Source organism: Amycolatopsis sp. CA-161197, assembly GCF_050942255.1.
GTDB lineage: Bacteria > Actinomycetota > Actinomycetes > Mycobacteriales > Pseudonocardiaceae > Amycolatopsis.
Genome location: NZ_CP192059.1, coordinates 3929032 through 3985211, shown reverse-complemented (window position 1 = coordinate 3985211; position 56180 = coordinate 3929032). Strand labels below are relative to the sequence as shown.

Annotated in this window: 57 protein-coding genes (2 of these 57 only partly in view); 23 read left to right on the top strand and 34 right to left on the bottom strand. The window is 71.5% G+C overall.

Going from position 1 to position 56180, the window contains the following annotated elements:
• The 6 genes from ACQPXB_RS19060 to ACQPXB_RS19035 form a co-directional block, all read left to right on the top strand.
• Nucleotides 1-512, top strand: the 3' end of a protein-coding gene (locus tag ACQPXB_RS19060) for a hypothetical protein (RefSeq protein ID WP_432853947.1). It extends 1219 nt beyond the left edge of the window; 512 of the gene's 1731 nt are visible here — the last part of the coding sequence; the start codon falls outside the window, past its left edge; its stop codon occupies nt 510-512.
• Nucleotides 513-548: 36 nt separating this feature from the next.
• Nucleotides 549-737: a hypothetical protein gene (locus ACQPXB_RS19055; RefSeq protein WP_432853944.1), complete on the top strand. Its 189-nt coding sequence runs from the start codon at nt 549-551 to the stop codon at nt 735-737.
• Nucleotides 738-966: 229 nt separating this feature from the next.
• A complete protein-coding gene (locus ACQPXB_RS19050; protein WP_432853941.1) occupies nt 967-1143 on the top strand; it encodes a hypothetical protein in 177 nt (58 codons plus the stop codon).
• 158 nt (nt 1144-1301) lie between these two features.
• A complete protein-coding gene (locus ACQPXB_RS19045; RefSeq protein ID WP_366578474.1) occupies nt 1302-1541 on the top strand; it encodes a hypothetical protein in 240 nt (79 codons plus the stop codon).
• Between the two features lie 63 nt (nt 1542-1604).
• On the top strand, nt 1605-2873 hold the full coding sequence (locus tag ACQPXB_RS19040; RefSeq protein WP_432853938.1) for a YeeE/YedE family protein: 1269 nt from the start codon (nt 1605-1607) through the stop codon (nt 2871-2873).
• A gap of 82 nt (nt 2874-2955) precedes the next feature.
• The gene (locus tag ACQPXB_RS19035; RefSeq protein WP_432853935.1) at nt 2956-4383 is read left to right on the top strand and encodes a UbiD family decarboxylase; all 1428 of its coding nucleotides are present in this window, start codon (nt 2956-2958) and stop codon (nt 4381-4383) included.
• Between the two features lie 287 nt (nt 4384-4670).
• Here the strand turns inward: ACQPXB_RS19035 and ACQPXB_RS19030 are convergent, their stop codons facing one another.
• The 14 genes from ACQPXB_RS19030 to ACQPXB_RS18965 all read right to left on the bottom strand — a co-directional run bounded on the left by ACQPXB_RS19030 (nt 4671) and on the right by ACQPXB_RS18965 (nt 19446).
• On the bottom strand, nt 4671-6017 hold the full coding sequence (locus ACQPXB_RS19030; RefSeq protein ID WP_432853932.1) for a HEAT repeat domain-containing protein: 1347 nt from the start codon (nt 6015-6017) through the stop codon (nt 4671-4673).
• 67 nt (nt 6018-6084) lie between these two features.
• The gene (locus tag ACQPXB_RS19025; protein WP_432853929.1) at nt 6085-6861 is read right to left on the bottom strand and encodes an IclR family transcriptional regulator; all 777 of its coding nucleotides are present in this window, start codon (nt 6859-6861) and stop codon (nt 6085-6087) included.
• A gap of 14 nt (nt 6862-6875) precedes the next feature.
• Nucleotides 6876-7649: an SRPBCC family protein gene (locus ACQPXB_RS19020; RefSeq protein WP_386955457.1), complete on the bottom strand. Its 774-nt coding sequence runs from the start codon at nt 7647-7649 to the stop codon at nt 6876-6878.
• Nucleotides 7650-7658: 9 nt separating this feature from the next.
• On the bottom strand, nt 7659-9146 hold the full coding sequence (locus ACQPXB_RS19015) for a CoA-acylating methylmalonate-semialdehyde dehydrogenase (protein WP_432853926.1): 1488 nt from the start codon (nt 9144-9146) through the stop codon (nt 7659-7661).
• Complete coding sequence (locus ACQPXB_RS19010; RefSeq protein WP_432853923.1) at nt 9143-11578, bottom strand: xanthine dehydrogenase family protein molybdopterin-binding subunit; 2436 nt, start codon at nt 11576-11578, stop codon at nt 9143-9145. The genes ACQPXB_RS19015 and ACQPXB_RS19010 overlap by 4 nt, the downstream gene beginning before the upstream one ends.
• Nucleotides 11575-12081, bottom strand: a complete 507-nt coding sequence (locus ACQPXB_RS19005; protein ID WP_386955463.1) for a (2Fe-2S)-binding protein — start codon at nt 12079-12081, stop codon at nt 11575-11577. The genes ACQPXB_RS19010 and ACQPXB_RS19005 overlap by 4 nt, the downstream gene beginning before the upstream one ends.
• The gene (locus ACQPXB_RS19000) at nt 12074-12967 is read right to left on the bottom strand and encodes an FAD binding domain-containing protein (RefSeq protein WP_366578459.1); all 894 of its coding nucleotides are present in this window, start codon (nt 12965-12967) and stop codon (nt 12074-12076) included. Before ACQPXB_RS19000 ends, ACQPXB_RS19005 begins: the two co-directional genes overlap by 8 nt.
• 137 nt (nt 12968-13104) lie before the next feature.
• Complete coding sequence (locus tag ACQPXB_RS18995) at nt 13105-13902, bottom strand: methyltransferase domain-containing protein (protein WP_432853919.1); 798 nt, start codon at nt 13900-13902, stop codon at nt 13105-13107.
• The gene (locus ACQPXB_RS18990) at nt 13899-14741 is read right to left on the bottom strand and encodes an amidohydrolase family protein (protein WP_432856693.1); all 843 of its coding nucleotides are present in this window, start codon (nt 14739-14741) and stop codon (nt 13899-13901) included. The genes ACQPXB_RS18995 and ACQPXB_RS18990 overlap by 4 nt, the downstream gene beginning before the upstream one ends.
• Nucleotides 14738-15775 (bottom strand): aldose 1-epimerase family protein, encoded by a 1038-nt coding sequence (locus tag ACQPXB_RS18985; protein ID WP_432853916.1) that lies wholly within the window; start codon nt 15773-15775, stop codon nt 14738-14740. Before ACQPXB_RS18985 ends, ACQPXB_RS18990 begins: the two co-directional genes overlap by 4 nt.
• The gene (locus ACQPXB_RS18980) at nt 15772-16500 is read right to left on the bottom strand and encodes an SDR family NAD(P)-dependent oxidoreductase (RefSeq protein ID WP_432853913.1); all 729 of its coding nucleotides are present in this window, start codon (nt 16498-16500) and stop codon (nt 15772-15774) included. The genes ACQPXB_RS18985 and ACQPXB_RS18980 overlap by 4 nt, the downstream gene beginning before the upstream one ends.
• The gene (locus ACQPXB_RS18975; protein ID WP_432853910.1) at nt 16497-17501 is read right to left on the bottom strand and encodes a hypothetical protein; all 1005 of its coding nucleotides are present in this window, start codon (nt 17499-17501) and stop codon (nt 16497-16499) included. The genes ACQPXB_RS18980 and ACQPXB_RS18975 overlap by 4 nt, the downstream gene beginning before the upstream one ends.
• Nucleotides 17498-18685: a CaiB/BaiF CoA transferase family protein gene (locus ACQPXB_RS18970; RefSeq protein ID WP_432853907.1), complete on the bottom strand. Its 1188-nt coding sequence runs from the start codon at nt 18683-18685 to the stop codon at nt 17498-17500. Before ACQPXB_RS18970 ends, ACQPXB_RS18975 begins: the two co-directional genes overlap by 4 nt.
• Nucleotides 18686-18687: 2 nt before the next feature.
• Entirely contained in the window at nt 18688-19446 is a 759-nt protein-coding gene (locus tag ACQPXB_RS18965) for an enoyl-CoA hydratase/isomerase family protein (protein WP_432853904.1), read from the bottom strand.
• 94 nt (nt 19447-19540) lie between these two features.
• Here ACQPXB_RS18965 and ACQPXB_RS18960 point away from each other — a divergent pair, with 94 nt between their 5' ends.
• A complete protein-coding gene (locus ACQPXB_RS18960) occupies nt 19541-20422 on the top strand; it encodes a fumarylacetoacetate hydrolase family protein (RefSeq protein WP_366578446.1) in 882 nt (293 codons plus the stop codon).
• Between the two features lie 39 nt (nt 20423-20461).
• Here the strand turns inward: ACQPXB_RS18960 and ACQPXB_RS18955 are convergent, their stop codons facing one another.
• Genes ACQPXB_RS18955 through ACQPXB_RS18930 form a run of 6 tightly spaced genes read right to left on the bottom strand, consistent with a single transcriptional unit; the run spans nt 20462 to nt 28199 of the window.
• Complete coding sequence (locus ACQPXB_RS18955) at nt 20462-22348, bottom strand: right-handed parallel beta-helix repeat-containing protein (RefSeq protein ID WP_432853900.1); 1887 nt, start codon at nt 22346-22348, stop codon at nt 20462-20464.
• A 44-nt stretch (nt 22349-22392) separates the two neighbouring features.
• Entirely contained in the window at nt 22393-23178 is a 786-nt protein-coding gene (locus ACQPXB_RS18950; RefSeq protein WP_366578442.1) for a ribonuclease activity regulator RraA, read from the bottom strand.
• An 11-nt stretch (nt 23179-23189) separates the two neighbouring features.
• On the bottom strand, nt 23190-25109 hold the full coding sequence (locus tag ACQPXB_RS18945; protein WP_432853897.1) for a hypothetical protein: 1920 nt from the start codon (nt 25107-25109) through the stop codon (nt 23190-23192).
• 23 nt (nt 25110-25132) lie between these two features.
• Nucleotides 25133-26047: a carbohydrate ABC transporter permease gene (locus tag ACQPXB_RS18940; protein WP_366578439.1), complete on the bottom strand. Its 915-nt coding sequence runs from the start codon at nt 26045-26047 to the stop codon at nt 25133-25135.
• On the bottom strand, nt 26044-26934 hold the full coding sequence (locus ACQPXB_RS18935; protein WP_432853894.1) for a carbohydrate ABC transporter permease: 891 nt from the start codon (nt 26932-26934) through the stop codon (nt 26044-26046). Before ACQPXB_RS18935 ends, ACQPXB_RS18940 begins: the two co-directional genes overlap by 4 nt.
• Nucleotides 26931-28199, bottom strand: coding sequence for an ABC transporter substrate-binding protein (locus tag ACQPXB_RS18930; RefSeq protein ID WP_432853891.1), 1269 nt, complete (start codon nt 28197-28199; stop codon nt 26931-26933). Before ACQPXB_RS18930 ends, ACQPXB_RS18935 begins: the two co-directional genes overlap by 4 nt.
• A 161-nt stretch (nt 28200-28360) precedes the next feature.
• Here ACQPXB_RS18930 and ACQPXB_RS18925 point away from each other — a divergent pair, with 161 nt between their 5' ends.
• Nucleotides 28361-29425, top strand: a complete 1065-nt coding sequence (locus tag ACQPXB_RS18925; RefSeq protein WP_432853888.1) for an FCD domain-containing protein — start codon at nt 28361-28363, stop codon at nt 29423-29425.
• A 13-nt stretch (nt 29426-29438) separates the two neighbouring features.
• Here the strand turns inward: ACQPXB_RS18925 and ACQPXB_RS18920 are convergent, their stop codons facing one another.
• Complete coding sequence (locus ACQPXB_RS18920; RefSeq protein ID WP_432853885.1) at nt 29439-31886, bottom strand: glycoside hydrolase family 95 protein; 2448 nt, start codon at nt 31884-31886, stop codon at nt 29439-29441.
• Between the two features lie 194 nt (nt 31887-32080).
• Between ACQPXB_RS18920 and ACQPXB_RS18915 the strand changes: the two genes are divergently transcribed.
• From ACQPXB_RS18915 to ACQPXB_RS18905, 3 genes are all read left to right on the top strand, one after another.
• Nucleotides 32081-32779, top strand: a complete 699-nt coding sequence (locus tag ACQPXB_RS18915; RefSeq protein WP_366578429.1) for a FadR/GntR family transcriptional regulator — start codon at nt 32081-32083, stop codon at nt 32777-32779.
• Nucleotides 32776-33681: an aldo/keto reductase gene (locus ACQPXB_RS18910; RefSeq protein WP_432853882.1), complete on the top strand. Its 906-nt coding sequence runs from the start codon at nt 32776-32778 to the stop codon at nt 33679-33681. Before ACQPXB_RS18915 ends, ACQPXB_RS18910 begins: the two co-directional genes overlap by 4 nt.
• Before the next feature lie 138 nt (nt 33682-33819).
• Complete coding sequence (locus tag ACQPXB_RS18905; RefSeq protein ID WP_432853879.1) at nt 33820-33987, top strand: hypothetical protein; 168 nt, start codon at nt 33820-33822, stop codon at nt 33985-33987.
• Nucleotides 33988-34027: 40 nt separating this feature from the next.
• Here ACQPXB_RS18905 and ACQPXB_RS18900 read toward each other — a convergent pair whose 3' ends face one another.
• Nucleotides 34028-34945: a LysR family transcriptional regulator gene (locus ACQPXB_RS18900; RefSeq protein WP_366578424.1), complete on the bottom strand. Its 918-nt coding sequence runs from the start codon at nt 34943-34945 to the stop codon at nt 34028-34030.
• An 84-nt stretch (nt 34946-35029) separates the two neighbouring features.
• Between ACQPXB_RS18900 and ACQPXB_RS18895 the strand changes: the two genes are divergently transcribed.
• Nucleotides 35030-36358 carry an aspartate aminotransferase family protein gene (locus ACQPXB_RS18895; RefSeq protein ID WP_432853876.1) on the top strand — a complete coding sequence of 443 codons (1329 nt, stop codon included), beginning with the start codon at nt 35030-35032 and terminating at the stop codon, nt 36356-36358.
• A 44-nt stretch (nt 36359-36402) separates the two neighbouring features.
• On the opposite strand, the gene ACQPXB_RS18890 is transcribed toward ACQPXB_RS18895, so the two are convergent.
• Nucleotides 36403-37449: a ferritin-like domain-containing protein gene (locus ACQPXB_RS18890; protein WP_432853873.1), complete on the bottom strand. Its 1047-nt coding sequence runs from the start codon at nt 37447-37449 to the stop codon at nt 36403-36405.
• A 399-nt stretch (nt 37450-37848) separates the two neighbouring features.
• On the opposite strand from ACQPXB_RS18890, the gene ACQPXB_RS18885 reads away from it, so the two are divergent.
• Entirely contained in the window at nt 37849-39009 is a 1161-nt protein-coding gene (locus ACQPXB_RS18885; protein WP_432853871.1) for a DUF262 domain-containing protein, read from the top strand.
• Nucleotides 39010-39083: 74 nt separating this feature from the next.
• Nucleotides 39084-40433, top strand: a complete 1350-nt coding sequence (locus tag ACQPXB_RS18880; RefSeq protein ID WP_432853868.1) for an ATP-dependent nuclease — start codon at nt 39084-39086, stop codon at nt 40431-40433.
• 354 nt (nt 40434-40787) lie between these two features.
• Here ACQPXB_RS18880 and ACQPXB_RS18875 read toward each other — a convergent pair whose 3' ends face one another.
• The gene (locus ACQPXB_RS18875; RefSeq protein WP_432853865.1) at nt 40788-41267 is read right to left on the bottom strand and encodes a hypothetical protein; all 480 of its coding nucleotides are present in this window, start codon (nt 41265-41267) and stop codon (nt 40788-40790) included.
• A gap of 101 nt (nt 41268-41368) precedes the next feature.
• Here ACQPXB_RS18875 and ACQPXB_RS18870 point away from each other — a divergent pair, with 101 nt between their 5' ends.
• Nucleotides 41369-41860 (top strand): GNAT family N-acetyltransferase, encoded by a 492-nt coding sequence (locus tag ACQPXB_RS18870; RefSeq protein WP_386955495.1) that lies wholly within the window; start codon nt 41369-41371, stop codon nt 41858-41860.
• 26 nt (nt 41861-41886) lie between these two features.
• On the opposite strand, the gene ACQPXB_RS18865 is transcribed toward ACQPXB_RS18870, so the two are convergent.
• Both ACQPXB_RS18865 and ACQPXB_RS18860 read right to left on the bottom strand, forming a co-directional pair.
• On the bottom strand, nt 41887-42252 hold the full coding sequence (locus tag ACQPXB_RS18865) for a cupin domain-containing protein (protein ID WP_432853861.1): 366 nt from the start codon (nt 42250-42252) through the stop codon (nt 41887-41889).
• Between the two features lie 21 nt (nt 42253-42273).
• Complete coding sequence (locus ACQPXB_RS18860) at nt 42274-43164, bottom strand: alpha/beta hydrolase (protein WP_432853858.1); 891 nt, start codon at nt 43162-43164, stop codon at nt 42274-42276.
• 96 nt (nt 43165-43260) lie between these two features.
• On the opposite strand from ACQPXB_RS18860, the gene ACQPXB_RS18855 reads away from it, so the two are divergent.
• A complete protein-coding gene (locus ACQPXB_RS18855; protein ID WP_432853855.1) occupies nt 43261-44298 on the top strand; it encodes a helix-turn-helix domain-containing protein in 1038 nt (345 codons plus the stop codon).
• Between the two features lies 1 nt (nt 44299).
• On the opposite strand, the gene ACQPXB_RS18850 is transcribed toward ACQPXB_RS18855, so the two are convergent.
• A complete protein-coding gene (locus ACQPXB_RS18850; protein WP_432853852.1) occupies nt 44300-44842 on the bottom strand; it encodes a hypothetical protein in 543 nt (180 codons plus the stop codon).
• A 168-nt stretch (nt 44843-45010) separates the two neighbouring features.
• On the opposite strand from ACQPXB_RS18850, the gene ACQPXB_RS18845 reads away from it, so the two are divergent.
• Both ACQPXB_RS18845 and ACQPXB_RS18840 read left to right on the top strand, forming a co-directional pair.
• The gene (locus ACQPXB_RS18845) at nt 45011-45358 is read left to right on the top strand and encodes a hypothetical protein (protein ID WP_432853849.1); all 348 of its coding nucleotides are present in this window, start codon (nt 45011-45013) and stop codon (nt 45356-45358) included.
• A 126-nt stretch (nt 45359-45484) separates the two neighbouring features.
• Nucleotides 45485-46228 (top strand): hypothetical protein, encoded by a 744-nt coding sequence (locus ACQPXB_RS18840; protein ID WP_366578405.1) that lies wholly within the window; start codon nt 45485-45487, stop codon nt 46226-46228.
• Between the two features lie 82 nt (nt 46229-46310).
• Here ACQPXB_RS18840 and ACQPXB_RS18835 read toward each other — a convergent pair whose 3' ends face one another.
• Complete coding sequence (locus tag ACQPXB_RS18835) at nt 46311-46511, bottom strand: hypothetical protein (RefSeq protein WP_432853846.1); 201 nt, start codon at nt 46509-46511, stop codon at nt 46311-46313.
• Between the two features lie 159 nt (nt 46512-46670).
• Here ACQPXB_RS18835 and ACQPXB_RS18830 point away from each other — a divergent pair, with 159 nt between their 5' ends.
• From ACQPXB_RS18830 to ACQPXB_RS18815, 4 genes are all read left to right on the top strand, one after another.
• Nucleotides 46671-46898 carry a hypothetical protein gene (locus tag ACQPXB_RS18830; RefSeq protein WP_432853843.1) on the top strand — a complete coding sequence of 76 codons (228 nt, stop codon included), beginning with the start codon at nt 46671-46673 and terminating at the stop codon, nt 46896-46898.
• A gap of 61 nt (nt 46899-46959) precedes the next feature.
• Entirely contained in the window at nt 46960-47442 is a 483-nt protein-coding gene (locus ACQPXB_RS18825; RefSeq protein ID WP_366578397.1) for an RNA polymerase sigma factor, read from the top strand.
• Complete coding sequence (locus ACQPXB_RS18820; protein ID WP_432853840.1) at nt 47439-47981, top strand: hypothetical protein; 543 nt, start codon at nt 47439-47441, stop codon at nt 47979-47981. The genes ACQPXB_RS18825 and ACQPXB_RS18820 overlap by 4 nt, the downstream gene beginning before the upstream one ends.
• Complete coding sequence (locus ACQPXB_RS18815) at nt 47978-48595, top strand: class I SAM-dependent methyltransferase (protein WP_432853837.1); 618 nt, start codon at nt 47978-47980, stop codon at nt 48593-48595. The genes ACQPXB_RS18820 and ACQPXB_RS18815 overlap by 4 nt, the downstream gene beginning before the upstream one ends.
• 49 nt (nt 48596-48644) lie before the next feature.
• Here ACQPXB_RS18815 and ACQPXB_RS18810 read toward each other — a convergent pair whose 3' ends face one another.
• Both ACQPXB_RS18810 and ACQPXB_RS18805 read right to left on the bottom strand, forming a co-directional pair.
• On the bottom strand, nt 48645-50069 hold the full coding sequence (locus ACQPXB_RS18810; RefSeq protein WP_432853834.1) for a lamin tail domain-containing protein: 1425 nt from the start codon (nt 50067-50069) through the stop codon (nt 48645-48647).
• Nucleotides 50070-50206: 137 nt separating this feature from the next.
• On the bottom strand, nt 50207-50551 hold the full coding sequence (locus tag ACQPXB_RS18805; RefSeq protein WP_432853831.1) for a hypothetical protein: 345 nt from the start codon (nt 50549-50551) through the stop codon (nt 50207-50209).
• A 175-nt stretch (nt 50552-50726) separates the two neighbouring features.
• Here ACQPXB_RS18805 and ACQPXB_RS18800 point away from each other — a divergent pair, with 175 nt between their 5' ends.
• The gene (locus ACQPXB_RS18800) at nt 50727-52379 is read left to right on the top strand and encodes an ABC transporter substrate-binding protein (RefSeq protein ID WP_432853828.1); all 1653 of its coding nucleotides are present in this window, start codon (nt 50727-50729) and stop codon (nt 52377-52379) included.
• Here the strand turns inward: ACQPXB_RS18800 and ACQPXB_RS18795 are convergent.
• The 4 genes in view from ACQPXB_RS18795 to ACQPXB_RS18780 are tightly spaced (at most 8 nt apart) and all read right to left on the bottom strand, a layout consistent with a single transcriptional unit that may run on beyond the window.
• Nucleotides 52372-53073, bottom strand: a complete 702-nt coding sequence (locus tag ACQPXB_RS18795; protein ID WP_432853825.1) for an SDR family NAD(P)-dependent oxidoreductase — start codon at nt 53071-53073, stop codon at nt 52372-52374. The genes ACQPXB_RS18800 and ACQPXB_RS18795 overlap by 8 nt on opposite strands.
• 3 nt (nt 53074-53076) lie before the next feature.
• The gene (locus tag ACQPXB_RS18790; protein WP_432853822.1) at nt 53077-53910 is read right to left on the bottom strand and encodes a polysaccharide deacetylase family protein; all 834 of its coding nucleotides are present in this window, start codon (nt 53908-53910) and stop codon (nt 53077-53079) included.
• Complete coding sequence (locus tag ACQPXB_RS18785; protein ID WP_432853819.1) at nt 53907-55046, bottom strand: C45 family autoproteolytic acyltransferase/hydolase; 1140 nt, start codon at nt 55044-55046, stop codon at nt 53907-53909. Before ACQPXB_RS18785 ends, ACQPXB_RS18790 begins: the two co-directional genes overlap by 4 nt.
• An 8-nt stretch (nt 55047-55054) precedes the next feature.
• Nucleotides 55055-56180 carry the 3' portion of an MFS transporter gene (locus tag ACQPXB_RS18780; RefSeq protein ID WP_432853816.1) on the bottom strand. Its footprint extends 176 nt past the window's final position, so 1126 of the gene's 1302 nt are visible here — the last part of the coding sequence; the start codon falls outside the window, past its right edge; it ends in the stop codon at nt 55055-55057.

Below are 56180 nucleotides of genomic sequence, written 5' to 3'. Positions count from 1 at the left end.
GGGCCGCCTCCCGGCTCGTGCGCGACACCGCCGCGCGCCACGGCCTGGCCGTGCAGGCCGAACCCGGACCGGACACCGCGCTGGTCGTCGTGGCCGGCTGGGCCGGTGGCTACTCCGCGCTGACGCAGGCCAAGACGGCCCAGCAGAGCCGCCCGACCTACCAGTACGGCCTGTACCTCGCGCCGTGGCTGCTCAACGCCCCGCTCGTGAACGCCGTCGCCAGCTCGTCGCTGCCCCTGCGCTTCGACCCGCGCGACCCCACGGCGCTGGCCTACGCCGTCGCGCTCGGCGACGCGTTCGGCGGCGAGAGCCCGACCGTCGGCGGGTTCGCCCGCTGGCTCGGCCCCGCCGCGCTGACGGGCGACGTGCAGATGTACGCGTCGGCCCAGGTCAACGCGATGCCGATGGACCCCGGGGAGCCCCACGCCCCCGGCATGGTGATGGACCGCGACTACGCCGGCCAGTGGGTCCCCGACGGGACCGTCGTGCCGATCTCCGCGGTCCTTCGCTGAACCCCCGGAAATCCCAGTGTCACAAGGAGAAACCCCATGAAACGCAGGATCCTGCTCACCCTCACCGCGGCCGCCGTGTTCACCGCCCTCGGCGCCGGCGTGGCCGACGCGGACCCCGCCGTCTGGGCGCTGCCCGGCGTCGACCTCGGCGGCGTGCTCGGCCCGGTCGGGCAGCCGGTCGACCTGCTCGCCCCGGTGTTCGGCCTCATCACGATCGTGTCCTGAAAGGAACACCACAACGGCATCTCGGCCTCCACGCCGAACCGGCTACCGAAGCCATCCCCGGCACCAACCCCGGCCCTGCGAGGGCAGCCGGTCGCCCTGCTCGCCCGGTGTTCGGCCTCGCCACGATCGTGTCCTGAAAGAAACACCACAACGGCATCTCGGCCTCCACGCCGAACCGACTACAAGCCATCCCCGGCCCTGCCGGGCGACTGCTCGAACTGCCCGCCCGGTGTTCGAACTGATCACCACCGTCTCCCGAAAGGAACACCACAACGACGCCCCGCCCCGCGCCGGGATCCACGCCGAACCGGCTACCCAAGCCCTCGCCTGCACCAACCCGGGCCCGGTCCGGCAACCGGTCGACTTGCTCGCCCCGGTGTTCGGCCTCATCACGATCGTGTCCTGAAAGGCACACCACAACGACACCCCGGCCTCCACGCCGAACCGACGACCCAAAGCCATCCCCGGCACCAACCCCGGCCCGGTCGGGCAGCCGGTCGACCGGGCCGGGGTTCGGCCTCATCACCACCGTCTCCTGAAAACCTTCCACCGAAAGGAAACCCGATGAAGAAGACCCTCGTCCGCGCTGCGGCGATCGCCGCGTTCGCCGGTGCCGGAGTGTGCGTCGCGGCCGGGCCGGCCCTGGCGGCCACCGGTGATGCTCCCGGGGTGGTCGTCGTCGACGAGCCCGACACGAGCGGCCTGAACAACATCTGGACGTTCGCCCCGCTGGGTGTGCCGCCGCTCGGGCTGATCCAGTCGGTCGGCGGCGTGCCGGGCAAGCTGCTGCCCTCCTGGGGCTGATCCCCGCGGCCACGGCGGCGCGCCCGCCGCCGTGGCCGGTTCCCCTCGACCCCTGGAGTTCCCATGTCCGTGAAGAAACCCTTGCCGGCGGGCCAGTCCCTGCTGTCGTCGCCGACGTCGTGCGAGGCGCCCCGGCCCGCGCCCGAGGAGCCGGTGCGGGTGGTGCCGCTGGCGGTCGCCGCCGTGCTCGGTGTCGCGCTGAGCTGGTACGTCTGGGCCACCTACGGCGGCAAGTACGGCATCCTGCTCGTGCTGGGCCTCGCGCTCGGCGTCGCGTTGTTCCACTCCCGCTTCGGGTTCACCTCCGCGTGGCGGCAGCTCATCGCCGTCGGCAACGGGTCCGGCCTGCGGGCCCACGCGCTGCTGCTCGGCACCGCCACCACGCTCATCGCGCTCATCGCCGGAACCGGCGCCGGGCTGTTCGGCGCCACACCCAAGCTCACCGCGGGCCCGATCGGCCTGCCGCTGTTCGTCGGCGCGGCGGTGTTCGCGATCGGCATGCAGCTGGGCGGCGCGTGCGCGTCCGGCACGCTGTTCGCCGTCGGCGCGGGCCAGTCGACGACCGTGCTCACGCTCGGCGGGTTCATCGCGGGCTCGGTGCTCTACAGCTGGGCCTACCCCGTGTTCACCGGCTGGCCGCAGGTGTCCGGGTTCCTGCTGGCCGACCACGTCGGCTGGGCCGGCTCGTGGGCGATCACGCTGGCCGCGCTCGCGCTGGTCGTGGTGGTGACGCGGCTCGTGCAGGCGCGGCGCACGCCGCCGCCGGTCGAACCCGTGCCGACCGCGCACGGTTTCGCGCGGGTCCTGCGGGGTTCGTGGCCGTTGCTGGTCGGCGCCCTCGTGCTCGGTGTGCTCGCGGCGGCGGTCGTCCTCGTGTCAGGCTCGACGTGGGGTGTCACGTTCGCGTTCACGCTGTGGGGCGCGAAGCTCCTGCAGCTCATCGGCCTGCATCCCGAGACGTGGGAGTTCTGGCAGACGAGCACCAACGCCAAGGCGCTGGCCTGCCCGATCTGGACGGACAAGACGAGCCTCACGGACCTCGGCATCATCCTGGGTGCGGCCGTCGCGGCCTCGGCGGCCGGGACGTGGCAGATCCGCGCGGAGATCCCGTGGCGCACGGCGGTGGCGGCCGTGGTCGGCGGGGTCCTGATGGGCGTCGGCGCGCGGCTCGCCGGCGGCTGCAACATCGGCGCGTACCTCGCCGGGATCTCCACCGGAAGCCTGCACGGCTGGCTATGGGGCCTGTTCGCCCTCGGTGGCACCTGGGTCGGGCTGCGGCTGCGGCCGCTGTTCGGGCTGGCCAACCCGAGGCCGAGCGACAGCATCTGCTGACCAGGTGGTGGGAACCCTTGTCGGGGCCGGAGCGACGTTCCTATAGTGCGTCAGACGTCTGACGTCTTTTGGGAGGCTCACGGTGACGAAGGATCTGCGGTCGTTTCTCGCGGAGGTGGTCTCGACCGGTGCGGGCGAGGTCAAGCACGTGTCGAAGCAGGTGGACCCGCGGTTCGGTGTCACCGCTTACGGAGCGTGGTACGACAAGCGCGGCGAGTACCCGGCGTTGCTGTTCAGCGACGTCGCCGGCAGCGAGCTGCGCTGCCTGACCAACCTCGTCGCGACGCACGAGCGGATGGCCCTGGCCCTCGGGGTCGAGGTCGAGACGCTCGTGCGTTCGTCCGTCGCGGGCCAGGGCCGGGCCGCGCACCCGCCCGTGGAGTTCGCGGGCGCGGCTCCGGTGCAGGAGGTGGTGTGGCGCGGTGAGGACGCCGACCTCACCCGCCTGCCGATCCCCACCCACAACGAGCTCGACGGCGGCCCGTTCCTCACCGCGGCCGTCGGCGTGACGCGTGACCCCGAGTCGGGGGCGATCAACGCCGGCATCTACCGCCACCACATCTACGGCCCGCGGCGCCTCGGCGTGTGGTTCTTCGGCTCCCACGACGGCGGCACCATCCACCGCCGCTACGCCGAACGCGGCGAGCCCACGCCGATCGCGCTGGTGATCGGGCACCACCCGGCGTTCCTCATGGGCGCGGTGTCGCGCGTGCCCGGCATCGGCGGCGAGTACATCGCCGCCGGCGCGTACCTGGGCGAATCGGTCGAAACGGTGCCGGCGGTGACCTCCGGGATCCCCGTGCCCGCGCACGCCGAGATCGTCATCGAGGGCCACATCCTGCCCGACGAGCTCGAGGAGGAAGGCCCGTTCGCCGAATGGCCCGGCCACTACGTCGGCGGCGGCCGCAAGCCCGTCATCGAGGTCGACGCCATCACCATGCGCCGCGACGCGATCTTCCAGGACATCCAGGCCTCCGGCCGCGAGCACCGGCTGATGGGCGCGCTGCCGCGCATCGCCAGCATCCACGAGGCCGTGCAGCAGAAGGTGCCGGGCCTGCGCGCGGTCAACATCCCGCTGCACGCCCGCATGCACTGCTACCTGTCGATCCGCAAGAACTCCGACACCGACCCCACCCGCGCCGCCTTCGCCGCCCTCAACACCGAGCCGGAGAACCTGCGCGCCATCGTCATCGTCGACGACGACATCGACGTCTACGACGAACGCGAAGTCGCCTGGGCCATCGGCACCCGCTTCGACGCGTCGCAGGACCTGCAGATCATCCCCCGCTGGAACGGCCCCGGCGGCCTGCTCCCCACCAACTGGTCCTACGACGAAGCCGGCGGCCGCACCCCCCAACGCTCCTCCGCCGTCATCGTCGACGCCACCAAACCCGCCCCGCCGATCGTCTTCCCCGCCCGCGCGCGGGTCCCGGAGGACGCGATGCAGGCAGTGGACGCCGACGCCGTCGAGACGATCACCGCGGTGACCGACCTGCCCGGGTGGGCCTGACGGGCAGGCGAGACGCCTCAGCCGCGGCGGGATCGTCTGGCCGGGTGTGAGGGCTGTCCACTCCGGACAGACAGCCCTCACGCCTGGGCAAGGCGCCGCAGCTCCCCGGCCACGCCGGGCCGAGCCAGTGCGTCAGTTCGCCGAGCCAGGCCACCGGCTCGGCGCACCTCGGCGGCCGACACGGTGACCGACCTGCCCGGATGAGTCTGACGGGCGCGCGAATCGCCTCAGCCGTGAGCGGATTGCCTGGCCGGGCGTAAGGGCTGTCCACTCCGGACAGGCAGCCCTCACGCCTGGGCAAGGCACCGCAGCTCCCCGGTCACGCCGGGGCCGAGGTGGGGCTCCAGTTCGGTCAGCAGCTCGCCGATCCGGGCGGCCAGGTCCGGGGACGGGCGGGTGAACGCGCTGGAGCCGTTGCGGTGCCAGTCGTCCAGGTCGCGGCGGGCGTCGGCGGCCAAGGGGTCGCCCGGCAGGCTGAGCAGCCACAGGTCGGTGGCGAGCCGGGACCACCGGCTCACCCCGCGCAGCAAGGTGTACGCGCCGCGGCGGACGTGGAGGGGGCGGGCCGGCGCGGCCAGGTCGAGCAGGTGCGGGCGGTCCGCCGGGCCGAGGCGGCCGTCGAGCAGGGCGGCGGCCTCGCGGACGACGCCCGGTGAGGGGTCGGCGAGCAGCTCACGGCCGTAGCGGACGGCCCGCGCGTCCGACGGGTTCGCCAGCAGCCGGCGCAGGCCACGGACCGCGGCGACGCGCACCCGAGGCCGCTCGTCGGCGAGCTGTGCTCGCAGGAGGTCGACGTCGTCGAGCGTCCCCGTTTCGCCGAGGCCGGCGACGGTCGCGCGCGTGACGGCGCCCGACCGCAGCGCGTCCCGGTAGTAGGCGGCCGGGTCGCCGCCCGCGTGCAGCACGAGGGCCTGCGCCATGGACCGCACCAGCGACGAGCTCTCGCCCAGCCGTTCCCGGGCCGTCTCGACGCCCAGCAGCTGCAACGCCCGCGCCCGTACCTTGGGGGCGCCGCCGTCGAGCAGGGGCAGCACGAACCGGGGGTCGTCGCGGTCGAGCAGGAGCCGGCCGACACGGGTGCGGATCACGTCGTGGTGGTCGTGCACCGCGATCGAGGCCAGCCGCTCGTCGGACAGCAGCCCAGCGCGTTGGGCCGATTCGTGGACGATCCGGCGGGTTCGCAGGTCCGGCGTGGCCAGCGCCACGTCGAGGAGCTCGGGCGAGCGCAGCATCGGCTGGAGCACGTGCTCGTCCACCCAGTCGTCCACGGCCCGCCGGCTCAGCACGACGACCAGCGGCAGCAGGGGCGCCAGGTCCTCCTGCGCGAACCGCGCCAGCACCGCCGCGCGGGGGATCTCCCGTACCTGGGGCACCCAGTCGACGCAGCGCACCAGCAGCAGGGGCAACGCTTCCGGGTCGCGGCTGCTCCGCAGCTGCCGCACGCCCGGCTCCCGGATGTACCCGTCGGCGTCGCAAACCGCCTCGACGAGCTCCACGCGGCTCAGCCGACGCGACGGCAAGGCTCGCCAGCGGCCCTGTCCGTAAAACCACCAGCGCCGCTCGGACTCGTCCACCACCAGCCACTCGCGCGGGTCGCCGGCGGCGAGCGCGTCCAGTTCTTCTTCCGTCACCATCGTTCCCCCTCTCCGGCGCCATCGTGCCGTCCGCGACGCCCACGACGCCACCGGATTTGGGGAGCGCTCAGAGTCCTCCGAGCCGTTCGGTGATGGCAGTGCTCAGACGGAGAATGGCGGACGTCGAGTGCTTCAGGCGTTCGGCGTCCACAGTGGACTTGACCATGCTCACCGACAGCGCACCCACCGGCTGCCCACCCCGCCCGGCGACAGCAGCGCCGACGCACATCATGCCCGGCGCGGTCTCCTCGTCGTCGACGGCGTAACCGTGGGCGCGAGTGCTCTCGATCTCCGCCATGAGCTGTGGCATCCGCGAAATGCTCTGCGGGGTCAGCGTTTCGAAGCGGCCGTCGGCGTAGCGGCCCGCGATCTCGTCGTCGGTCAGCGACGCGAGCAGCGACTTGCCGCTCGCCGTGCAGTGGGCGGGCAGGCGCAGCCCGATCTCGTAGGACATCGCGAGCGTCCGCAGGCCCGGCCGCGTCTCGACGTAGACGACGTGGCGTCCGTCCAGCAGGGACAGCACGATCGTGTCCTCGGGCAGCAGCCCCAGCTCCTGGTCGACGCGCCGGAACTCCAGCACGAACCCCGATTTCGCGAGGTACGCCCGCCCGAGCGGCACGACCTTCCAGCCGAGCCGGTACTGACCGCCGGGAGTACGCGTGAGCAGGCCGGTGGTGACCAGCGTCGTGCACACGGCGAGGCAGCTGCTCTTGGGCGCGCCGATGACCCGCGCGAGCTCGCTGAGCGGCAGCCCGTCGGGGGCGGCGGCGAGGGCGTCGAGCACGTACGCGGCGCGGGCGACCGACGGCACCGGCAGCCCGGCCGAGGAAGGGGAACCGGTCATCGCGGGAGATTCCGTCATCGCCGCAACCGCCGGGCGAGCACGATCGCCGCGACGACGGCGGCCACGGCCGGGACCACGCGTTTCGCGACCGGGATCGCGACGGCGCGCAGGACGACGGCGTCCGCGTTCCGAGTGCGCGGCCGGTCCTCCGGACTCGGCCGCGCACCGGCAACACTCACGACCGGAGCCGTAGCGGCGGGTTCGGCCGAGGGAACAGCGCTCACCGGCTCGTCGTCCGGCCACTCCGCTGCCGCCAGATCGACGACCTCCGCCACCGGCTCGACAAGAGCCGCCGCCGCGACCCCGGACACCGGGGCCCGCGGCACTGCCGCAGCTTGAACCCGCGACCCGGCCACCTCCTCCGCCAGCGCCCGCGCGAACTCGTCGACCAGCCGCCCGGTCACCTCGCCCAGCACACCACGCCCGAACTGCGCCAGCCGGCCCGTCAGCGCGAGCTCCGTGGCCAGATCGACGCGCGTGCCTTCCGGAGCCGGCGCCAGCCGCAACGTGACCGTCGCCGAAGCCGAACCCCGGCCCCGCACCTCGCGACCCGACGCCGCCACGACCACAACACCGGCCGCCTCGTCGCGTTCGCGGAACTGGGCCAGACCGGAGTACTCGGCGGCGATCGGCCCGACCTTCACGCGCAGGCCGCCGCGGACGTCGTCGCCGTCGACCTCGTCCAGGTGCACGCCGGGCATGCAGGGCGCGACCCGTTCGGGATCGGTGAGCACGGCCCACGCCTGCTCAGGCGGCAGGCCGACGGTGAAGCTGTTCTCCAGTCGCACGAGCGCCCCCTAGGCCGGGAACCGCATGTCGACGCGGGAGCCGGCCGACGGCGCCCACCGGCTCGTGACGACCTTGCGGCGCGTGAAGAACCGGATGCCGTCCTCGCCGTACTGGCCGGAGTCGCCGAAGAGCGAGTGCTTCCAGCCGCCGAACGGGAAGTACGGGATCGGCACGGGGATGGGCACGTTGAGCCCGACCATGCCGGCCTGCACGGTGTGCTGGAACTGCCGTGCGGCGACACCGTCGCGGGTGAACAGGGAGACGCCGTTGCCGTACTCGCTGCCGTTGATCAGTCCGACGGCCTCCTCCAGCGAGTCGACCCGCAGCATCGACAGCACGGGGCCGAAGATCTCGTCGGTGTACACGGTCATGTCCGGGCGCACGTGGTCGAGCAGCGTCGGTGCGAGGAAGAATCCGTTCTCCCGTCCCGGAACCCGCACGTCGCGGCCGTCGACCACGAGGTCCGCGCCCGCGTCCGCGCCGGCCTGCACGTAACCGCTCACGCGGCGCAGGTGGTCGGCGGTCACCAGCGGGCCCATGTCGGTGCCCTCGTCGTGACCGTCCGCAGTGGACAGCCGGCCGATGCGTTCCACCAGCCGCTCGCGCAGCGCGTCGCCGACCCCGCCGACGGCCACCGCGACCGAGATCGCCATGCACCGCTCCCCCGCCGAGCCGTAGGCGGCGGAGACGAGGGCGTCGGCGGCCGCATCGAGGTCGGCGTCCGGCAGCACCACGAGGTGGTTCTTCGCGCCGCCGAGGGCCTGCACCCGCTTGCCGTGCTTGGCCGCGGTCTCGTAGACGTGCCGGGCCACCGGCGTCGACCCCACGAAGCTCACCGCGGCGACATCCGGGTGAGCCAGCAGGGCGTCGACGGCCTGGGCGCTGCCGTGCACGACGTTGAGCACGCCGGCGGGCAGCCCCGCCTCCAGGGCCAGCTCGGCCAGGCGGTTGGACGCCGACGGGTCCTTCTCGCTCGGCTTGAGGACGAAGGCGTTGCCGCACGCAACGGCGATCGGGAACATCCACATCGGAACCATCACGGGGAAGTTGAACGGCGTGATGCCCGCGACGACCCCCAGCGGCTGGCGGATCGAGTACGTGTCCACCCCACGGGAGACGTTCTCGCTGAAGTCGCCCTTGAGCAGGTGCGGGATCCCGGCCGCGAACTTCGCGACGTCCAGGCCCGCGTTGACCTCCGCGCGGGCGTCGGCGAGCGTCTTGCCGTGCTCGCCGGTCACGAGCTCGGCCAGCTCGTCCCGCGACCGTTCGACGAGCCGGATGAACTCCAGCAGAACCTGCTGGCGCACGCCGAGCGATTCCTCGGCCCAGGCGGCCTGCGCGTCGAGCGCCACCTTCACGGCCTGGTCCACGGCACCGGCGCCGCCGAGCGCGACCCGGCCCGCGACGCTACCGCGGGCGGGGTCGTGCACGTCGGCCCACGCGGCCGGTTCGTCCTGGACGAAAGCGCCGCCGACGAAGTGCTGGATGGTGTTCACGAGTGTCCTTTCTCGACAGTCGAGCCGAGGTGCGGGAGAGCCGGTACGGGTGGGGTGTCGGGTGGTTCGGGCCAACGGTGGCCCGCGGATTCGTCGAGGGCCCGGACGACGCGTTCGGGCGTGATCGGCTCGTGCCACACCCGCGCGCCCAGCGGGGCGAGCGCGTCGTTCACGGCGTTGTGCACGGCCGCGGGCGCGCCGGCGGCCCCGGCCTCACCGGCGCCTTTCACGCCCAGCATGGTGATGGGGCTCGGCGTCTCGAGATGGGTGATGCGCACGTCCGGCAGCTCCGGGCCGGTCGGCATGAGGTAGTCGAGCAGGGTCGAGGTGAGCAGCTGGCCGCTCTCGTCGTAGTACAGCCGCTCGAACAACGCCCCGCCGATGCCCTGCGCGACACCGCCGCGGATCTGCCCGTCCACGATGTCCGGGTTGATGAGCACCCCGCAGTCCTCGACGCACGCGTAGTCGACGATGTGCACGAGCCCGCTGTCCTCCTCGACCTCGACGACCGCGGCGTGGGCGCCGTTGTTGAAGGTGACGTTGGGGCCGCTGTACTCCCCCACCACCGACAGCCCGATCCGCAGCTCCGGCGGCAGCCGGTGGGTGCGGAAGTGCGCGACCTCGGCGAGCTCTCCGACCTCCAAGTGGACGTTCGGCGCGCCCGCGACCTGGACCACGCCGTCGCCGATCTCGAGGTCGGCCGGGTCGACCTCCAGCAGGTGCCCGGCGATCGCGAGCAGCCGTTCCTTCACCTCACGGGCGGCCGACGCGGCGGCACCGCTGCTGACCACGGCCGAACGGCTGGCCCACACGCCCGTGCCGTGCGGCACCACCGCCGTGTCGCCGCTGACCACGCTGATCCGGTCGAACGACACCCCGAGGTGGTCGGCCACGACCTGCGCGGCGGTCGTCTGCAGGCCCTGGCCCTGGCCGGGTGTGCCGAGCAGCACGGTGACCGACCCATCGGCCTCCACGCGCACCTCGACCTGGTCGTGCGCGGTGATCGGGGCGCCGCGCTTGCCGTAGAACATCACGCCGGGCGCGGTGACCTCGACGAAACACGCGAGCCCGACGCCCAGCAGGCGCCCGCGTTCGCGCGCCTCGGCCTTGCGCTTGTCGAGGTCCGGCCCGGCGGGGAGCATGGCGACCAGTTTCTCCAGCGACTCCTGGTGCGAGCCGCTGTCGTAGACCTGACCGGTCACGGAGGTGTAGGGCAGCTCTTCGGGCGCGATCAGGTTGCGGCGCCGCAGTTCCGCCGGGTCGAGCCCGAGCCGGCGCGCGGTCTCGTCGAGCAGCGTCTCCATCGCGAGGATGGCAACGGGGTGCCCGACCCCGCGGTACACCGCCAGCGGCGCCTTGTTGGTGATGGCGACGCGCAAGTGTCCCGAGTAGACGGGGATCCGGTACGGGCCGGGCATGATCGTGGCGACCTGGATGCCTTCGGTGACCATGCTGCGCGGGTACACGGAGTAGGCGCCGCCGTCGCTCACGACCTCCGAACGCAGGCCGAGGATGCGCCCGTCGGCCGCGACGGCCAGCGCGGCGGACACCCGCTCGTCGCGCGCCTGCGTGTCCGACTGCAGCGATTCAACGCGGTCCTGGATCCACTTCACCGGGCGGCGCAGCAGGATGCTGGCCGCGCACGTGGCGACCTCGTCGGAGTACACGTGCGCCTTCATGCCGAACGCGCCGCCGACCTCGTCGGTGAGCACGCGGATGTTGCTCTCCCGCAGGCCGAGCAGCTCGGCGAACGCGGACTGCAGCATGTGCGGCGCCTGGGTGGACAGCCGCACGGTGAGCGACTTCGCCGACGGGTCGAACTCGGCGACGACCCCGCGGGGCTCCAGCGCGACGGCCGTGTGCCGCGCGGTGCTGATGCCGGTCTCCACGACCACGGCGGCTTCGGCGAAAGCCGCTTCGACGTCGCCGGTGCCGAACGTGCCTTCAAAGGCGAGGTTGGACGGCAGCTCGTCGTGCACCTTCGCCGCCGACTCGTCGAGCGCGGCGATGGAGTCGACGACCGGGTCGAGCTCCTCGTAGTCGAGGGTGACCAGCTCCAGCGCGTCCTCCGCGACGGCGCGGCTCTCGGCCACGACCATCACCACGGGCTCGCCGACGTAGTGCATCTTGCCCGTGGCCAGGGGCCGCTGGTCGCCGCCGACCAGGCCCGGCCAGTCGAGCAGGCCCTTCCACGAGCGGCACATCGGGTTGAAGTCGTCCGCGGTGAACACGGCGACCACCCCCGGCGCCTGCTTCGCGGCCTCGACTTCAATCGCCGTGATCAGCGCGTGCGCGACAGGGGCGCGGACGAACGCGGCGTGCAGGCAGCGGGCCGGGGTGACGTCGTCGGCGTAGCGGCCGCGGCCCAGCAGGATCTTCGGGTCCTCGACGCGCTTGACGCGGCGGCCGACCCAGCCTTCGGTGATGCTCACGCCCGCGCCTCCCGCACCTGCTCGGCGTATTCGGCGATCGCGGCCACGATCGGCGCGTACCCGGTGCAGCGGCACAGGTTCCCGGACAGCCGCTCGCGGATCTCGTCGTGCGAGAGGTCCGGGTTCTCCTCGACGGCGGTGACAGCGGCCATCAGGAAGCCCGGCGTGCAGAAGCCGCACTGCAACGCCTGGTGCTCCCAGAACTTCTGCTGCAGCGGGTGCAGCACGTCTTCGGTGCCGGCCGTCTCACCCAGGCCTTCGACGGTGTCCACTGTGGATCCGTGTGCCTGTACGGCGAGGGTGAGGCAGCTGCGCACGGCCGTGCCGTCGAGCCGGACGGTGCAGGCACCGCAGACGCCGTGCTCGCAGCCGAGGTGCGTGCCGGTGAGGCCGAGGTCGTGGCGCAGGAAATCGGCGAGCGTGGTCCGCGGTGTGGTGCGCGCCGACTCGGGTTTCCCGTTCACCGTGAGGGAAACCTGCGTCGGCTCGTGGGCGTCAAGCACGGGCACTCTCCACTTCGGACTGGCTGCGGGCGGCGGCTTCGGCGAGCGAGCGGGCGACGAGCCGGGTGCCCGCGCGGCGGCGGTAGGTCACGGAGCCGTGGAGGTCGCCGACGACGTCGATCTCGTCGAACGCGCGGGCCGCGGCTTCGGCGAGCACGGCGTCGTCGAGGACCTCGCCGGTGAGGATCGCCTCGGCGGCGGTGGCCCGACGCGGGGTGCCGGCGATGCCGAACAGCGCGATCCGCGCGTCGGTGCAGCGCCCGGCGGAATCGGTGTCCAGCACGCAGATCACGCCGACGAGGGCGAAGTCGCCGCTGCGGCGGGTGATCTCGCGGATCGACCAGCCGGCCGTCGCGGGCACGAGCGGCAGCTCGGCCCCGGCGACGACCTCCCCGTCGGCCAGCGCGGTCAGGTAAGGCCCGAGGAAGAAGTCGCGCGCGGCGATCCGGCGCCGCCGCTCGGCGCCGGCGACGCGCACGGACCCGTCGAGCGCGAGCAGCAACGCGGGCAGCTCGGCCGCGGGGTCGGCGTGCGCGAGCGAGCCGCACACCGTGCCGCGGTTGCGGATCTCGGGATGCCCGACCTGCGCCAGGCTTTCGACGACCAGCGGATGACGGCGGCGCGTTTCGGCGTCGGTCTCGAGCGCCCGCGCGGTGACCGCGGCCGACACGACGAGGCCGTCGGTGTCACGGAAAGCGTGGCCCCGCAGGTCTTTCGCCGTGGTGATGTCCACGAGCACGCTCGGGTTCGACATGCGCAGCGCCATCACCGGGAGGAGGCTCTGCCCACCGCCGAGCACCCGCGCGTCGGGCCCGTGCTCGGCCAGCACCGCCACCGCGTCGCCCAGCGATTCGGCCCGGTGGTAGCCGAAAGCAGGCAGTTTCACCGATTCGCCCTTCTTGCTCGTTCCGGCCAGTGTTCGAAATGCTGAACGCTGTTCGATTTACAGAACGAGTCTCTGAAGAGCCGGGCCGGATGTCAAATCGGACGCGGCCGGCCGATGGGGTTTTCGTGGCCGACGGCCTACGGCTTGCGGCCCGAAGCCGAGATCATCGGCGAGGTCGCGAGGTCCAGGCGGCCGGACGTGACGTTGACCAGGTGCCGGTCGATGTCGGCGTCCGTCGCCAGGCCGGCGGCGACGAGGCCGCCGCGGATCTGGCGGACCGTCGCGGCTTCCAGGGCGGTGCAGGCCGGCGAGGTGATCGGGAAGTACGCGTCGGCGGTGACGTCGGTGAGCCCGGCTTCGCGGAGGGCGCGCGGGAGGGTGCGGCCGTAGGCGAGGTCGGCGCCGCGCGAGGCGAGGAGCTCGCGGAAGGCGCGGCGGAGGCGGTTGGCCAGTGCCTCGTCCGGGCCGCGTTCGTCCAGGCAGATCAGGGGCTGCAGGGTGGGGTCGGCGTCCTCCACCAGCAGGCGGCCGCCGGGGCGCAGGGCGGCGACCAGGGTGCGCAGGGCGCGTGCGCGGTCGGGCACGTGGACCAGGACGAGTCGGGCGTGCACGAGGTCGAAGCCGCCGGGCGGCGGCGCGTCGCGGGCGACGTCGTGGCGGCGGACCTCCACGACGTCACTCGCGGCGGTGGCGGCCCACGACGTGTCGAGGTCGGTGGCCAGCACGTGACCGCCGGGCCCCACGCGCTCGGCGAGCCACGTCACCACCGACGGGCCACCCGCACCGACCTCCCAGCACCGCCACCCCGGGGCGACGCCCAGATCGTCGAAGTGCCGGAACGTCGACGCGTCGAACAGCGCGCTGAGCGCGTCGAAGCGCGAGCCTGCTTCCGGCTGGGCGTTGTCGAGGAGGTAGCCCTCGTCCGGGGAGGTCATGGCGGTGATTGTGCAGCACCCGACAAGCCGTAGACCCGTTCCGCCGTGCCGCCGAACACAAAAGCGCGTTCGGCTGCCGTCAGGTGCGCGGTGAGGGCGTCGGCGGCCGAGAAGACCTGGCCGTAGGTGCCCGCGAGCAGGCACACCGGCCAGTCCGAGCCGTACATGAGCCGCGCCGGGCCGAACGAGGACAGCGCGACGTCGGCGTACGGGCGCAGGTCCGCGACCGTCCACTGTGACCACGAGGCTTCCGTGACCAGGCCCGAAAGTTTGGCCACGACATTCGGCTCACGAGCCAGCGACCGCAAGTGGGAAGCCCACGGCTCCACCGCCCCCGACGCGATCGGCGGCTTGCCCAGGTGGTCGAGCACGAACGTCAGCTCCGGCACCGCCCGCACGGTCTCGAGCGCCGCCGCGAACTGATCCGGGCGTACCAGCAGGTCGAACGTCAGGCCCGCGGCGGCAACGGCCCGCAGCCCGGCGCGGACGTCCGGCCGGCAGAGCCACCGCGGGTCCGGTTCGGACTGCACTCCGTGGCGGAGGCCGACCAGCCGCGTGCCGCGGAACCGCGCGAGGTCGAGGTCCGGCGTCGTCAGGTCGGCCCACCCGACGACGCCGGCGACCAGCGGATCCGGCAGCGCCAGCAGCTGCTCCGTCTCCGCCGCCGAGCCGACGGCCTGCACGAGCACCGTTCGCGTGACCCGAGTGCCGAGCGTCGCCAGGCGCAGGTCGCGCACGGTGAACGGGCGGCGGATCGGCGCGAGCGCGGGCCGGTCCAGCCACGGCTGCGGATGCACCGCCGGGTGCCACAGGTGGTGGTGGGCGTCGACGTGGTTCAGAGCTCCTCCACGCGGAACGCCGTCCGGTAGGTGCGTGACTCCCCCGGCTCCAGCCACGTCATGCTGCCGTCCTCCCGCGCGGACGACTCGCCGCCGACGTGGTGCGTCGACGGTTCCAGCCCTACCGCGTAGTTGCCGGCCCGCAGGTTGAGCCACTCGAAGAAGCACGGGAACTCGTCTTGGGACCAGTGCACGCTCACCGCGAGACCCAGCCGCTCGTTGACGATCGCCGCGGTTCCGCTCGTCAGCTCGTGTTCGTACACCTGCTCCACGAACCCCGGGATCGGCGGCGGGAGCACCCGGTGGTCGACCCCCTGCGACGCGACGCTGTCCGACTGCCACACCGTGCGCGCCACCGGCGCGACGAACCGCGCGCCCTCGTCGAGCAGCGGCCAGCCGAGGTTGATGTGGTAGAGGAACATGTGCGGCATCGGCTCGAACGCCGGGTTGTGCACCGTGTCGACCAGCCGGATCTCGTTGCCGCCCAGGTCGGCCTCGATCCGCCGGGTGAGCGTGAGGTTCTCGCCGAACACCGCCGCCTGCCGCACCTCGCCCTCGGCCCACAGCACGCAGCGGTCGCCCTCCCACGTCGAGCCGTAGCCGTGCAGTCGAGCGGGAATGTTGGCGACCCGGCCGTGCAACCCGTGCCGCACGGTCTCGCGCGGCGGGTAGCGGTAGCCCGCCGAATCCACCGAGCCGCCGAACAGCGTGTGGTCGAGACCGCCCGTGACCAGCAACCCGGTGAACGACCGCAGCCACGACAAGCCGTCCTCGTCGGCGTGCTCGTGCAGGCCGGGGTGGCGCACGCCGGTGGGCGAGCTCCAGCCGAACGCGCGCCCCGCGTGCTCGGCCGCGCCGAGGTCCATCGCCCGGTCGACGAGTACCTCGAACGCCAGCCCGCTGCCCGTGCGGAACTCCAGCGCCCGCACGCCGCGCTCGGCGCCGTCCGCGAGCGTCACCAGCCGCACGCCGCCCGCACCACCTCGCGCCGCGAGCTCGCGCCGGTCGTGCGTCTGTCCGTAAAGGTCGGTCATGTCATCACCCAGCCACCGTTGACCTCGATCGTCTGCCCGGTCACGAACGACGCGTCCGGGCCCGTCAGGAACGCCACCACCGCGGCCAGCTCCTCGGGCCGGCCCCGGCGGTTGAGCGCTTGCCGCTCCAGCACGAATGCCCGGTACGCCTCCGGGTCTTCGTGGATCTCCTCCGCCGCCGTGGGAAAGGCCCCCGGCGACACGCAGTTCACGCGGATCTCGTGCGGCCCCAGCTCCCGCGCGAGGGCCTTCGTCAACGCGGCCGCGGCACCCTTCGTCGCCACGTACGCGGCGAGGTCGGACCAGCCGCCGTGCATCGTGATCGACGCGATGTTCACGATCGCGCCGCCGCCCGCGGCCACCATGCCGGGCACCACGGCCTGCGCGGCGACCCAGTACGCCCGCTGGTTCACGGCGTGGACCTCGTCGTACTCGGCGAGCTCCACCTCGACGAACGGCCGGCTCGGGTACACGGCCGCGTTGTTGACCAGCACCCCGACGGGCCCGAGCTCGACGGCGGTCCGTTCGACGGCGGCCGTCAGCGCGTCGGCGTCGCGCAGGTCGACGACAAGGGGCAGCACCTTCGACCCGGCCAGGCGCGCGGTCTCGGCGAGGGCGTCGGCGTCTCGATCGAGCGCGGCGACGGCGTCGCCCCGGGAAGCGAGCCGCAGCACGGTGGCGCGGCCGAGCGCACCGCCGGCGCCGGTGACGAGTGCGGTGGTCATGCGTCCCTCCATTCGCGGTAGCGGGCGGTGAGCCGGCCGTGAACCCGGGGGTCGCGCGCCGCGAGTCCGTCGCGCAGAATCCGTGCCGCCTCGGTCTGGAACCGGATGTAGCCCGGCTCCCGGGGCCGGACCCACGCCCGCTCGAGTGTCGTGGCGGTGTCGGCGTGGAAGCCGGGCGAAGTCCATGCGCGACGGTCGGCCGCCTGCCCGCCGAACGCCGGGAACACCTCCGTCTGGACGTCGGCCGCGATCATCCGCCGCGCGACCGCTCGCGCCTCGTCCTCGGGCGCTTTGCGCGACACGGCGAGCCCGGTACCGCCGAGCACGCTGCCGATCCCTGCCGGGCCGGCCGGCGCGTCCTCGAAGGACAGCAGCGGATAACCGGTGTAGCCGTACACGAGCGGGCAGTACCGCACCGGGCCGTCGGTCATCGCCGCCAGCGCGCCGATCGGATTCCGTGCCCACACGGCCGGATCGGCCCATGCCACCAGCTCGGCCATGACCTCCACGGCCCGGCCTGCCGCGTCGGTGAACGGCTCGATCCCGAACGCGACGCACAGCGCGAAGTACATCAGCAACGCGTGCGGCCCACCGAGGCACGGAGCCACGCCGCCTTCGCGAGCGACCGAAAGCACGTCGTCCCAGGTCTTCGGCTGATCGGCGAACGTCGCCACCGACACCTGTGCGGCGGCGTCGATCGGCAGCGCCCAGGTCCGTCCGTCGAGCACGTAGGAGTCGTAGCTCGCCCCGATCGTCCCCGCCCGCCACGCCGCGAGCTCGGCGGCGTCCAGCAGCTCCTCCATCGGCACCAGGTGGTCGAGGGCAGCGCCGAGCCCCGGGTGGTCGACCACGAGCAGGTCGTACTCCGCCGCCAGCTCGGCGATCGGCGTGGACTCGAAGCCCTCCAACGGCTGGCGGTCCCACTCGACACCACCTTCGCGACGGGCCAGCTCGTCCAGCGGCCCGTATCCGCGCGGGTGATCCCACGTCAGCCCTTTCACGGCACCAGGACCACCTTGTCGTGCACCAGCGCGGCGATCCGCTCCGGCGCGTAGCCCAGCTCACGCAGGATCTCGCCGCTGTGCTCACCCGTCACCGGCGCGCCCCGGCGCACCGACGGCGGTGTCGCGCTGAACCCGTACGGGAAGCCCGGCGTGGTCACCGGTCCCTCGGTGGCGTGCTCGTAGCGCACGAACGAGCCGTTGTGGACGACCTGCGGATCCTGGAGCAGATCGGCATAGGAGTACACCGGCCCGGCCCAGATCCCCGCCTCGTGCAGCCGCGCGAGCCAGTCGTCCGTCGAGCGCTCCGGCAGCCGCTCCCGCACCAGTGCGGTGATCTCGTCGCGCTTCGCGTGCCCGTCCACGTCGGTGTCCATCGTGGACAGTTCCGGCAGGTCGAGCGCCACGGCCAGCGCGCCCAAGGGCGGCATGGCCAGCGCGAGGTGCCCGTCCGCGGTCTCGAAGACCCCGTACGGAGCCCGGATGTAGGTGTGCCCGTGCGCCTCGCTCCCCCGCCGCTGTGGCACGCCGCCGACGGTGAACACCGACAGCTCCTGCATCTGCACCGCGATCGCCGCGTCCAGCATGTTCACCGTCACCAGCTGGCCTTCCCCGGTCCGCTCGCGGTGCAGCAGCGCGGCCAGCGCACCCTCGAACGCGCTGTAGGCCGTGATCGCGTCGATCGCGTACGTCCCCGCGGGCAGCGGTGGATCGGCGGCGCGCCCCACGCTGTACATCGCGCCGCTCATGGCCTGCAGCAACAGGTCCTGCCCCGGCCGTTGCGCGTACGGCCCGGTCTCGCCGTAACCCGAGATCGACACGTACACGACACCCGGGTTGATCTCGCGCACCGTCTCGTAGTCCAGCCCCAGCCGTTGCGCCACGCCCGGCCGGTAGTTCTGCAGCACCACGTCCGCGGTCGCGATCAGGTCGTGCGCGGCCTGGCGACCGGCCGGCGCCTTGAGGTCCACGGCGAGGCTGCGCTTGTTGCGGTTGAGCGACAGGAACGACGGGTTGACCGCCAGCCCGGTCGCGCCGCCCGCCGGCGCGTGGCGCTGCCACTCGCCGCCCGGCGGCTCGACCTTCACCACGTCCGCGCCGAGGTCGCCCAGCCGCATCGCGGCCAGCGGCCCGGCCATCGCGAGCGACACGTCGACCACGCGGTACCCGTCGAGCACTCCCATCGTCACTCCCCTGTGAACCGCGGTTCGCGGCGCTGCGCGAAGGCCGCTCGGCCCTCCGCCGCGTCCGCTGTGGACAGACATACCGTCTGGAGGTCCCGTTCGTAGCGGATGGCCTGATCCAGCGGCATCGAGTACGCCGCGCGCAGGTTGGCTTTGGCCGTCTGCGCGGCGATCGGGGCCCGCGCGGCGATCCGCTCGGCGAGCGCAACCGCGTTCGGCAGCAGCTCGGCGGGGTCGGTCACCTCACTGACGAGGCCCCACGTCAGCGCCTGGGCCGCGGAGACCGGGTCACCCGTGAGCAGCATCGTCGCCGCGTTGCCCGGCCCGACGCTGTGCGCGAGCAGGGCCGACTGGCCGCTGCCGCCGATCCAGCCGAGCTTGATCTCGGGCGCGGCGAAGGTCGCGTTCGCGGCGGCGAGCCGGATGTCACACGCCAACGCCAGCTCCAGGCCACCGCCGAAGGCGAAGCCGTTGACGGCCGCGATCACCGGCGTGCGCAGGGCGCGGATCGTGTCCCCGTAGTCGGCGCGGTTGCGGAACGCCCACGGCGTGGCGTAGCGGTCCAGCTCGCCGATGTCGCTGCCCGCGCAGAACGCCCTGTCGCCCGCGCCCGTCAGCACGATCGCCCGCACGTCCGGGTCCGCGTCCAGCGCGGCGGCGTGGACGCGCAGGGCCGCCGCCATGTCCGGCGTGATCGCATTGCGCTTCGCCGGGCGGTTCAGCGTCAGCACCGCGACCCGTCCCGTGACCGTGCAGTCCACTTCGGACACACTTGCGCCGGACCCGTGGCCGTGTCTAGGTTCCCCCTCGGCCCCGGAACGGGCCGCAGAATCCCCACGAGGATCGAGGTCAGCCGTGCTCATCGTTCGTTTCCTTTCCCCGGGCGGAACCCACCCGGCCGTCGGCGTCCGCACCGCGGACACCGTCCTCGAGCTGCCGGTGACGTCCATCGGCGAGCTGCTCGCCCTGCCGCTGCACGAGCTGCAGGACCTGTGCGCCGGCGCGGACGGCCCGTCGCACGACGTGGCCGGCCTCCGGCTCCTGCCGCCCGTCGACCGGCGGACCGAGGTCTGGGCGGCGGGCGTCACCTACCAGCGCTCGCGCGAGGCGCGGATCACCGAAAGCGAGCGCTCCGCCGACGTCTACGACCTCGTGTACGAGGCCCCGCGGCCCGAGCTGTTCTTCAAGTCCGCCGCCTGGCGCGTGACCGGCGACGGCGAGTCCGTGGCGATCCGCACCGACTCCGGCATCGACGTGCCGGAGCCGGAGCTCGGGCTCGTCGTCAACTCCCGCGCCGAGGTCGTCGGGTACACGGTCGTCAACGACATGAGCTCGCGCAGCATCGAAGGCATCAACCCGCTCTACCTGCCCCAGGCCAAGATCTACCTGGGCGGCTGCGCCGTCGGCCCCGGCATCCGGCCCGCCTGGGAGGTGGCCGACGCGACGAACCTCCCGATCGAGCTGGAGATCCACCGCGCCGGCGCCCTCGTGTGGTCGGGCGCCACCAGCACCTCGTTGCTGCACCGCGGTTTCGACGAACTGGTGGAGTACCTCTTCCGCGCCGACGTGTTCCCCGACGGCGTGGTCCTCGCCACCGGCACCGCGCTGGTGCCGGACCTGCCGTTCACTCTCGCCGCCGGCGACCGGGTCGCGATCACCGTCGGCGAGGTCGGCACTCTCACGAGCACCGTGGTGTCCGGAAAGGACGAGGTGGCGAAGCTGCTCGAAGCCCGGTGAAGTCCCGTGGGGGCCGGGATCGCCCGGCCCCCACCGGGGTCACTTCGTGGGCGACACCGTGGCCGGCGGCCGCGGGTACGGGAACGCCGCGGTCACGCCGATCTTGTCGTACTGCATGCGCGAGGCGTCGAACCCGGCCGCCCAGTTGGCGTTGGTCACCGTGTTGCACTGGTAGCTCTGGTACTTGTCGTCGGTGACCTTGCCGACCTCGATGTCGCTGAAGGTGAACCCGCAGCCGCCCGCGTCCATGTGCACCCCGCGGGTGCCGCTGTCCGGCATCGACGCGTCCGGGAGGACGTCGCCGATCACCACCTGGGACACCGAGTTGTCGAAGGTGTAGGGCTCGACGTTGTCGACGCCGTAGGTGTAGAAGGCGCCCATGTCACCGCTGTCCAGCCCGGCTTCCTGCAGGTTCAGGTACTTGAACGTGTTGTTCTGCGCGTAGTCGTCGCCCGGCTGTACCTCCGGCCGCGCCTCGAGGCTCACCGCGTACCGCGCGCTGTGGTCGATCACGCTGTAGCTGACCTCGTTGGAGCCGGTGTCCATCAGCTCGACGCCGGCCGCGTCGCCGGGCACCAGCTCGCCGAAGTGGTGGATGTAGTTGTCGGTGAACAGGTGGTGGTTGGAGATGTCGCCCTCGCCGGGATAGCCGCCTTCCACCTTGATGCCGTCGGCGCCGATGTGGTCGATGAGGCTGTCGGTCACCGAGAAGTGGTCGTTGGCGAAGAGCGCGTATACGGCCGTGAACCCGGTCTCGGAGATGTGTGCGTTCTTCAGCGTGACGTGCGACGTGTTGGTCACGCGCACCGCGCCGAAGCGGTCGCGCGGCATCTCGACCTGGCGGTCGTACTGCGGGTACTGGTGGATGTCACCCGAGTCGCCGTCGTTGATCCAGCCGTTGCGGTACCAGTCGACGTAGTCGGAGTACTGCACGCCGAGCCCGTCGAAGGTGAGGTCGTGCGCGCGGTGCTCGGGTGAGCTGCCGGCCACGTTCACCACGGTCTGCACCGTCGGGCGGATCACCGAGCTGTCGGTGGGCTTCTCGCCGTTCTTCGGCCAGTAGTAGACCTCGCCGTTCTTGTAGTCCACGTAGAACTCGCCGGGCTGGTCGAGGAAGTCGAGCGAGTTCTGCAGGAAGTACCGCGAGCCGCCGCCGCTGTTGTGCAGGGCGTAGCGCGTGTTGTACTTCATCGTCAGCTGGTTCTTGGTGAAGTTGACGTCGAGGATCGGCACGGTGTCGGTGAACCAGCTCCAGCTGCCGCCCGACCAGATCGTCAGCGAGGCCTGCGAGAGGTCCCAGCTCGGGTCCCAGTCACCGGGGTTGGACCAGAGCCAGTTGTGCACGGCCTCCTTCGAGATGTCCGGCAGCGCCGAGGTGAGGTAGGGCGCCCACGTGTCCGGCGTCGCCCGGTTCGGGTAGCGGGCCACGGTGGCGCGCTCGCCGTTCTCGAACATCGTGTAGAACGGCTTCGTCTTGTCGAAGGGCGCCTTGTAGATGTTGCCCTGGTACGGCTGCCAGCCGGTGATCGGCGCGCCGCCGAGCAGGCGGGCCTTGCCGGGCCCGTCGGCGCTGCGGTACACGACCTGGTGCCCGTTGGCCCCGGAGTCGCCCTCGTCGAACGAGATCGTCCGGGTCACCGGGTAGTCGCCGGCGGCGAGGTTGACGTGGATGTCGCAGCGCATCTGTTTTTCCGAGTTCCAGCCGTGGCTGCTGATCTCGTCGCGCGCGTGCTGCACGGTCAGCCACGGGTGCTTGGCCGAGCCGTCCGCCTTGTCGTTGCCCTGCGTCGAGACGTAGAGCTCCTTCGGCGTGCACGAACCGTGTCCCTGGACGTCTGCGGAGGCGGACTGGACGGAGACGAACCCCGCCAGCAGCACCACCCCCACCGAGACTCTCATCAGTTTCTTGCGCGTTCCACCGAACATGCGATCTCCTTCGCGGGGGTGTGCTGCGGATCTCTGCGGTGCATCTACTGGTGGCGGCGGTCCCGCCAGGCCTCGAACTCGGCGCGCGAGTCCGGGGTCAGCGGGTAGTAGTCGGAGAGGCGGGCGCCTTCCTCCAGCCGGGACCGGCTGAAGCGCTCCCACTCCTCGTGGTCGCGGGCCGCCTCCATCACGTGCGGGGCCTTGAGCCTGGGCACGACCACGGCGCCGTCGTCGTCGGCGACGACCAGGTCACCGGGCAGCACGAGCACGCCGCCGCACGCGACGGGCACGTGGTAGGCCCACGGGAAAAGCTCGGCCTGCGACGCGTAGTGCGGGGTCGTGCCGGTGCACCAGATCGGCACCCCGAGCTGCTCGACGCGCGGCGAGTCGCGGATCCGGCCGTCGACGACGATCCCGGCCCCGCCCTTGCGTTTGAAGTAGCGCACGAGCATGTCGCCGAAGCAGCCGGTGAACGCGCTGCCGTAGGCCTGCACCACGAGGACGTCGCCGGGCTGGATCTCCTCCAGCACGGCCCACAGTGCGGTGCTGCGTTCCACGTACTCCTGCGCGACGCCGGAAGCGACGTCCTCGCGCTGCGGCATGAACTGCAGCGTCACGGCCCGGCCGACCACCTTCTGCCCGGTCGTGAGCGGCCGCGGCCCCTCCACGAACGTGCGGCGGATGCCCTGCCGGTGCAGCTGCGCGCACGCGGTGGCGGAGCTGACGGCCTCGAGCCCGCGCACCAGCGCGGGATCGGCCGGGCCCGGGTCCGCGCCGCGGACCGGGAGCTCCCACACCGGTGCCGGCGCTGTGTCGCCGTTGCGTTCCACTGGTCGGCTCCTCACTCGTCGAAACTGTGGTGCGCGGCCGGGTAGGCGCGCGGGGTCAGGAACAGGTCCAGCCGGATGCCGTGCCCCGGCGGCAGCACGACCTCCAGACGGGGTCCGCCGACGTCGGCCGTCCGCGTCGAGGCCGGCGAATCCGGTGCGGTGTAAGCGCGCGGGTCACCCGGGTAACCCTGCGGCGCGGCGGTGTAGGCGACCCGGTCGATGCGGTGCTCGCCGAACCCACCCGCCTGCACGACCACCCGGCGCTCGTCCGACAGTCCGATGTGGACCAGCTCGACGCGCACGTGCTCGTCGGTCGCGAGGTCCACCAGCGCCGCGATGTCCGGCGGGAGGCCCGGCCGCTGCCGGTCGGCGTCGAAGTACGCGAGCCGGCTCGGCAGCAGGCCGCCGTTGTAGAGCACCTGCGGCGTACCGGTGACCAGTTGCAGCAATGCTTCGGTGAGCACCGGGTTGTGGCGCTGCCAGTGGTGCACGTGGACCGTCGCCGGGTCGGCCGTGTCGGCCTCGATCAGCGCGAGGCGCCGCGCCACCTGGCCGAGCGCGGTCCGCAGCATCGCGTCCGGGTAGCCCGGGTTGGCGCCGCGCAGGAACTCCAGCCACGGCGCTTCGTGCCCGGCCTCCTCCTTGTTGCGGAACTCGCGCACCTCGGCCCAGTCGTAGCCGCTCGCCTTGCGCAGGCGGTCGAGCCGGTCGCGGTCGGCCGGCTGCCCCGCGGCCTGCCAGAGCCACGCCGACAGCCCGAGCTGGGGCGGCTGGAAGTCGAACCAGCCCTGGTCACTGTGGCGGTTGGGCACGAGCAGGGTCTCGGCGTCGACGTCGAGCTCGGCCTCCCAGCGGTCGCGGATGCTCGCGTCGGAACCCGCGACCGTGCCGCGGATCCCGTGTGCCTCGACGGTGTCGAGCGGGCCGCGGGCAAGGTCGAGCCGGTCGGCGGCCCCCGTGACCAGCACCGTGTGCACGGCGGCGATGACCGCGGCCGCGCCGACGCTGTAGATGCCGTGGGGCCACGCCCAGCCGTAGTTGCCGCCGTACCACCGGCCGCCGTGCAGCTCCCCGACCTCGCCGTGCGGGCCGACGTTGTCCGGCAGCACGCCGTCGTTCGTCGCGGCTCGCTCGCGCCACGCGTCGACGTACTCCAGGACCCAGTCGCGGTAGCGGTCCTCGTGGCCGTAGAGCCACGCGTTGGCGGCCAGACCCGTCGCCGCGAGGTTCACCGCCGTGTCGCCGCGGCCGATGCGCTCGTCCATCGCGGTGCCCATCGCGCGGGCCTTGGCGGGGTCGGCGAGATCGGCCCACTCGCGCACGCCCGGCACGTCGGGCAGCGGCAAGCCGAACGGGCGCATCGACTTCAGGTCCGCGTGGTAGGACTGCCACTCGTCGCTGATGCCGAAGCGCGGGCCGCCGGCGCCGTTGTGCGGCGCCCGGATCGTGCGCGTGGCCGGGTCGTAGTTGCCCGCCGGCGAACCCGGCAGGTACAGGTCGGCGAAGCGGTAGGCGCGTTCGCGGAACGCCTCGTCCTGCGGGTCCGCCGCGCAGATCCCGTAGAACAGCAGCAGCGATTCGCCCTGGTGGAACCAGTCGTAGCCGCGTTCGAACTCGTCGACGAGGTACCCGGCCTCGGTCAGCTGCCGCGTGACGCCCGTCCAGTGGTGCTTGGCGGCGGCCAGCAGGTCGTCGGCGCCGCCGAGCTGGTAGAGCACGGGCCAGTTGAAGAACGCCTCGTAGAAGTCGTCGGCGCCGTCGCGGCTTTCGCCGGTGCCGCGGAAGATCAGCCGGCCGTCGGGTTCGCAGTAGCGGGCGGCGAACGTCCGCCACGCCGTGTCGAGCACGTCGAACAGGCGGCGTTCGAGCACGGCCCAGCTCGGTGGCGCGCCGAGCGGAACGGTCGCCGCCACCGTGGGGGTGGTGGTCATGACTGCCTTTCTGAGCGGGCTGTTCAGCCCTTGGTCGAACCGGCGGTGAGGCCCGAGATGATGTGGCGCTGCATGATCACGAAGAACACGAGCAGCGGGGCGATGGCCAGCAGCAGCGTCGGGAACACCACGGTGTAGTCGGTCTGGTACTGCCCGACCGCGGCGTAGATCCCGGTGGTCACGGTGTAGAGCCCGCTGCTCGGGCCGAGGATGGTCTGCGGGTTCACGAAGTCGTTCCACACCGAGAACGTGTTGAGGATGACCATGGTGGCCACGGCGGGGCGCATCAGCGGGAAGATGATCCGCCAGAACGTGCGGATCCGCCCGCACCCGTCGAGCGCCGCGGCCTGGTCGAGGTCGCGCGGCACGGTGCGGATGAACCCGGCGTAGAGGAAGATCGAGAACGGCAGCGTCAGCGTGGTCTCGAACAGCACGTAACCCGGGATCGTCCCCATGAGACCGAGCGTCTTGAGCACGTAGACGACCGGGATCACCAGCACCTGGCTGGGGATGAACGTGCCGGCCAGGAAGAACACCATCAGCACGCGGAACAGGCGTTTGGTGCTGCGGGCGATCACGTACGCGGCCGGGCCGGCGAGCAGCACGGAGAACACGTTCACCAGCACCACGAACAGCACGGTGATCGCGTACCCCTTGACGATCGAGAACCGCGGGTTCTGCAACGCCGCGCCGAGGTGCTCCAGCGTGAGCCCGCCGGACAGGCCGAACGGGTCGGCCAGGATGTCCTGCTGGTCCTTGAACGCGTTGACCAGCAACAGGTACAGCGGCACCAGCATCACGACGGCGACGACGAGCAGGAGCAGTCCGCGCAGGACCAGCCGGGCCGGATTCCCGCCGGTTCGCCGGCGCGGGGCCGGCGGGGTCGCGGGTGGTGGCGTGGCCGGTTTCGCCGGAGCGGCTCGGGTGGCGGTGGTCATGCGTGCGCTCCCTGGTCGGCGCGGCGGCGCAGCCGGGTGACGGCGAGGGCGAGCCCGGCGGTGACGATCATCAGCACCACCGACTGCGCGGAGCCGAAGCCGAGGCGGCCGTCGTGGAAGGAGTTCCACAGGATGAGGTAGGCCAGCGTCTGCGTCTGGCCCGCCGGGCCGCCCGAGGTGAGCGACACGACCAGGTCGTAGGTCTTGAGCAGCGTGATGAGACTCAGCACCAGGTTCACGGTCACCACCGGCGCGATGGCCGGCAGCGTCACGTGGCGGAAGGTCTGCCACTTCGTCGCGCCGTCGATCCGTGCCGCTTCCAGGAGGTTCTGCGGCACGGTCTGCAGACCGGCGACGTAGAGCACGGTGGAGACACCGAACTGGGCCCACACGAGCACGGCGATGAGCGTGGCCGTCGCCCAGTCCGGATCGGACAGGAACGGCAGCAGCTTCGCGCCGTGCCCGGTCAGGAAGCTGTTGACCGCGCCGTTGGTGCCGAGGATCGCACTCCAGAGGAACCCGACGACGAGCGCGGAGAGCACGTGCGGGTAGAACAGGATCGTCCGCAGGATCGAGCTCACCCGCGTCGTGCGGCTGACCAGCGTCCCAAAGCCGAGGCCCAGCACGTTCATGCCGACCGTGCCGACCACCGCCGCGAGCAGGGTGACGAACGCGGCCCTGCGGAACTCGGGATCGCTGAGCACCTCGCCGTAGTTGCTGCCGCCGACGAACGCCGGGGCCGCGCTGTAGCCGTCCCAGTCGGTGAGGCTCAAGTAGATCGCGAGTCCCACCGGGACGATCAGCATCACGGTGTAGAGCACGGTCGCGGGCAGCACCATCACCGCGGTGGCGACGCCACCGTCCCGGCGCCTTCGCGGCGGCCTCATTTCGCGTGCGCCGACACCCAGCGGTCGACGGCGTCGGCGACCGTCTCCGGGGAGTGTCCGATGTAGAGGCCCTGGACCTCGGTGTTCCACGCGGAGTTGAACCCGCGCGGCAAGGTCGAGTCGCCGTAGCCCTCACCCTGGGCGACCTTGGCCGGTGCGGCGTCGAGGATCTTCTGCACCTGCTGCTCCAGCGGCGTGAACTTGCGCTGCACGCCGGTGCGGAAGTTGCCGTCCTGCTTGAGCTGCGCCACCACGGCCTGCTGGTCGGTGACGAGCCAGCGCACCAGCTTCGTCGCGAGGTCGCGGTGCTGCGTCGACTTCATGATCAGGTACGGCGCGGCCATCGTGGCACCCTGCGCGCCGGGGCTCTGCTGGCCGCCGGACACGGGAGCGGCGAAGACGCCGACCTCGAAGTCCTTCTTGGCCTTGGCCTCCGAGGCGGTGAACCAGCTGCCCATCACGAACATGCCCGCTTTGCCTTGCAGGAAGGCCGTTTCCGCGTCGGGGTACTTCAGGCCCAGCGCGTTCTTGTCGACGTAACCCTGGTCGAGCCACGACTGGTAGAGCTTCAGGTACGGCAGCATCGCCTTGCCGACGGTGGTCTTGCCGGCGCGCACGTCGGCGTAGAAGCCGGGGTTCGCCGCGGCCAGCGCCGGGTCCGTGAGCTGCAGCAGCTGCAGGCCGGTGGCGAAGTCGCCGGAGGTCTGCAGCGGCAGGTAGCCCGCGGTCTTGAGCTTGCCGAGGTCCTGCGTCATCTCGTCCAGTGTGGACGGTGGCGTGGTGATGCCGGCCTTGGTGAACGCGGTCTTGTTGTAGAACACCAGGGACTGCGCCTGCTCGCCGACACCGACGTTGTAGATCTTGCCGCCGAGCGAGGCCTCCTGGGCGAGCGGGGTGTTCTTCACCCAGTCTTCGCCGGTCAGGTCCACCAGCTGGGGCGCGAGCGTGGGATCGGCCATCAGGGTCTCGACGACGTCGGGCGGGTCGCCCGCGGCGAGCTGCTGCTGCAGGGTGTCGGAGACACCCTTGCCGGACGGGGCTTCGATCACGACGTCGACGCCCGGATTCGCCTTCTCGAACGGCGCGACCAGGCGGTCCCAGAAGTCCTGGGTGAGGTTCGGGGTGACGTTGACGAGCATCCGGATCGAGCCGGTGCCGCCGCCCGCGGCGCCGGAGTCCGCGAACCCGCCGCCGCAACCGGCGAGCGTGAGCGAGAGCAGGGCGCCGAGAACGGCGATGCCCCCGCGGGTACGAGCTGGACGCATCGCTCCTCCTCGTTGAGAAACCGCGTGAATGGGTGGGGTGCGGGTTTTGGTTCAGCTAACGACTGCTGAGTGATTTGTACTTCGCGGTAAATCAGCCTGTCAACGCGCAGAATCAGCCAGAAGTCCGATGGATGAGTCAGAAGTGTGTATCCTCATGTCCCATGACGGAGGACGCCACGGTGCGGCTGACCGACGCGGAGAGATCGACGCTGCTGGGGTGGGCGAGCCAGGACGCGGGCCCGCTCGGGCTGCGCAGCCGGATCGTGCTGAGCTGCGCCGACGGTCTCGACGTGCCCGAGGTCGCGCGGCGCCTGGGCGTGAGCGAGGCGACGGCGGCGAAGTGGCGTGACCGGTTCCTGCGCCGCGGTCCCGACGGGCTCGCGGACGCACCCCGGCCGGGCCGGCCCCGCAGCCCGGACCGCGCGGAAGCCGAGCGGCTCGTGCTGTCCGCGATCGCCGAGGCCCGCCGCGGCGGCGAGGTGCCGACCACGCGGTCACTGGCGCGCACGGTCGGCCTCTCGCAGTCCACGGTGTCGCGCATCTGGCGCGAGCACCGCAGCCCGGAACCCGCGCCGACGCGACTGTCCACTCCGGACCGCGGTGGCCAGGGCCTGCTGTCCGACCAGGTCCACCAGGTGCTGCGCCAGCAGATCATCGACGGCGAGCTGCGGCCCGGCGCACGGCTCGTCGAGTCGGCCATCGCGCGCCAGCTCGGCACCAGCCAGGCCCCGGCGCGCGAGGCCATCAAGCGGCTCGTACACGAGGGCCTCGTCAGCTCGCTGCCCCACCGCGGCAACTACGTCGCCGAGATCTCCGCCGAACCGGCCCGCGAGGTGCGCGCCGTGCGCGTGGTGCTGGAGGAGTTCGCCGCCCGCGAGGCGACGACGCGCGTGCAGCCGCGGACCCTGCGCCTGCTCGAGGAGTCCGTGGACCGCATGCGCACCGCCGCGACCGCCGGCGACATCGGCGCCTTCCGCGAAGCCGACATCACCTTCCACCGCGACGTCTGCGCCGCCAGCGGCAACTCCTTCCTGGCCCGCCTGTGGCGCACGATGGAGCCCAATCTGTGGGGCCTGCACGTGGTCGGCAACCCCCTCTACGACGGCGACTGGTCCGCCATGGCAGAACGCCACGCCGACCTCGTCGCCGCACTGGCCGCCGGCGACCCCGCCGAGGCCGCCCGCCTGTTCGGCGCCCACGCCCGCGGCCGGGCGAGCCTGAGCTGAGCGGGCATCGGGTTCACGCCGGGGTGACCGTGTAGGTGGCGCCCCGCCGGGTGGGCATCGAGAGTTCGCCGGCGCGCAGCGTGAAGTGCGGCGTCGGGCCGCCGGTGGCGTGAACGCGGGCCCCGCCGGACAGCGACGCGGCGCGCAGCCTCAGGTCGCCGCCCACGTCGGACGTGACCTCGACCTTCGTGACCCGGCCGGCCGCCCACCACGCGTTGACCGTGAACGCGCCCCGAGCCCGCAGGCCGTGGAAGGAGCCGGCGGCCCACCCGGTGGGCAGAGCGGGCAGCACCTCGACGAAGCCGGCGTGACTTTGCAGCAGCATCTCGGCCACGCCGGACGCCACGCCGAAGTTGCCGTCGATCTGGAACGGCCAATCGTTGAGGAAGTTGGGGAACGTGTTGCGCCACAGGAGGTGGTCGAGCTGTTCGCGGGCCTGGTCGCCGTTGTGGAGGCGGGCGAAGGCGTTGATCTTCTGCGCGCGGTTCCAGCCGATGTCGTTCTGCGCCGTGTGCGCGGTGCGGGCCTCGACGGCGACGCGGGCGGCCTCGTAGAACTCCGGGGTGCCCTCGGCCGTGATCTGGTGGCCGGGGAACAGCGGGTAGCTGAAGGACATGTGCCGGTGGCCGCTGTCCGCCTCGTCCAGGTCCGTCTTCCATTCCTGCAGCTGGCCCCACGAGCCGATCCGCAGGCCTGCGTCCAGCTTCGCGAGGGTCTTCTCCAGCATCGGCCGGTAGGCGTGGTCGCCGACGATCTTCGCGGCGGCGAGTGTGTTCGTGAAGAGGTCCCACACGATCGTCTGCGAGTACGTGGCACCGGCGGTGAACGGGCCGAGCTCGGGCGAGAAGCTCGGGCTGACCACGAGCGTCCCGTCGGCGTCGGTGACGAGGTAGCCGAGCCAGAACTGCGTGTGCTCCTTGAGGATCGGGTACGCGCGGCGCCGCAGGAAGTCCTCGTCCATCGTGAACAGGTAGTGCTCCCACAGCTGGCGGATCAGCCACGCGGTCGACTCGGGCGCCCAGGTGGCCGCGTTCGTGGACACGCCGGTGTAGCCGAAGACGTTGACGTGGCTCATCGCGGCGAACCCCTGCGGCACCCCGCACAGGTCACGCGCGGTGACCCGGCCCGGCGCGCGCAGGCCGTCGATGAAGTCCACCAAGGGCGGCACGGTCTCAGCCAGGTTGGTGACGTCGGAGGGCCAGTAGTTCATCTCCAGGTTGATGTTCGTGGTGTAGTCCGACTGCCAGTCGGGGCTGGTCGAGTCGTTCCACACGCCCTGCAGGTTCGCCGGGCGCGACCCCTCGCGCGACGAGCCGATCAGCAGGTACCGGCCGATCTGGAAGTGCAGCATCTCCAGCTGCGGGTCGGCGCTGATCTGCCCCTGGTTGCGGGCCTGCTTGAAGGCCTGCAACGCCTCGTCGGTCGGCACCGCTGCCGGCTGCTGCCCGAGGTCGATGCGCACGCGCCCGAACAGCGCGCGCTGGTCGGCCAGGTGCCGCTCGCGCAACGCCCGGTGGCCCCGGCGCACGGCGGCGTCCACTGTGGACGTCACGGCCCGGTGCGGGTCGACACCGCGGTAGTGCGGGTACACGGGTGCGTAATCCGTGCCGGGCGCGAGCACGAGTGTCGCCGCGTCCGCGCCGGTCACCGTCACGTGGCCGGCGGCGTCGGTGGTCACGCGCCCGCCCTCGGCGAGGACCTGGACCTGCGCCTCGAACACCATGCCGTTGTCGGTCAGCGCGCCGCGCATCGTGATGCGGCCGTCCTGCGCCGAATACGTGACGGTGCGGTTGTCGGCCGTCGCGAACCGCGCGGTGAACGACACCTGCCCACCCCGGCTCGCGGACAGGCGCGTGACGAGCACGTGGTCCGGGAAGCTCGCGAACAGCTCGCGGGTGTGCGTGACACCGTCGGCGGTCGTGAACCCGACGGTCGCGAGCCCCGTCGCCAAGTCCAGCTGCCGCCGGTAGCCGGTCACGGCGCCGGCCGGAGTCGCGCGGTCCAGGAACAGATCCCCGAAGGTCTGGTACGCGCCGTAGCCCCACTTCGTCTGCCCGAGCGCCGCGGTCGCCGGGCCGGTGTCGGCGCTGCCGGTGGCCGCGATGCTCGCGCGCACGTCGGCGAGCGCGGCCGGGCGCGGCTCGTACCAGTTGCCGAAGTTGTACTCGTGGCCCTCGTCGTGGGAGCCGGGGCCGCCGTTCCACAGCGTGTCGTGGTTGAACTGGATCTGTTCGCTGTCGACGGTGCCGTAGATCATCGCGCCGGCCGCGCCGTTGCCGACGGGGAACGCCTGTTCCTGCCAGAGCGTGGCGGGTTCGTCGAACCACAGCACGGAATCCGGGGCGGGCCGGGTTGCCCCGGCGGCTGTGACGCGGCCGAGCGCCGCGGTGGTCATGGCGAGCGCGCCGCTCGCCATCGCCGCGCCGAGCAGGCTCCGGCGGGAGAAGCCGGGTGAGGACATGAGGGGACTCCTTCGTCCGGTGGGGAGGGGAACGGGATCGGCTCACGGGCCGCAAAGAACATATGTATGTGTAGGCGAGCCGCGCGCGGGTGTCCAGACCACATCGGAAAAGAGCTGGTATACCGTCGGCCGGTCAGCGCATTCTCGTCTGGACCTCTTGCAGACATCACATGTCTGGGGCTACCGTCGCCCGCGTGTCACTCACCGACGAGGCGATCGCCCGCATCCGCGAGCTGATCCAGTCCGGGAAGCTGCCACCGGGGTCGAAGCTGCCGCCGGAACAGCAGCTCGCCACCGAGCTGGGCATCTCCCGCTCCCCCATGCGCGAAGCCGTGAAGGCGCTCGCCGTCGCCCGCGTGCTCGACGTGCGCCGCGGCGACGGCACATACGTCACGAGCCTTGCCCCCACCGTCCTGCTCGAAGGACTCGGGCTGGCCGTGGAACTCATGCACGGCAACACTTTGCTCGAGCTGACCGAGGTGCGCCGGCTCTTCGAACCGATCGCCACCGGGCTCGCCGCCACCCGGGCGACGGAAGAGGACCTCGCGCGGATCCACGGTCACCTCGAGGCGATGCGCGCCGCGGCCGGCGACGTCGAGCTGCTCAACCAGCACGACGCCGCCTTCCACAGGGCCGTGGCCGCCGCGACCGGCAACGAAGCGCTGGCGACGTTGCTTGACGGCATCTCCGGCGGCACCCTGCGCGCGCGGGTGTGGCGCGGGATGGTCGAGGCCGGCTCGGCCGAGGGCACGTTGTCCGAGCACGAAACGATCTACGAAGCACTCACCGAACGCGACGCGACGCTCGCGCAAGCCGCCGCCCTCGTGCACATCAGCACCACCGAACGCTGGCTGCGCCGCGTGCACGGCGCCCGTTCCGGGGAGGCGGAGTGACACCCACGACCGCGGCCGGCAAAACCGTCGGCCTGGGCACGTCGGCGATCGGCGGCCTGTACGAAGACCTCGGTGACGCCGCCGCGCGGGCCACGCTCGAAGCGGCGTGGGCCGCCGGCACGCGCTACTTCGACACCGCCCCGCACTACGGCGCCGGAGTCGCGGAACGGCGGCTCGGCGCGTTCCTGCGCGACAAACCGCGCGCCGAGTTCACCGTGTCGTCCAAGGTCGGCCGGCTGCTGCGTTCCGGGGAAGACGGGCTCGTGCGGGTGCGCGACTACTGGGCCGACGGCGTTTACACCTCGCTGGCGGAGAGTCTCGACCGCACCGGTCTGGACCGGTTCGACACCCTGTTCATCCACGACCCCGACGACTTCTGGGAAACCGCGGTCGGCGCGGCGTACCCGGCCCTCGCGCGGTTGCGCGACGAAGGCGCGGTACGGCGGATCGGCGTCGGCATGAACGAGCCGAAGATGCCGGCCCGGTTCGTCGCCGAGACGGACCTCGACTGCGTGCTCATCGCCGGCCGCTACACCCTCCTCGACCGGTCCGCGGCCGACGAGCTGCTGCCGTTGTGCGAAACCCGCGGGGTGGACGTGATCGCGGGCGGAGTCTTCAACAGCGGCGTGCTGGCCGACCCCGGCCCGGATGCGCGCTTCGACTACCTGCCGGTGGCGCCGGACGTGCGCGCCGCGGTCGAGGCGCTCGCCGCCGCGTGCGCCCGGCACGGGGTCGCCCTGCCCGCGGCCGCGTTGCAGTTTCCCTTGCGGCACAAGGCCGTGACGGCGCTGGTCATCGGCGCCCGCACACCGGCGGAGGTCGAGCAGAACGCCGCCCACCTCACCACCGCGATCCCGGACGCGCTGTGGTCGGAAATCGACGCGCTCACCGTCATCCGGTGATCGTATCCCCCTGTTGACAAGGCTGTGACCGTCGTGCACACCTGATTCCCGGACCGCCTGGCCCACCACCCGGACACGTGCGGGATCACGCCCGCGCTGCCAGAGTGGATCATGACCGGACGAGAGGGGCTGAACGGCATGAGCGACCACCGAGGCGCGGTGAACCGCTGGTGGCGCAGCAAACCGAGCGCTTCGCGGGCGCGACGCCCCCGGCGGCCCGCCCCGTTCGTCGTCGGCCTGCGCCGCACGTCCCCGGCGTGGTCGACCCGCCTCGACGAGGTGCTCGAGTTCAACGCGAACCGCTGAGCCCTCGGGGAGTTGCCCAGGTGTCGGGTACGACCCAGCGTCACCCCTCCTCACCCGGTGCACCCGCCGAAACCGGCGGAGTCCTCCGCAGCGCGTCGAGCACGACCTGCACCGCGGCGCGCTGCGGGGAGCCGCGGCGGACGGCGGCGGTGATGGTGCGCGTGACCGGTGCCGCGAGTTCGCGGGTGGTCACGCGGTAGCGGGGGTCGACGGCGAGGCCGGGCAGCAGGGTGATCGACAAGCCGGCCTCGACGTGCTGCAGGGCCAGCATGTAGTTGCTGAAGCGGCACACCGCGCGCGGCTCGAAGCCCGACTGCCGGCACAGCCGCAACGTCAGGTTCGCCATGTAGGACTGCGGCAGGTCGAGCGACCACGGCTCGTCCGCGAAGGCGGCCAGGTCGACGGCGCCGCGGCGGGTCGCGGGGTGGTCGGGGGGCATGACCAGCACGATCGGGTCGGTCGCGAGGGGCACGAGGTCCACGTCGGGGTCCAGGGGCTGCTCGACGAAGTCCGTGGTCGTGATGATGAGGTCCGCGTCGCCGACGCGCAGGGCGGGCATGCTCTCGTGCGGTTCCAGCTGCAGCACCTCGACCTGCAGGTCCGGGTGCGCCGCGGCCAGCCGCGTCACCGCGGGCACGGCGAGCGTGTGGACGGCGCTCTGGAACGCGCCCAGCCGCACCAGGCCGGCGGGCTCGTCGCCGAGGCCGCGCAGCTCGGCCTCGACCGTGTCCATGTGGTCGAGGATCGCCCGGGCCCGGCGCGCGAGGATCAGCCCGGCCGGGGTCAGGCGGACGTGGCGGCCGGTGCGTTCCAGCAGCTTGGTGCGCGTTTCGGTCTCCAGCACGGCGAGCTGCTGCGACACGCTCGACGCGCTCAGGTTCGACGCGCTCGCCACCGCGCGGATGGTGCCCAGCGTGTCGAGCCGGCTCAGCAGGCGCAGGCGCCACGGGTTCAGCACCATCCCATTGTGCGGCTCAGCCGAACAGAACGTCCGGAATTGTGAGCTGGACGTGTCGCTCGGCGCGGACTTACCGTCGGGGACATGGCTGCTCCGACCACTGTCCCGCTGTCCGCCGACACGTTCTGGACCGACGCCGAAGCCCACCTCGTGCGCTACGGCGGCGCGTTCACCCGCGAGATCATCGAACGCGCCGCCGGCAGCTTCCTCTACACCGCCGACGGCCGGAAGATCCTCGACTTCACCTCCGGCCAGATGAGCGCGATCCTCGGCCACTCGCACCCCGAGATCGTCGAGACCGTGCGCCGCCAGATCGGCACGCTCGACCACCTGTTCAGCGGCATGCTGAGCCGCCCGGTCGTCGACCTCGCGCGGCGGCTGGCCGAGACGCTGCCGGCGCCGCTGGAGAAGGCGCTGCTGCTGACCACGGGCGCCGAGTCGAACGAGGCCGCGATCCGCATGGCCAAGCTCGTCACGGGCCGGCACGAGATCGTGTCGTTCGCGCGGTCGTGGCACGGCATGACGCAGGCCGCCGCGTCCGCGACCTACAGCGCCGGGCGCAAGGGCTACGGCCCCGCGACACCCGGCAACTTCGCCATTCCCGCGCCCAACACCTACCGCCCCGACTTCACGCACGCCGACGGCACTCTCGACTGGCGCCGGCAGCTCGACTTCTCGTTCGACCTGATCGACGCGCAGTCCGTCGGCAGCCTCGCCGCGTGCCTGGTGGAACCGATCCTCAGCTCCGGCGGGATCATCGAGCCGCCGCCGGGGTATTTCGCGGCACTGCAGGAGAAGTGCCGCGAACGCGGGATGCTGCTGATCCTCGACGAGGCGCAGACGGGCATGTGCCGCACCGGCACGTGGTACGCGTTCGAGCGCGACGGCGTCGTGCCGGACATCCTGACGGTGTCCAAGACGCTCGGCGCAGGCCTGCCGCTCGCGGCCGTGCTGACCAGCGCGGAGATCGAGCAGGAAGCGCACGAGCGCGGGTTCCTGTTCTTCACCACGCACGTCTCGGACCCGCTGGTGGCGGCCGTCGGCAACACCGTGCTCGACGTGCTGACCCGCGACCGGCTCGACGAACGCGCCCGCACGCTCGGCGCCTTCCTCCGCAGCGGGCTGGAGGAGATCGCCGGACGCCACGAGGTCGTCGGCGACATCCGCGGCCGCGGCCTGCTGGCCGGCCTGGAGCTCGTGGTGGACCGCGCCACCAAGGAAAGCTCGGACGCGCTGGGCGCTCTCGTCACCCGGCGCTGCCTGGAACTGGGGCTGCACATGAACATCGTGCAGCTGCCGGGCATGGGCGGCGTCTTCCGGATCGCGCCGCCGCTGACGGCGACCGAGGAGGAGCTCTCACTCGGACTGTCCATTCTGGACGAAGCCATCGGCGACGCGCGCGCCGTGCTGTAGGACGGTGTGAGTGCCGGTTCGCCACCGGCACTCACACCGTCGCTTCAGGACCGCTGCTCCGGCGGCACGTACTCGAACGTCGGTCCCGCCGTCGTCTTCCCGTCGCCGGTGGGCATCTTCATGAGCGCCTGGGCCTGCGCCTTCAGCTGGAACATCACGCCGACGGTGGCGCCCAGCCCGCCCGGGTTGCCGGTGAAGGCGTCCTCCAGCAGGTACAGCAGCAGGCAGTAGGTGTTGTCGAACTCCCCCTGCGCCCGGCGGATCGGGCTGTCCTCGGGGTGGTCGGCCGGGCTCGGGTTGCGGCGCATGGGCAGCACGCCGTCGAAGTCGACCTTGATCTCCTCGCCCGTCGGGCCGCTCTGCGGGGTGTCGCCCTCGGCGTAGCGGCGGCCGTGCTTGAGCTCCTGGAAGCGGTAGAAGTGGGCGACCTCGTCGCGTTCGGGGTGGAAGACGTCGCGGTCGCCGTCCCACACCTCGGTGCGCGCGGCGCCCTCGCCCTGCTCCACGATCTCCGCGAGTGCGGCCAGCGCGGAATCCAGGTCGTGCACCGGAATCACGCTGCCGCCACCGCTGCGGAGGTGCATCTCACCGATCTGCCGCTTCGGGTCACCGGAGAACACGGCCTCCTCCCCCAGCTGGTCGCACAGGTTCTTCAGCCCGGCCTGCACGGCGGCGTAGAACTGCCCGATCGTGCGGTAGCCGTCGGCCTGCGGCGGCGCGTCGGCCGACTCGGGCTGCTCGATCCTCAGGAACAGCTCCAGCGCCTCCGCGCCGAACGGCACGAGGTTGACCTGCAACGACGGGTCCCCGTGGGGCAGCGGGTGCGGGTACGCGGGCAGCAGCTGCGGCGCGTCGAGCTTCGGCTCGCCGCCCACGGCGTTGAGCAGGTTCGCCGCGAGCGCCAGGTGCAGCATCTCCTCGGCCAGCACACTGCCGACGACCTGCGCGGCCTCGGCGTTGCGGCCCGGATCGAGCGAATACAGCGCGCACAGGTAAGGCGGGATCGTCGCGTGTTCGAGCTCGATCGCCCACTGCAGGTGGCGGCGGAGCTCGGCCACGCTGTCGATGGCGGGAGCGGGACTGGTGTCCATTTGTGCCTCTCGTCTCGGCGGGTCGCGAGTTCGGGTTCGGGTTTCGCGAGGCAGGACAAGACGGCGGGCGGATGTGTGACAGCTTTCCCCCGGACGGGGTGTCACCCCGGCGGGCCCGGCCCGGTCACCATGGGCACGAGGTCCGGCCGAGCCACGAGGTCAGAGCGGGAGCACCGGGTTTCAGACGGCCGTGGTGGCATGCGTCAAGCAGAGCGTGGCTGGTCCCACCCGCCGCCGGACCTCGCCGACTGTGTCACGTAAAAATCACAGACCAGAACGGGCAAGCGACTGTCACCGCCGGCATCGAGGTAGCCTCGGTCCACCACCTACCCCGGCAGCTCTCGCTTTCGCCGCCACACGATCGTGTAGCCTGTCGCGAGCTAACGACGGGGAGGCGCAGTGCGGTTCGAGCCCAAGGACCCAGACATCGCGACCATCGTGCGAAGGATCGAACAGCAGATCTATGACCTCCAGCCTGATTTCCAACGCGGTGAAGTCTGGAGCACCAACAAGAAGCAACGGCTCATCGACAGCATCATGCGACGCTGGCACGTTCCTCCCATTCACCTCGTTGCCACCGAAGAGGGCACCTACGACGTCCTCGACGGGCAACAGCGCCTCACCGCCATCCGAGACTTCGTGAACGGGAAGTTTCCCATCGACGGCACGGTTGAACCGTACGATGAGGAGATGGCCCAGCTCTCTGGTTTGCGTTACGGTGAGTTGCCTCCGAAGGTGCGAAACCAGTTCGACAATTTCTCTATCCGCGTATTCCAGCTCGACCAGTATGAACCGCAGGAGCCGTACGAGCTGTTCTTCAGACTCAATCAGCCGACCAATCTGACCGAAGCCGAAAAGCGGAACGCGTTCGTCGGCGGCCCTCGAAACCAAGTCAAAGATCTTGTCGAGTGGGCGATCAAAACCGGGATGACACCGAGCCGCATCGGATTCTCCAATGCTCGAATGAGCTACGACGACCTGCTGGCAAGATTCCTGCTCACGATTGACCAAAGCACGCTTCTCGAAAAGGTCACATCTGCACGGATAACTGCTCGATACCGCGAGGGAACCCCCTTCCCCGAACCCGTGCTGACTCGAGCCAAGGAATCGTTAACCCACCTCCTTGCAGTCCCATTTCTGCAAGAAGGCCTGAAGCCGAACAAGGCGACCATCCACACGTGGCTGTGCATGTGCGCTAAACTTCAGAGGTACGGGCTCCTGGAATCGCATGGCCATGCACTGATCGATTCGATTCGTTACATCGAACACAGTCGCATCGTCAAGACCGCAGCCGAACCGGACAAGGACATCTGGCCAGCCCTCCAAGTATTCCACGACCGCTCGACGTCAAGGGTCGCCGATACGTCCTCGGTAATGTTGCGAGATCTTGTCGCCTGGTTGGTCCTGGGACTGAAGTTCGCGGGCCTGCAACCCGAGATCAGCTTCATCGCCAAGGCCACCGAAGCGCTCCGCGCCGCCAAGAAGAACGGCGTGCAACCTGACCGCGCACTGTCCGACTGGGGAAACACTGAAGGCTGGGGCGGCCCTGCATGGCTCTGAGGCACGCGGAACGACAAAAGAACCTTCGAAGCCTTGTCCGCCGCAATTACCGAACGTCCTTGGCCTCCGCCAGGTTGCGCGACGGTGACAACACTCTGCAACTGGAATTCGCGCCCGGGATCACCGTCGTATCCGGTGGCAACGGTGCTGGTAAGTCGAGCACACTCGGGGCCATCTGGAAGTGCCTAAAGGGCGAGTCCGGCACCTCTCGACGACTGCCGTACTGGCTCGCAGGCGTCGAGATCACGGGCCTCCACGACGGCGCAGCATGGACGGCGTCGTTCGACGCGAAAGAATCGACCTACCTGGGACAGTGTCCAGTCTCCGTCGAATACATTGATCCATCGGCGGAAACCGAACGTATCCTTACCCTGTTCCGCGAAGACGATCATCCCGACGATCTGACCGAGGGTGTCGATCCCACAGAGCTCGACGCGGAGCACGTCGAGTTGCTCTCGTATGTACTGAGGCGACACTACGAGAAGATTCGGGTTTTCGAAGTGACCGCGTTCAGCGACGACGACGAACCTGTTCCCTTTTTCGAAGTTGTGTCCATGGGTAGCACCTATGGCTTGACGACCATGGGGCGCGGCGAGCTCTCAGCGACTTACCTCCTGTGGCGGCTCAACAACATCGAACATGGTTCGATCGTCCTGATCGAAGAGCCGGAAAGCCATCTGGCCATGTACTCTCAGCGCGCCTTGGTGGAATCGATGATCGCCACCGTTGTGAGCCGTGACTTGACCGTGGTCGTTTCCAGCCATTCGCCAAGCTTCATCCGATCGCTACCGTCCAAGAATGTCGTCTTGCTGAATTCCTCGCCAATTCCCTCGATCCGCGCCGGACTCGACGCCTCCGAGGTGGCGCTGCATCTCGGGCTCCAACCTGCTTGCGACGCAGTGTTGATGACTGAAGACGTCGTTGCCGAGGGGGTTCTCCGGGAGACCTTGAAAGCACAGGCTCCCGACCTGCTCAACCGCGTTGCCACCCGGTACGTCAGCACTGGAGAATCCGGCCTCAGACGCGTGATCGACGAACTCAAGATCGCGCGCGACGCCCACCAGGACTTCCTGGTTCTGGGGGTTCTCGATGGAGACCAGCGAACTGAAAACCCCGACAAGGATGTCACATTCCTGATCGGCAACGCGGCGCCTGACCAGGTTCTTCGCCAGGCGACGATCCGATGGCGCAACGGCGAGAACGCGGACTGGGCTCCGAGTTTCGTCGAAGACCGCACGCGGTTCGAGATGGCACTTGAGGCTCTTGACGGGTACGACCACCACGATTGGATCACCGAACTCGCGAAGAAGTTCGGCGGATACGGGAGAATCCTGGGGGATCTTGTCCAATTGTGCCTTCGAGACGAGGGCTTGACTTCCAACGCCGAGCAACTCATCGACTGGCTTCGCGACAGGTTGAAGTAGTCGACATAGTTCGACGTCGCTCGCCACTCCACAAACCACGTCCGGCCGATTGCTCGCCACCACTAGCGGACCGTGATGCGTCGGCCCGGAAGCGTTCGTGTTCGGCCCACAGCGCGGCGTAGCGACCGCCCGAGGCGAGGAGGGCGGCGTGGCGGCCGGACTCTGCCACGTGGCCGTCGGCGAGCGCAGACGTGGGTCCTCCTCGAGGAGGACGATCGGGGTGTCCTTCAGCAGCGTCTGGGCGATAGCGACGCGATCAAGTTGCCCGCCGAGCCGGAGCCGGCCGGTCTCGCCGACGCGGGCGCCCCGGCCGAGGGGCGACCTTGTTGTCAAGAGTGTTTCGCGAGGACCCGGTCACCACCGCCGGGGTTGCCGCGCCGCCGGTGTCGTGAGCGCCAGCACGAGGATGCCGATCGCCACGGCCAGCCAGGGCAGTCCGTCCAGCGCGAACGCGCGCAGGGTGTCTGGACCGCCCTCGTACAGCAGGTAGACGTCGACCTCGGGCAGGACCGTCGCGGCGAACAGCTCCACGATGGCCAGGGCACTGCCGACGATCAAGCACATCCGCGCGGCCGGCCGGCTCCGCAGGACCGCGATCGCGCCGGCCGGCAGGACTCCCGTCACGGCCAGGTTGAGCACGACGGTCGCCCCACCGGAAACAACCTCCCCGTCGACGACGGCGATGAGCCCGCACATCGCGCTGATGAACGCGGCGATGCTGCAGATGATCGCCAGCACGCCGGTCACGACCGCCGTGCCTCCCGCCGGGCTCCGCGGGGCGCTTCGGACCGGCGCGGCCGGAAAGTGCGGACCGGGATACTGCGGATACGTCATGCCCTCCCCTTTGCGTTGTCCGGGCATCGTGCCAGGCGACGGCGACCGGCCGCGCGTAAACGCCTTGAGTCCCACCGATCGGGGCCGGAAGAATGCCTCCGGTGCAAGCCCGCTACACCGGACGTCTCCGCCTCGAAGCGGTCGGCCCCGAGCTGGCCGACGATCTGTTCCGCCTCCACCAGGACCCGGGCATCGCCCGCTGGTACGGCGCATGGACGGCCGAAGACGCCCTGCGGACCGCCACGGAGATGGGCCGGTCCTGGCACTCCGACGGCGCCCACAAATGGCTCGCGTACGACCGCGCCGACGGCGTTCTGATCGGCCGCGGTGGCCTCTCCCGCACCCGCGACGGGCAGTGGGAACTCGGCTGGGCCGTGCGCGAGTCGTTGTGGGGCCGCGGCTACGCCACGGAAATCGGCCGGGCCGGCCTGGAGTTCGCCTGGGGCGAGCTGGCCGCGTCACGGGTCATCTCGTTCACCGAGGTCCACAACGGACGGTCGCGAGCCGTCATGGAGCGGCTCGGGTTCCGGTACGACCGTGACATCAGCCATCGCGGCGAGCCGTTCGTGTTGTACGTGCTCGACAAGCCTTGATTCAGCTCGCCAGGGTCGCAGACGGCCTACGCGGCCCGGGGTTCGATCCGCGTCCCGCTCGGGACCGTGACCGACAGGAGGTCGCTGGGGGCGTCGAGCTCGAGGCGGTGCCACCGTCCACACGGGACGACCGCCGCGGTGCCCGGGGTGAGGGTGGCCGGGGTGTCGTCGTCGCGCAGGTACAGGCGGAAGCCACCGCTGAGGCAGCAGACGAGCTCGTCGGCGGCGGCGTGGATCTCCCAGTGGTCGGAGTGGACATCGTCGTCGGTGGTGGCGTGGAAGGTCATCAGGTGCCAGTCGTCGGGCTCGCCGTCGACCGTGCGGGGTGTCGCGGCCGCGTGGCCGTCGGCGGTCAGGTGCAGGAAGGAGGTGAACAGGTCGATCGGGGTCATGGGTTTCCTTTCGGTGGTGGGTCAGGCGGTGAGGCCGCGGCGGAGGGCGTCGGCGAGTTCGGCGATCTGGCGCTGTGACACCTCGGCGGACAGGATCGCCTGCGAGCCGTGGAAGGTGCCGGGCCACTGGTGCAGCTCGGCGGAGACGCCCGATTGCAGCAGGCGCAGCGCGTACGTGATGCCCTCGTCGCGAAGCGGGTCGAACTCGGCGGTGGCGACGTACGCGGGCGGCAGGCCGGCGAGGTCGGCCGCCCGCGCGGGGGCGGCGTAGGGCGTGCCAGGGGCGCCGCCGAGGTAGTGGCGCCAGGTCGCGGCGAGCTTGTCGCGTGTCATCCACGGCGTGTCGGTGAAGGTGCGCGCCGACCAGGTGTCCTGGCGGTCGTCGAGCTCGGGCTGGTTGAGCAGCTGGAAGCGGATCGCGGGCCCGTGCTCGTCGCGGGCCCGCAGTGCGATCGCGGCGGCGATCCCGGCGCCCGCGCTGTGCCCGCCGACGGCGATGCGGGCCGGGTCGAGGCCGAGCTCCGCCGCGTTCTTCGCGGCCCAGGTCAGGGCCGCGTACGCGTCGTCCACGGCGGCCGGGAACGGGTGTTCCGGAGCCCGCCGGTAGCCGACGGAGATCACCACAGCGCCGGCGACGTCGGCGATGCGCGCGGCCCACGGGTGCTCCGTGTCGAGGTCGCCCATGACGAAGCCGCCGCCGTGCAGCCAGATGATCGCGCCGTGGGCCTGCCGCGGCCGGTAGAGGCGCACGGGGACGTCGCCGTCGGCGGTGTGGTCCTCGACCGTGAGGCCCGAGGTGTCCGGCGGCGGCGCGGAGGCGGACAGGCCGGCGAGCTTCTCGCGGGCGACGACCGGATCGTCCAGGTCGGCGGGCGGGAACAGCGGGAGGAAGGCTTCGAGTTCCGGGTTCATGCCGACGATCCTGCCGTCGCCCGGGCGCCGCGTCGCCCGCCGGGCGTCGCGCGAAATCGCCTGATGACGCGACGCTCGCCGCGTACGCTGCCGGGTATGGAGGCGTTGGTCGTCCGGCTGTCGCAGCTGGACTCGGAGGCCGAGGGCGCGATCCGCGTCGTGATGTTCTACGACACGCTGATCCGCCGGCGCGTCGACCTGGCTGCGCTGGCCCGGGCGTCGGCGGGCCTGGCCGAGTGCGTGGCCGGCATCCGGCTCGACGGCACCGGGCAGACGTTCCGCGTCGCCCCGGACGGCCCCGCGCCGCCGGCCGGCCACGCGTCGACCACGGTCGCCATCACGCTGGACGACGAGCAGATCGGCGCGGTCTGGCTGGAACGCCCGTCGCCACTGCCCCTCGACCGGCTGCTGCTCGACCGCCTGGCCATCGCCGCGGCCGCCGTCGTCGAACGCTACGGCCCCGCCCGCACCACCATGGCCGACCCGGCCCTCGTCGAGCTCGCCATCAGCCCCGGCACCGACGACGCCGCCCGCGCGCGGGCCCTGCGCCTGCTCGGCTTCACGGCGGACGCGGTCGACCCGGCCGGCGCGGCTGTCCGCGTCGTCGCCGTGCGCTCGCCGCTGCCCCTCGACCAGCTCGGCGCCCTGGTGAGCCCCGGGCGCCCCGTGAAGGCGGCTCCGCTGGGCGAGGTGGGCGTCCTGCTCCTCACCGCCGTCGACGCCTCGCGCTTCCCGCCGGACGTGCGGGCGGGGATCGGGTCTCCCGGGCCGCTGCCGCGCTCGTGGCTGTCCGCCCGGACGGCGCTGCGCTTCACGACCCCGCGGCAGCCCGTCGTGGACTACTGCTCGCTCGGCGCCCTGGCCCTGCTCGCCCACGTCCCCGGCGACGCCGCCCGCGACAACACCGACGTGGCCGCCCTCGCCGGCCTCGCCGCCGACGACCTGAACACCCTCGACGCCTACTGCTCCACCGGCTCCGTCCGCCGCGCCGCCGACGTGCTGCACCTGCACCACAGCAGCGTCGCCCGCCGCCTCGACCAGCTCGGCAAAACCCTCGGCTACAGCCTGGTCTCCCCCACGGGCCCTGCGCGCGCCCAACTGGCCCTCACCGCCTGGCGGCTTCTGGAGGCCTGACTCACCGCGAGACGAGGACGGTCTCGCCGTCGCAGCAGGAGATCACCACACCGGCGACGTTCCGGACGCGGCCCTGGAGGATGTCGTGCTTGAGCGTGGCCGGATCCGCGGCGCAACGCACCATCAGCAAGACCGGGAACTGCCAGTGGCTCATCCCTTGCAGGATCCCGGTCAAGGCTCCCGAAGACGCCACGGTGAACACGGAGACCTCCAGGTCGACGCTCACGGGATCCGCGGGCATCGCCGGAACCTCGTCCGCCGGATACACGTTCGGATCCCCGGCACGGCTCAGCCGGTCCTCCACCAGCACCGTGGAAAAGTCCACGGTCGCCCGCAAGAAGTCGGCGGCGGCCGGGAAGTCCGCGGTACGCCCGAATCCCCGGAGGAGATCCGACACCCGCACGCCCTGCGGCTCCAGCACACCCCAGCGCGAAATCGAACTCGCTGCGCGCCGCACCGCCGGAGGAGAACCTTCGAGAACGCACTGCAGCCACGCGCCGACTCGATCACCCAGGTGATCGACGTCGACCGGTTCCACCTTCACGTCCCGAAGCTTACGGGCGCACAGCGACTACGCGATGGGGCAAGATCGGCCCGTGGCCGAAGTCGGAGAGCTGCCGTCCGCGCGGTTGGCGCATTACGTGGGCCGGGGAGCGGCGGGCGGAGCGTGTACCGGATGGTCCCGATTCCCGTGCGGCGTGGGGAGGGGGTCGTGGAGGTGACGCTCGCGTGCGGGTTCTGCGGGGCGGGCGTGCCGGTGAGGGTGCTGGACGTCCGGACCACGCGGCGCAAGCGGGCGTGGTGGCTGGCGCTGGGGTTGGGGCTCGTCGCGGCCGCCGTCGTGGGGACGGTGGCCGGGCGGTTCGACAGTCCCGGGTACGCGGTGCCGGGGATCGCGGTGGCGTATGTGGGGTTGTGGTTGCGGTACCTGGACGACGGGGTGCGCATCGAGGGCGAGTACCTGTTCCAGCCGTACAACCGGCGCGGCCATTCGATCCGGCCGGCGGACTTCGGGCGCGAGCACCACGAGCCCGAGCGCGCGGACCGGCCGGCGCGGTGAGGGCCGGGGCGTCCACTTCGGTCGGAAGAAACTTCCGGAACCGGTGAACCGCACGGGATCCGGCAGCCGTGTCCTCGTCGAGTCGCCCGGACGAACCGGGTGCCAAGGACAACGGGGAGTGTTCTCATGTTCCGCAAGCAGGCGATGTTCCTGGCCGCTTTCGCCGCGGCGGGTGCCGCGGTGCTGTCCGCGTGCGGCGCGGGCAGCGACGGCGCGACGACCGCACCGGCGGGGGCCGACAACCTGCGCGCCGCCGCGGCCGCGCCGGCCGGGGCGCTGAGCGCGACCAGCGCGACCCTCTTCGACGACGCCGCGTTCTCCGACAACGGCGCCTCCCAGGGCATCTCCGGCAAGGGCTGCCAGACGCTGGCCCGGCCCAAGGTCACCTCGTCGCTGACCGCGACCGGCACGCTGAAGCTGTGGAGCGGCGCGAACTGCACCGGCAAGTCGATCACCGTCACCGGCAACGTGAGCAACCTCGCGAAGCTCGGCTTCGACAACAAGACCGTGTCGGTGAAGCTGGCCGGCGACGACACCAGCGGCAACAACAACGGCAGCACCGGCAACGGCGGAAACAACAACGGGGGCAACAACGGCGGCACCGCCAACGCCAACCTCACCTCCACCTTCGCCCTCCTCGACAGCGGCAAGAACTTCTCCGAGCCCGACGGCTCCCAGGTCGCCAGCGACAAGGGCTGCAACGAGGTTCGCAACCCCGACCTCGTCCGCTCCATCGACGCCGACGGCACCTACAAGATCTGGACCGGCGCGGGCTGCACCGGCAAGTCGATGCTGATCACGGGCGACGCGCCCGACCTCGAGAAGATCGGCTTCGACCGCCAGGTCGCCTCGATCCGCCTCGCCGGCTGACCCGGCAAGCACAACGCGCAAGCACAACAAACGAGAGCGCCGAAGGGATCCCCCGGGGTCCCTTCGGCGTTTCCGCGCACGGTCAGGAAAACACCGAGTCGTACTGCGCACGCGCGAAGCGGAACGGCCCCAGCCCGGCGTAACTCTCGCGGGACACCTCGGGGTCGTAGTCGGTCTGCCAGCCGAAGTCGCGCCACACGACCTCATCGGCGGTCCGTTCGACGACCACCGTCACCGCGCCACAACCGAGATCGCCGCACTCCGGGCAGACGAACAACGGCACGCGGCCGTCGGGCAGCGTTGGTGTGTTCTCCCGGGCACAGGATCTGAAGGTGTTCGTCGGCGACGGCAAGTGGCCCGACCGGGTCGTGATCGTCCTGACGGCCCGCTGAACCACCGTCGTCGCTGGTGCGGGGTGCCCGAATCGGGCAGAGTCGGCGGTATGCGTAGATTCCTGACCGCCGGGTTGCTGGCCGGCTCGTTCGCCCTGGTCGCCCTCGCCGTGCCTGCCACCGCGGCGGCGGCCGCCCCGCCCGGGTGGTGTCTCGGGCCGGGGCCGTGCACGGTGACCACCGACGGCTGGTGCTTCGGTGACACGCCGTGCGACCGCGTCCACAGCCCCGACGGCTGGTGCCTCAACCCGTCCGAGGACATCTGCCGGCGTTATTGACCCGGACCGTGCAACCTCCGGGACCACCCGGCTCGTATGGGACGGCGACGAGAGGGGTGGCGTGGCGGATCGGGCGAGTTTCACCGACGTGGCGCGGGACCGGGCGCCGCGGTGGCGGCGGGTGTCGTTCCTGCTGTGCGGGGACTGGGCGTTGGCCGAGGACATCGTGCAGGTGACGTTGCTGCGGCTGTACAAACGCTGGCAGCGCCTCGACCCGGCGGGCATCGACGCCTACGCGCGCCGCGTCATGGCGCGGCTGGCGATCGACGCCGCGCGCCGGCCGCACCGTCGGGCGGAGGTGCTGACGGCGCCGCCCGAGCGGCCGCGCGCGGACGTGGTGCCCGACGACGGCGCCGACGTCCGCGCCGCGCTGGACACGCTGGGGTCCCGGCAGCGGGCGGTGCTGGTGCTGCGGTTCTACTGCGACCTCTCGGTGGCTGACACCGCGAAGACGTTGCGCATCACCGAAGGCACCGTGAAATCCCAGTCGGCCCGCGCTCTCGCCACCCTGCGGACGCTGCTGTCGGAAGGAGCCAGCTCATGACCCGGGACCTGCTCGACCGGGCCCTCGGCTCCGACGAACCGCCGCTGGGGCTGGACTTCGAGGCGATCGAGGCCCAGGGCGCACGCTCGGTGCGGCGCCGGGCGCGGCTGGCGCTCGCCGGAACGGCCGCGGTCGTGGTCGGGGCCGCGTTGGGGGCGGTCGCGGTGCTGCAGCACCCGCAGGCGTCCCCGGCGTCGTCCGGGCAGATCACCTACGCCAAGCCCAACGACCGCGAGATCGCCTACTGCTACCACACCGCGGACATCACGAGCGACGCGCCGGGCCAGCACGTCGGGGCCGGGATCAACGGCAACAGCCCCAACGGCCGTGGCGACATCGCCGCCGTGATCGAGGACATCTGCGCCACGGCTTGGCGAGACGACTACTACGAATGGCACAGCCCCACCGTGCCGCCGCTGGTCGCGTGCGTCCTCACTTCCGAGGCGGTCGAAGCCCAAGCGGGCGCCGTGGCCGTGTTCCCCGGCGACGAGCGGACCTGCGCGGCCATGGGCCTGCCCGTCGCGGACCTGAACCGATGACCGACCCCGCCTGGCTCCGGGCCCAATGGGACAAGTACGCCCCGCACTACGACCGCAGCATCGGCTTTCTCGAACGCCTCCAGTTCGCCGGCGGCCGCGAATGGGTCTGCGCGCAGGCGAGCGGAGACGTGCTGGAGGTGGCCATCGGCACGGGGCTCAACCTGGGCCACTATCCGGCCGACGTCCGCGTGACCGGTCTCGACCTCAGCCCGGCCATGCTGGAGCTGGCGAAGCGTCGCGCCGACGACCTCGGCCGGCCCGTGACGCTGCGCCAGGGAGGCGCCGAAGCGCTCCCGTTCCCCGACGCCGGCTTCGACACCGTCGTCTGCACCCTCGGCCTCTGCGGCTTCCCCGACGACCGCGCCGCCCTCGCCGAGATGCACCGCGTCCTGCGTCCGGGCGGCGCGTTGCTGCTGCTCGACCACGTCGGCAGCCACCACCGCCCGCTGCACTGGGCCCAGGGGCTCCTGGAACGGGTGACCCTCCGCCAGATCGGCGACCACCAGACCCGCCGTCCCCTGCCCCTCGTCATCGACGTCGGCTTCGAGATCACGAAGGCGGAGCGGCTCAAACTCGGGACGGCGGAACGGCTCGTGGCCCGAAAGCCGGCCTGAACACGACAGTGGTCCCGGCCAAGCGGCCGGGACCACCGTCAGCAGAACGTCAGCAGCTGATGCTGCCCTTCCGCAACGCGTGTCCGCCGTCGTTGCTGTCGTCGGACCAGTACACCGGCTTCGAGCCGCCCGAGCACTCGCTCGCGGGGGCGACGGAGAAGCCTTCGTTGTTGTAGTTCGACATCCCGCTCGGCCGGTTGTACACCGCGGCCGTCGTGAAGGAGCCCGACGAGACCTGGAACGTGCGGTGCTGCCCGTCGCACGTGTCGTCGCAGACGGCCCACAGGCGGGAGGCCTGCGGTTCCCACTGCAGCTCCATCACGCCGTCCATCCCGCTGCTGAAGGAAGCCACGCGGGTGAACGCGCCGGAGTCCTGCAGCACGTAGCCGTAGATCATGCCCGTGCCCTCGACGCCGACGAAGAACACGCCGCCGGTGTGGGAGCCGTAGCGGCCGGGGGAGTAGGCCGCGCCCGTGGAGGAGTCCTTGAAGCCCGCCGCGGTCAGCGACGCGTCCGGCACCCAGGTGACGCCCTCGAAGCCCGAGTTGGAGTCGACCGACGGCAGGTCCGACGTCAGGTTCCATTCCTGCGCCGCGTTCAGCGTGGTCGCCGAGCCGCTGACGTCGTAGCGCAGCACGGAAAGCCGGCTGGTGCCGGACTTGTCGCCGTCGCGCTCGGTGGCCACGAAGACGCCGGCCGAGGAACCGGAGCCGGTGACCGTGACGCCCTCGTCGTCGGGCGTGCCGGAGCCGTTGGGGAAGTGCAGCTTCTTGCCCGAAGACCAGCCGGACGCGGTGTCCGGCTTCCAGCCGCCGGAGCCGTTGGACACGAGGCGCCACAGCTTCCCGGAGTTCTGGGCCGCCCACAGCACGCTGCCCTCTTGGTACAGACCGGAAAGGTCCTCGCCGAAGACGTTCGACGCGTCGGCCGTCGACACCGAACCGCTGCCCGGCCACGCGACCGGCGAGGTGCCCTGGCCCGCGCCGCCGCACGCGTTCGGCCCGCCCAGCGTCAGCGCGGACGCCTGGCGGAACGAGCCCGTGCCGTCGGGGCAGCGCGACCACGACGGGTCGGAGTGCTCGTCCCAGCCGAAGCTGTCGACGAGGGTGCTGCCGTTGGCGAGGTAGAGGCGCGCCTCGTCCTCGGAGCCGAGGCCGAACGCGTCGTGCACGTCGAACGCGCGGAACGCGCCCGGCGCCAGCGTGGTGCCGGACGGGATCTTGAACTTCGAGCCGTTGTCGTCGTCCTTGAGGATCCACCCCGAGAGGTCGGCGGTCGCGGTGCCCTTGTTGTAGAGCTCGATCGAGTCGTTGACGTCGCCGGTCGTCACCACCTCGTTGATCCGGACGTCGTCGGCAGGCGCCGCACTGGCCGCGGGCGCGGTGAGCGCACCGAGGACCAGCACGGGTCCGGCGACGGCGACGAGGGGGCGACGGAGGCTGCGGTGCCACCGGCGAACGCGTGAATCGGTCACGGAATCCGTCCTGAGGTCGGGGAACAGGGCCACCCGACAGTTCCGACCCGGGCCGAACACGCGCCCTCCCGCGGATGATCGCGGTGTGAACGCTGGACGAACGCGCGAACTCGGTGGCTCGCCGTTCCACTGTGTGGTTACCTCGGCCGGTGAACGTGCTCCGTCTGGTCCCGTCGGTACGCCCGGGTGAGGTATTCCCCGGAGGCGCCATCCGGACGCACCGCGAGTACCTGGACTTCGAGATCGACGGCGCGCGGCTCGGCGAGTCGTTGCGTTCCCGGGGCGACGACGTCATCGCGGTCGCGCCCGCCGATCTCGGCTCGCAGCTCGGCACTGTCGTCGAAGTCGTGCACCGTCACCGCGGACGAAGGTGTCTCGAGAACGCCTTCGAGCTTCGGCACCAGGCCCTCGGTGAACTCCGGCGGCGCCTCGTCGTGGAAGACGTCGACGCGAACCGGGCCGTTGACCGAGGGACGCACCAAGACGTAGAGGCGTACTCCGAATCGGCAAGCTGCGCGCCCGGAAACGCCGCAGATCCCATGCTGCCCCCATATGTCCGATTCATCCCGGAGAACCCTACCCAGCCCCGGCGAACGACAGCGCCGAACGGGCGCGCGTTTGGGATACTCCCCTCTGCCCCACGAAGGGAGACGGCTGGTGGTGACGCGGGAGCACGACGTCGCGGCGCGGCGGTGGCTGCAGCCGGAAGCCGGGGCCGGAAGGGGCAGTGACCAGGCGTTCTTCCGGAGGCGGCGCGACCTGGTCGCCGTGGCCGAGCGGGCCGTGCGGGTGCTGCGGGGGCAGTCGGTGCAGTACCTCGACGTGGCGGACGACGTGGTGCGCCGGGTGGTCGTGGACGTCACCGACGGCGACGGACGGCTGGCGCGGCTGGACGTGGTCGATACCGCCGCGCCGTTCGGGCTGACCGTGCGTGAGCTGCAGGTGGCCACGGCCGTCGCGGGTGGGCTGGGCAACCAGGACATCGCCGGGGCGCTGCAGTGCTCACGGCGGACGGTGGCGACGCACCTCGAGCACATCTTCACCAAGACCGGCACGAATTCCCGCGTCACCGTGGCGACGCTGCTGGCCGAGCACGACGCGTACGCGGCGCCGTTGCCCACCAGGGAACTGGTGCTGCCGGCGACGCTGATGGCGCTCCTGCAAGAGAAACCCAGGACAAAGCCGCGCACCGCCAAGCCCCGTCCCGCGCTCATCGGCGCGGTCTACGCGGCGGCCGCCGGCCCCGAGGTCGTGGCGATGCGCCGCGGGGACAAGCTGGCCGTCACCGAGCTGAACGCGCGGGGCGGCGTCGCGGGGCGGCAGGTGGAGCACGTGGCGCTCGGGGCGACGCCCGACGGCCTGCTGGACGCCGTCGAGGAACTGGCAGGGCGCGGCGTGGACGCCGTCGTATTCGGCAACTTCCCGCTGAGCTACGCGCGCAGGGCCATCGCGACGGCGGCCGCGGCCGGGGCACCCGTGTTGCACAGCATGACCGGGCCCGCGCTGTCCGACGACGTGCACGCGGACCCGCGCGGTCTCGGCGCCGTGTTCCAGGTCTGTTCCACCGAATCCGCTTACGTGCAGGGGCTTCTGCGCACGCTCCCCCACCTCGACCACGGGCGCCGACGCCGGCTGGCGGTGCTGCCGCGCGAGAGCACGTTCGACGCGTCGATCCCGGAGCAGGTCGAGCGCCACGCCGCGGGGGCGGGCTGGGAGCTGGTGTTCGCCGAGCCGGTGCCCGACCACACCCGCGATTTCAGCGCAATCGTGCGGCAGCTGGAGCGCGCGAAAGCCGACGCCGTCTCATTGTCGAGCTTTCCGGAGCCGACGCTGCGCGCGTTCCTCGCCGCCGCCGAACCGCTGCGAGACCGCACGCTCGTGCACGTCGCCTGGTCGCCCGCCGCCCCCGGCTTCACGGACCGGTTCCGTTCGCTGTCCGACGGGCTGCTGTGGTCGACGGTCATCGGCAACGTCGACAGTCCCGCCTGCCACGCGTTCGAACAGCGCTACCGCGCGGCCTACGGCGGCGAACCCGGCCTGGGCGCCGCGGCGGTGCACTTCGACATGGTCAACGTGCTCGCCCAGGTCTGGAGCCAGGTCAGCCGGCCGTGGGACTTCGCGGCGGTGCGGCGGCAGCTGCGGTCGGTCGCGTCGTTCGGCGTGACCGGCGCGCACCAGTTCCTCGGCCGCGGCCAGCGCGGCCTGAGCTACCCCGACGACACCGGCGACCCCACCCGCGGCCACCCCCACCTCGTCTACCGCATCGAAGGCGGCACCCACCGCCGCCTGGCGCCGGCGCTGCTCAGCTGAGCCACGACGGCCCGGTCACCGACCCGATGCCGTCCCCGCCGTCGACCGGCACCGAGCGCCCGTTGACCCACGACGCGTCCTCGCTCAGCAGCCACGCGACGGCCGCGGCGATCTCGTCGGGCCGGCCCAGCCGCCCGCTCGCGCTCGCCGCCTCGACCCCCTCGACGTACGAGCGCGGCACGGGGTTCACCTGCGAGCCGACGTCGATGAAGCCGGGCGCGACGGCGTTGCAGCGGATGCCGTCGCGCCCGTGTTCCAGCGCGAACGCCCGCACCAGCGCGTCCAACGCGGCCTTCGACGCGGCGTACACGGCGGTGCCCGGCCGCGCCCGCGTCGCCGCGCCACTGCTGACGAACACCATCGCCCCGGGTCGCCCCGCAGCCACACGCTCGCGCACGAACTGCGCGCCCGCCGCGAACGCCGAGCGCGCGTTCACCGTCAGGACCCGGTCGAACAGCTCCTCGTCGCCGTTCGAGACGGGCGCGGCGGGATACAGGCCCGCCGCGTGCACGAGCGCGTCGAACCCATCGTGCGCACCCTGCAACCGCGCCACCGCCGACGCCACGTCCGGCCGCGCCAGATCCAGCTCGGGCAGGTCCGCGCCGACGACCGTCCACCCGTCCGCGGTCAGCCGCGAGCCGATCGCCCGGCCCAAGCCACCACGGGAACCCAGCAGCAGCACCGATTTCGCCACGGGTCACCGCCCTTCGAGGAGCGGCCGGAACCGCCGGGCGACGTCCACACAGTGCTCGAACTCCACACCCAGCTCCCGGCAGCCGACGACGAATCGCTCCAGCGCCGCCATCCGCGCACCGCGGCCGACCACCTGCGGGTGCAGCGTCACCGTGGTCACGCCGCCGGGCACGGTCTCGGTCATGTAGCGCACGTCGCGCAGGAACCGCCCGAACATCGCGTCCGCGTCCTGCAGCCCCGGCATCACGCCCTGCGGCAGGCGCAGGTACTCCAGGTGCGGGTAGTCGTCCAGGGTCCACGACACCGGGAGCTCGACGATCGAGGAGGCCGCCCCGAACTGATAAGGACCGCCGGGATCGCAGACGTCCCCCGAACGCGCGAAGTACGGCTCGAAATCCGTGCCCATCAGCGAAGAGTCGTACTCCACGCCCAGCTCGCCGAGGATCTCGACGGTGTTGTCGGTGAAGTCCCAGCTCGGCGTCCGGTGCCCGGCCGGCGGCGCGCCCGTGAGCTGCTCGATCAACGCCGCCGAGCGCCGGTTCACGGCCAGCTCGGCACCCCGATCCAAAGTGGACACCGGTTCGTGCGCGTAGCCGTGCAGCGCGATCTCGTGTCCCGCCGCGGCGACGGCCGAGCACTGCGCCGGGTACGTCTCCAAAGTGTGCCCGGGAATGAAAAACGTCGACGGCACCGAGTGGCGCTCCAGCAGGTCCAGGATGCGGCCGATCGCGTACGCGCCGAACTCCCCTCGCGACACCGGTCCGGGCGTCACCTGGCCACGCGCGATCCACAGGGAGATGGCGTCGAAGTCGAACGTCAAGCAGACCGTGGCACTCATGCGACGGCGACCTCCTCCGGCTCGAACTCGGTGCGTCCGGCGGGAGTGCCGTCGAAGAGCCGGTCGAGGTCCCAGCGGGTGTAGGCGTGCCGGCTCGGCGGCCCGGGCGCGATCCACAGCACCCGATCGGTCAGGTCCATCACCAGCGAGTACACCGTGCAGAACTTCTCCGCCGCAGGCACGTCCGGGTCGGGGTGGCGGCAGATGCCGTCCGGGAACGACCACTCGTCGCGCAGCGTCGCCACGACGTCGGCCACCCGCACGCGCCGCTCGTCCAGCGCGGGTTCCAGCAGGTGCCGCGCCCGGGCCGGCCGCAACTGCGTCAACGCGCTCGTGGCGGCTTTCTTGTCCTGCAACGGAAGGTTCGCCTGGAAGTGGTTGGAGTGCGTGATCAGCCCCTGCTCCGGCAGCAACGCACCGAAGACGCCGGGCGCGAGCTCGAAGTCGATGGACTCGCCGCCCGCGTCGGCGAGCAGCACGTTGCCCGAGGAAATCCGCTCGACGGGCAGCAACCGTTTGTGCGCCAGGGACATCGTCGGCGACTGCAGCACGCCGCGCAGCAGGTAGTGGTACGGCACGCCGCGCCCGCCGTGATCGAGGTCGGAGATCAGCAGATTCGCGCACACGCCCAGGCCCGCGGAGTTGAGGCCGCTCTTGGCGAGCATGCCCGCCTCGGTCAGCGACAGCACGGAGAACCCGGACTCGTCGCGCGTGGCCAGCAGGAACGTGACCTCGGCCTGCTCCGGGTGCCAGTCCCAGTTCTGCGCGAGCAGCGTGTGGCCGTCGGCGGTGTAGCGCGGCAGCACGGACACCGACGTGCAGCCTTCGTCGCGGTAGCCGGTGCCGTAGAGCATTTCGGTGCGCGCGTTCAGGGCGGCCAGGCGGTGCGCCGGGTGGCCGGAGCCGCCGGCCATGCCGTGGAGCATCGCCGCGATCTCGGGGACATAGGACTCGGCGACGTCGAGGTAGATCCGGCCCCAGCGGTCGATGTCGGCGTCGGACAGGCCGGCGTCGTCGTGGAAGCGGCCGACGTAGGTGGCGAGGCTGCGGTCGATGAGGTCGGCGGTCCGCGCGCCGAGCTGCTCGCCCATCTGCCGGTAGCTGCCCTGCACGACGATCAGGCGCGGAGTGGTCATGGCGGTGCTCATTTCAGCTCGGTCCGGTAGGTCTCGGGCATCCGGCAGACCGCCACGAACGTGATGATCGCCGCGGCGGTCGGGAGCGCGGCCACCACGAGCGCGTTGCCGGTGGCGTCGATCAGCGCGGTGGCGATGAAGCCGGCGGTGCCGCCGAAGGCCATGACGGAGAAGTTGTAGCCGATGCCCAGCGCCGAGTAGCGGACGTTGGTGGGAAACAGCTCGGCCAGCGCCGCGGGCCCGGGCCCGGAGAACGCGGCGAGGACGAGCGCGATGACGATCTGGCCGAGGTAGGCGCCGGCCGTGCTGCCGGTCTGGAACAGCCACATCACAGGGAACGTCAGCACGATGAAGCCGCCGGAACCGATGAGCAGCAACGGTTTGCGCCCGATCCGGTCGGACAGCGCACCGAAGAACCAGATGGCCACGGTCAGCACCACGAGCGCGACGAGGTTCGACGCCTCGACGGTGCCGGAGTCGAGTTTCACCTGCGTTTTCAGGTGCGTCGGCAGGTAGGTGAGGAAGAAGAAGTACGCGACGGTCCAGCTCACGGTGAAGAAGAACCCCAGCGCCATGGCCGATTTCTGCGTGCGCAGCGCCAGCCGCAGCGGGCTCGCGCTCACTTCGCCCGCGGCCTTCTCCGCGCGGTAGAGCGGCGTGTCTTCGAGCCCGAACCGCAGCACGAGCGCCACGACAGCCGTCAGCGCGCCGACGAGGAACGGGATGCGCCACCCGAAGTCCTTCATGCTCTGCTCGGTCCAGAACAGCGAGTTGAGCGCGACGACCCCGGCGGCCACGAGGAAACCGGCGGCGGTGCTGACCTGGTTGAGGCTGCCGTAGCGGCCGCGGGCCTTCGGGGGCGCGTACTCGACGAGCATCGTCGCCGACCCCGCCCACTCGCCCGCGACCGCGAAGCCCTGGAACAGCCGCAGCACCACGAGCAGGATCGGGGCGGCGAGGCCGATCGTCGCGTAGCCGGGCAGCAGGCCGACCAGCACGGTCGCGGCGCCCATGAGGATCACGCTCAGGATCAGCGCCGGCCGGCGGCCGACCTTGTCGCCGAGGTGGCCGAACACCACGGTGCCCACGGGCCGGGCGAGGAAGCCGACCGCGAACACGGCGAACGTCGAGAGC

Coding starts and splice junctions, on each gene's coding strand:
- ACQPXB_RS19040 (WP_432853938.1), top strand. CDS start 1,605: ATGTCCGTGAAGAAACCCTTGCCGGCGGGCCAGTCCCTGCTGTCGTCG.
- ACQPXB_RS18815 (WP_432853837.1), top strand. CDS start 47,978: ATGACCGACCCCGCCTGGCTCCGGGCCCAATGGGACAAGTACGCCCCG.
- ACQPXB_RS19025 (WP_432853929.1), bottom strand. CDS start 6,861: ATGACCGGTTCCCCTTCCTCGGCCGGGCTGCCGGTGCCGTCGGTCGCC.
- ACQPXB_RS19055 (WP_432853944.1), top strand. CDS start 549: ATGAAACGCAGGATCCTGCTCACCCTCACCGCGGCCGCCGTGTTCACC.
- ACQPXB_RS18830 (WP_432853843.1), top strand. CDS start 46,671: ATGCGTAGATTCCTGACCGCCGGGTTGCTGGCCGGCTCGTTCGCCCTG.
- ACQPXB_RS18995 (WP_432853919.1), bottom strand. CDS start 13,902: ATGACCTCCCCGGACGAGGGCTACCTCCTCGACAACGCCCAGCCGGAA.
- ACQPXB_RS19030 (WP_432853932.1), bottom strand. CDS start 6,017: ATGGTGACGGAAGAAGAACTGGACGCGCTCGCCGCCGGCGACCCGCGC.
- ACQPXB_RS18980 (WP_432853913.1), bottom strand. CDS start 16,500: ATGACCACCGCACTCGTCACCGGCGCCGGCGGTGCGCTCGGCCGCGCC.
- ACQPXB_RS18930 (WP_432853891.1), bottom strand. CDS start 28,199: ATGCGTCCAGCTCGTACCCGCGGGGGCATCGCCGTTCTCGGCGCCCTG.
- ACQPXB_RS18860 (WP_432853858.1), bottom strand. CDS start 43,164: ATGAACCCGGAACTCGAAGCCTTCCTCCCGCTGTTCCCGCCCGCCGAC.
- ACQPXB_RS18785 (WP_432853819.1), bottom strand. CDS start 55,046: ATGACCACTCCGCGCCTGATCGTCGTGCAGGGCAGCTACCGGCAGATG.
- ACQPXB_RS18920 (WP_432853885.1), bottom strand. CDS start 31,886: ATGTCCTCACCCGGCTTCTCCCGCCGGAGCCTGCTCGGCGCGGCGATG.
- ACQPXB_RS18970 (WP_432853907.1), bottom strand. CDS start 18,685: ATGGGAGTGCTCGACGGGTACCGCGTGGTCGACGTGTCGCTCGCGATG.
- ACQPXB_RS18945 (WP_432853897.1), bottom strand. CDS start 25,109: ATGACCACCACCCCCACGGTGGCGGCGACCGTTCCGCTCGGCGCGCCA.
- ACQPXB_RS18855 (WP_432853855.1), top strand. CDS start 43,261: ATGGAGGCGTTGGTCGTCCGGCTGTCGCAGCTGGACTCGGAGGCCGAG.
- ACQPXB_RS18890 (WP_432853873.1), bottom strand. CDS start 37,449: ATGGACACCAGTCCCGCTCCCGCCATCGACAGCGTGGCCGAGCTCCGC.
- ACQPXB_RS18790 (WP_432853822.1), bottom strand. CDS start 53,910: ATGAGTGCCACGGTCTGCTTGACGTTCGACTTCGACGCCATCTCCCTG.
- ACQPXB_RS18875 (WP_432853865.1), bottom strand. CDS start 41,267: ATGACGTATCCGCAGTATCCCGGTCCGCACTTTCCGGCCGCGCCGGTC.
- ACQPXB_RS18955 (WP_432853900.1), bottom strand. CDS start 22,348: ATGTTCGGTGGAACGCGCAAGAAACTGATGAGAGTCTCGGTGGGGGTG.
- ACQPXB_RS19045 (WP_366578474.1), top strand. CDS start 1,302: ATGAAGAAGACCCTCGTCCGCGCTGCGGCGATCGCCGCGTTCGCCGGT.
- ACQPXB_RS18865 (WP_432853861.1), bottom strand. CDS start 42,252: ATGACCCCGATCGACCTGTTCACCTCCTTCCTGCACCTGACCGCCGAC.
- ACQPXB_RS18905 (WP_432853879.1), top strand. CDS start 33,820: ATGAGCGACCACCGAGGCGCGGTGAACCGCTGGTGGCGCAGCAAACCG.
- ACQPXB_RS18895 (WP_432853876.1), top strand. CDS start 35,030: ATGGCTGCTCCGACCACTGTCCCGCTGTCCGCCGACACGTTCTGGACC.
- ACQPXB_RS18985 (WP_432853916.1), bottom strand. CDS start 15,775: ATGACCGACCTTTACGGACAGACGCACGACCGGCGCGAGCTCGCGGCG.
- ACQPXB_RS18840 (WP_366578405.1), top strand. CDS start 45,485: ATGTTCCGCAAGCAGGCGATGTTCCTGGCCGCTTTCGCCGCGGCGGGT.
- ACQPXB_RS18925 (WP_432853888.1), top strand. CDS start 28,361: ATGACGGAGGACGCCACGGTGCGGCTGACCGACGCGGAGAGATCGACG.
- ACQPXB_RS18820 (WP_432853840.1), top strand. CDS start 47,439: ATGACCCGGGACCTGCTCGACCGGGCCCTCGGCTCCGACGAACCGCCG.
- ACQPXB_RS18935 (WP_432853894.1), bottom strand. CDS start 26,934: ATGAGGCCGCCGCGAAGGCGCCGGGACGGTGGCGTCGCCACCGCGGTG.
- ACQPXB_RS18940 (WP_366578439.1), bottom strand. CDS start 26,047: ATGACCACCGCCACCCGAGCCGCTCCGGCGAAACCGGCCACGCCACCA.